Below are 57,671 nucleotides of genomic sequence, written 5' to 3' on the forward strand. Positions count from 1 at the left end.
GCCGGTGGCGCTGACATCAGCCGTACTGAGGCCATTTTGACTTGCATAATCAAGAGCCCACCGCATGGCCGCACTTGCCTCGACCCATTGAGGCGGCGCCTCGCCGCTGACCATCGCAAAGTCGGCCAGGACGTCGTGGATGTCTTTGAAGTTGGTGCCTGGACTAGATACAACGAGCTCGCCAGTCCGGGCATTTTTGAAGACAGCCCCTTGATAGCCATCTGCCGAAAGCGACGTTACATAGAGAACTTCATAACGGTCTCCTGACCCAGCGACCGATTGGCCAACTGCCAGTCTTGTATAGACCATGGACGACAAAAAAGCATAGTCTTGCGTCGAAACGGTCATATCATCTCTCCTTGATGTGATTACCTGACTTCAATAGCTACATAAATACCTGGAATATGGTCCCTAGAAGGCAACAATGGAAAGCAAGAATTAATATCCGAGCGATCAAAAGAACACTTTACTTTCCACCGAAAACCCGACTGAAATTCCCTGCGTGAAATACCCGACCCTGCATGCCGTCCGTTCGGCGCGTGAATGGTTATGTCGACACCCAATAACTGCCACGAACATTTCTCTTTTGGCACGTAGTAATCCCGGTAAATTTCAAACAGCCCGTTACTACCCCTAACCGCAACATCGCCTCTTGGGAAATCGATGTACCCTCCCAAACCGTACCAATAGTCAATGTTGCTGCAGTCTTTCGATAGGTTTCCGTATTGAACGCTGACGGTCACCGGGTAATCAGTCTCATGCCCGTCCACAGTCACCACGAGCTCCAGCTTGTCGCGTGGCGCCGTGTTCACCGGCGGCGGAGATAGGTCCTTCCTCCCATTGCAGCCGGCCAATAGAAGGCCGATGGCCATAACCAATGCGGCCCTCGCGTATCGCCTTGCGGTCCAGATCATCGACATTTCCTGATTCAATATTGGAACATTTGGTCCTGAAAACTCGAATCGAAGTGCATCGTTTATGGACACCGCTGAAAAGCGCATACTGACCCCAGGGGTTTGAGTCCAGCATTTAGCGCTCTCGCATCGACTCCGACACTCCCCTAACCAAGGGATCGAAAACAAACGCGATCACCCGCCGCTTGCCCGTATTGATCTCTGCAGTCAGCGCCATGCCGGGGCTTAGGTTCACGGCGACTCCGTCTACTACCAGCGTCGAGCGCTTCAAGCGGATGTTTGCCTGATAGATCAGGCCCAGCTTCTCATCGTTGATTGCGTCATGCGAGACGCTCTCTACCTCCCCTTCCAGATAGCCGTAGCGGGTGTAGGGGAAGCTCTCGACCTTTACCGTGGCGCGCTGGCCTGCGCGGACAAACCCGATGTCCTTGTTGAGAACGGTAGCCTCGACCTCCAACGGCTCGTTCTCGGGCACGATGGAGAGCAAGGCCTGGGCCGGTGTAACAACACCGCCCACCGTATGCATGGCCAGCTGTTGCACTGTGCCAGCGACCGGGGCTCGCAGGTGCATGAGCGCATCGCGCTGGATTGCCTTGGCCAGTTCCGGCTCGATCTGCTGAATTTGCTCCTGAGCTTGGCGAAGTTCGTCCTGCCACTGCCTGCGCGTATCAGTCGTGCTAACCACCAACTCTCTCTTCGCACCGACGATGGCCGAGCGAAGCTCTTCCCTGCGGCTTAGCTGACCGGCCAAATCGCGCTCAGCGTTGATACGCTCTTGCTTGCGCAACATGTATTCCTGCTTTGGAACGTAGTTCTTCTGCAGGAGTGTCTCGTAATCCTTTACCCGTGCCTGGGAGATTTCTAGGTATTGCTCCAGTGGCAGGATGGCAGACTCGACCGTACGCAATTCAGCCTGCTTTTGCGTCACGATGGACTCCAGGCTCTGCTTTTTTGCCTGGAATGCGGCGAACTGGACAAGCGCAAGGGTTTGGGCGTCGTGGAAGCGCTGACTCGGCAGGTCGCTCTCTTTGGACATGGTAGGCGATTGCCCCGTATCCAACGCTTGGATCAAGGCAGTAGACCTCGCCTCGATGAGCCTTGCACTGGTCAATGCGTCTTGAGTCTTGCGGCTATCCGCAGACGTCGCTGTAGTATCCAGTTCGATCAGTAGGTCCCCTTGCTTCACCACCTGCCCGTCCTGAACCAGGATGCGCCGCACCACAGCTGACTCCGCAGGCTGGATCACCTTGGTTCGCCCAGTGGTGAGCGTTTTTCCTGGTGCCACGGCGACCATGTCCAGTTGGCCCAGGCACGCCCACAGCAGGGCTACGCAGAACAGCGCGATGATTGTCCACATGCTCAAGCGAGGCGCAGGCGACGGCGGCGATTCCACCAACTCCAGATGTGCGGGAAGGAAGGCAAGTTCCTCACGCGTACGCTTCAGGGGCTCCATGCCATGACGTTCGTGCCATGCCACACGGAAGACCTGCACATAGCGCATCCATATCTCGCGGATGACTATCAGTCGTTCGCTCATGGCATTTACCCCTGTTGCAGCCGATAGAGATGGGCGAAGCGACTACCCGGCTGTCTCAGCAATTCTTCCGGTGCTCCCGTTTCAACAATGTTCCCTTTGTCGATAACCACGATGCGATGGGCGTGACGCACAGTGGACAGTCGATGGGCAATGATCAGCACGGTCCGCCCCTGACATATCGACCGCATATTGGTCATGACTGCGCGTTCCGACTCGTAGTCGAGCGCACTGGTGGCTTCATCAAGGATGAGAATGCGCGGATCTGAAACCAAGGCACGCGCAATCGCCACACGTTGGCGTTGGCCGCCCGAAAGGCTCGCTCCGTACTCTCCGACCACCGTGTCATAGCCCTGGGGAAGGTCCACGATGAATTCATGCGCACCAGCGAGCTGGGCGGCGTGAAGCACTCGCTCCATCGGCATGCCTGGGTCGGCCAATGCGATGTTCTCGCGTACGCTGCGGTTGAACAGGAAGTTCTCCTGCAGCACGACGCCCAGCTGTCGCCGCAGCCAAGCAGGGTCGGCCAACGCGAGATCGGCACCATCGACCAGCACGCGGCCACGCTCAGGTACATAGAGGCGCTGGATCAACTTGGTCAGCGTGCTCTTGCCCGAGCCTGAGCGGCCGACAATGCCGACGACTTCGCCCGGCTGGATATCCAGCTGGATTCCCGACAACACCTCTGCGGCATCAGGCCGATAACGAAAACCCACATGGTCAAAAGTGACGCGGCCACGAATGGATGGCAATGCCATGCGGCTGCCATCGGCCTCTGTCTTTGTGTTGAGAATGTCACCCAGGCGTTCCACCGAAATGCCGACCTGCTGGAAGTCCTGCCAGAGTTGGGCGAGACGCACGATGGGCATGGCTACCTGGCCCGCAAGCATGTTGAAGGCAATCAACTGGCCAACAGACAGTGAACCGTCGATCACCCGTTGGGCACCCCAATACAGGATGGCGATGGTCACCATCTTCTGGAGCAGTTGGACGCCCTGCTGTCCGATATTGGCAAGCCGTGTGACCCGAAACCCTGCGCTGACGTATCCCGCCAACTGGTTGTCCCACATCCGGGTCATGCGCGGATCGACGGCCATCGCCTTGACAGTGGCCATGCCCGAAACGGTTTCGACCAGGAATGACTGGTTGTCGGCCCCGCGGGCGAACTTCTCATCGAGCCTGGAGCGCAACCCCGGTGTAATAGCCGCTGACCATATGGCATACAGCGGCAGCGAAATGACCACAATGAGGGTCAGCCAGCCACTGTAGAAAAACATCACTCCCAGGAATACGAAGGTAAACAACAGGTCCAGCAGCGAAGTCAGCGCCTGGCCGGTCAGGAAGTTGCGGATGTTCTCCAACTCCCGGACCCGGGCGATCGTGTCACCCACCCGGCGTGACTCGAAATAGGCCAGTGGCAAGGCCAGAATATGGCGAAACAGCCGCGCACCCAGTTCTACATCGATGCGGCTGGTGGTGTGTGCGAAGACATACGTCCGCAGTCCCGCGAGCAGCACGTTGAACAAGGTAATGGCGATCAGGCCCACCGTGATGACGGCCAGAGTTGTCATCGCATGGTGCACGAGCACCTTGTCCATCACGACCTGGAAGAACAGCGGCGTCACCAGGGCAAACAACTGCAGGAAAAGGGAGCACACCAGAACTTCCACCAGCAGTTTGCGGTACTTGATGACGGCAGGTACAAACCAACTGAAATCAAACTTGGCGAGGCCGGCGACAAGGGACGCGCGTGAAGCGACCGTCAACAACCGACCGCGGTAGCGATCGGCAAATTCGTCGCGCTTCAACAGGGCCGGGCGCCCAAGGGTCAGGTCGTGAATGAGCACCTTTTCGGCATCGACCCTTGCCACTACAAAGGCTCGCCCGTCCCCCTGCAGGGCGAGTGCGGGCAACGCCACCCGGTCTATCCGTTCCGCCGGTTGCGCGACTACCTTGGCCTTGAGGCCTAGCCCGCGGGCAGCGAGGACCAGGGTGACTTCGTCGAGGGCCTGCTCTCCCACGCCAGCCTGGTGCTTCAATTGAGCAGCATTGGCCGGAATACCGTGCAACTGGGCCAGCATCACCAGCCCGAGCAGGCCTTGATCCTGATTGCTCGCTGCAGGCGCCTGCGTGCCGTCAACGCTCTCCGACGGCGATCCCGACGCCTCCGTCGTGGTACTTGGTAATGCATCCATGCCCGCACCGCTCCCCTTTCGAGAACATCCGCCACCTCATGCAAGCGCTCTGGACCCGCCATCCAGGAGGTCAAGAGCCTTCCCAAGCGATCGATACTCAATGGCATCCAGTCGCCATCGAAACCACTTCGCCTGGCTTGCGACCCGAGCTTCCGCCAGCTCTCCATCACCCTTCTGGGCAACCAGGCCGAGCGACTCTCGCGAATCGCAAGATATTGCGACGCTAGCAGGTGAGTGCGCCACCCGCCAGCAGCGTAGGCTGCACCGGGCTTTTCAATGCCCACCACCGCCCCGATGCACGAACTGCCGCTCCTCAAGTACGTGCCTCGTCATGCCGCGGACACTGGGCCGCCTTGCATCCGGCTCTTTCTGGCAGCCCCACACGAAAATTCGGCTTAGCCGTACATTGAGCGACACCACCCGGAGAGGCCTGCCCCGCCATGCGCGCACTGACCGACTGGCTGGAACGGATCGACCCTGGCACGCATCGCCGCATCAAGGGGCTGCGCCTGGTCACGGCCTACGGCATCGCCGCGGCGATCGGCGCGCTGCACGACGTGACCTTGGGGTTGGGCGACAACGTATCCATCGGCACGCTGGCGGCGGGGTTTGCGCTGTGGGCAAGTGTGTCCGAGGCGCGGCACAGCCGGCCCGAATCGAGTCGTGACCTCGCCTTGCTTTGCCTCAGCGCGACGCTGGGCGCGCTGGTGCAGGCGCTGCTGTCGCCGTGGCTGGTGTCACTGGGCAGCCCAGCACCTGAACTCGTGCTGGTCAGCGGTGCGTTTCTCGCCAGTTACCTGAAGCGCTTCGGCGTGCTCGGTGCAGGCCTGGGTTCGCAGGTGTACATCGGCGAGTTGCTGGCCTACACCATGAATCTCAATGCGTCGGCGTGGCCGGCCATCGTGGTGGCAGGATGTATCGCCGCCGTGGCCTCGATCGTGCCGCGCCTGCTGTCGGGTCCTGCGGAACGGCCCGCCGAACTGGCCGCGTTGTCGCCAGTAGGGCTGCCGGGCCGGTGGCATCTGTCGGCCCCCTTCATCATGGGTGTGCAGGCCGCGGCCGCAGCGCTCGTCGTGGTCGGACTCAATGCGCGGTTCCACATGAGTGAATCCGCCTGGGCCATCACGGCCTGCACTTACGTGGTCGCCGGCAGTGCCACGGGTACGGCGCAGCGCGTGCGCCGGCGCATCATCGGTACGCTGGTCGGCGTGCCACTGGGCTTGGCCTGCCTGCCGATTGCCGAGCACGCGCCATTGCTGATCTGGACGCTGGCCGCGGCGGCCATGGTGATCTACGCCATGGCCTTGCCCGAACGCTACGACGTCGCCTGCGCGGCGTTTGCCTTCACCCTGATCGTGACACTCGCCGCTTCCGGCGAGCACTCCGTCGCCACCCTCAGTGCGCGCATCTGGCAAACCCTGCTGGGCGGCTTGCTCGGCCTGCTTGCCGCGCATCTGATCCTGCCGCTGCGCACCGAGGATGCCCCCGCCGCGCCAACCTGACGGTCACCACTGCGCAAACCAGGCGACGGATGCGCTCAGGCCTTCTCGCGGAAATGCGAGCGCATGAAGTCGATATAGCCCTGCTCGTTCAACTCGCGCCGCGCACGAACAAAGCCACGGGCGTCGTCGCCAACCAGGTAGCGGAGCTGTTCGCTGCCGTCGGTCACCGCCTGCCAGATCACTTCCGCGACCTCCGCCGAACTCATCATGCGCCCTGCCCGCATGCTGTCGAAGGCGGCGTTGGTATTCGCCACGAAGGCGTCGTAGTCGGCAAGCCTCGCCTGACCGGAGTGTTCCTGACCCGAGCGTTCGCCGAAACGCGTGCTGCTGACGCCACCGTGCGGGATCACCAGCTTCACCGCGATGCCCTGCGAGGCCAGCTCGTAGGACAGCGCCTCGGAGAACCCTTCGAGGGCGAACTTGCTGGCGCAATACAGCGACAGCATCGGCAGGGTGAACATGCCGGCACCCGAACTCACGTTGACGATGACACCGGCGTGCTGTGCGCGGAAGTGCGGAAGCATGGCCCGCGTCACCGCCATCACGCCGAATACGTTCACCTCGAACTGGTCGCGGATCTTGTCTTCCGGCGTCGCCTCGAACAGGCCGTACTGGCCAAAGCCCGCGTTGTTGACCAGTGCATCGATGCGACCGAAGCGCGCGATGCCGGCCTCGATGGCGGCGTGAATGCTGTCCGGGTCCTGCACGTCCAGGCGCGTCACCAGCAGCTGCTCGCTGTCGGCCAGCTCGCTGGCCTCGGGGCGACGCAGGGTGGCGACTACGTTCCATCCGGCCGCAACAAAGTGCCTGGCGGCGGCCAGGCCAATGCCGGAGGAGGTGCCGGTGATCAATACGGTCTTTTGCATGGTGGGCTCTCGACTGGGAATGACGGGAAGGTAGTGCCACCCCATAAGTGCAACAATCGACGCAATCGAACATGGCCTGATGCACAATCCAGAACAATGAAGCGTACCGGTCTGGATGAACTCAATGCGGTGGTGGCGGTTGCCGCGCATCGCAGCTTTCGCGCCGCGGCGGCGGCGCTGGGGCTATCGCCCTCGGCGCTGAGCCACGCCATCAGCGCGCTGGAGCAACGCATGGGCGTGCGGCTGTTCCACCGCACCACGCGCAGCGTGGCGCTGTCGGCGGCAGGCGAACAATTCCTGTCGCGAGTGCAGCCGGCACTGCGCGACATCGCCGCGGCCATGGAATCGGTCAACCAGTTTCGCGACACCCCCACCGGCACGCTGCGCATCAATCTCTCGCTGGGCGCCGCGCGCATGTTGCTGGTGCCCGTGGTGCTGCGTTTCCTCGCGCGTTACCCCGAGATGCAGGTGGACCTGGTGTCCAACGACCGCATGGTGGACATCGTGGCCGAGGGCTTCGATGCCGGCATCCGGCAGCTCGATGCCGTACCGCAGGACATGATCGCCGTGCCCTGCACGCCCGACCTGCGCTTTGCCGTGGTGGCCTCGCCGCAGTACTGGCAGGGCCGGGCCAAGCCCAGGACACCGGGCGACCTGCTGTCCCACACCTGCATACGCGCACGCTTGCCCAGCGGTGCGCCGTACCGTTGGGAGTTCGAGAAACATGGCGAAGCGGTATCGATCGACGTGCCCGGCCCGCTTACGCTCAGCCAGTGGGAACTGATGGTCGAGGCCGCGCTGCACGGTGTCGGCGTGGCCTACGCCAGCGAGTGGTCGGTGGCGGCGCATCTTGCCGCCGGGCGACTGGAGCGCGTACTGGAAGACTGGACGCCGCCATTCCCGGGGCTCGCCCTGTATTACCCAGGACACCGGCATGTGCCGGCAGGCTTGCGCGCCTTCGTCGAGGTGGTACGGGAAGTGATGCGCGAAGCGTGAGCGCCGCAGCCGCCTTGGCAAAGCCTCGGCGACTGCGATTCACGCAAAAGTGCCATCCGTGGCTGGAGGGGTGCCAGTCCGTGGCTGTTCGCAAGTATTTGCGATTTCGCCAATAACGTCAACCTGACCCGGCCTCGTCGATGTTGACGAAACCGGGCAAGGAGGCGTGGCTCAGCGCAGGCCGGTTTCCGCGCGCGCGATCACGATGCGTTGGATCTCGCTGGTGCCTTCGTAGATCTCAGTGATCTTGGCGTCGCGGAAGTAGCGCTCCAGCGGCAGTTCCTTGGAGTAGCCCATGCCGCCATGGATCTGCACCGCCTGGTGGGCGATCCACATCGCAGCCTCGGAGGCGGTGAGCTTGGCCATCGAGGCTTCGGTACCGAAACGGCCGCCGTTCTTCTCCGCCTCGCCCTTGGTCCAGGCCGCACGCAACGTCAACAGCATTGCGGCGTCCAGCTTGCACTTCATGTCGGCGATCTTGGCCTGGGTCATCTGGAACGTGCCGATCGGATGGCCAAACGCCTTGCGGTCGCGCGACCACTGCAGCGTGGCCTCATACGCCGCGCGCGCAATGCCCAACGCCTGCGAGGCAATGCCGATGCGTCCCGCATCGAGCAGGCTCATGCCCATGGCAAAGCCCTTGCCCTCCGCGCCGAGCAGGTTTTCCTTCGGGCAGACGTAATCGGTGAACTCGATTTCGCAGGTCGCCGAGGCGCGAATGCCCAGCTTCGGCTCGCTCTTGCCCGCGTGGAAGCCGGGCAGCTGCGTATCGATGATGAAAGCAGACACGCCCTTGGCGCCGATGCCCGGCGTGGTGATCGCGAACAGGATGATGTAGCGCGCAACCATGCCCGAGGTGATCCAGCTCTTCTTGCCGTTGATCACCCAGTCGCCGTTGGCGTTCTTGCTGGCACGCGTGTGCATGGCCGAGGCATCGGAACCGGACTGCGGCTCGGTCAGCGCGTAGGCGCCGATGGCCTCGCCCTGCGCGATGGCACGCACGTACTTCTGCTTCTGCTCTTCGGTGCCGTGCTTGAGGATGCCGTTGCAGAACAGCGAATTGTTGACCGACATGATGGTCGCGGTGGCGGCATCGGCCGCAGCGATCTCGATCATTGCCAGCACGTAGGCAATCGGGTCCATGCCCGCACCGCCGTACTCGGTCGGCACCTCGATGCCCATCAGGCCCAGCTGACCCATCTCGCGGATGTTGTCGAGCGGAAACTCCCCCTTTTCATCCAGCTCGGCCGCCACCGGCGCGATGCGCTTCTGCGCGAAATCGCGGGCAATGGCCTGGATGGACAGCTGGTCGTCGGTAAAGCGGAAATCCATGGAACGGCTCCAAGGGGAAGGAGGAAGCCGCACATTTTAGCCCGCCTCGCATGACGACCTCTGTGCGGGTGCAGCAAGGCTCCCCCGGGGGCGTCAACGCCCTATCCACCGAATCCTTGCAGGAGCGCGTCCTGTGCGCGATTGCCGCCTCGCCGCTCCGCAGGCTTGTCGCCCACAGGGTGGGCTCCTGCAGGAAAACCGGCGGGCCCCTGTCCCGCAGCCGCGCCCCCAAATCCGGGCCCAACTTGACGCATCCCGGCCCGGGGCCTAGCCTTACGCATCTCTGTATCGCGATAAAAGGATGCTCGATGGATCTGGCCACCGCCTCCAGCGTGCTGCGACTGCTGGCGGACCCCACCCGCGTGCGCCTGCTGGCCCTGCTGGAGCGCGAGGAACTCACCGTGGCCGAGCTGGCCGCGGTGCTGCATCTCGCCCAGCCGCGCGTCTCCACCCACCTGGCCAAGCTGAAGGAAGCCGACCTGGTGCGCGACCGCCGCGCCGGTGTGTCCGCCTATTATCGGGCCAACGGTGAAACCGATGAAAGCCAGCAGGCCCTGCTGAAGTCGCTGCGCGACAGCATCGACGACGCCCTGCTGCGCGAAGATGCCGAGCGCCTGCCCGGCGTGCTGGCGCAGCGTGCCCGCGAGGAAGGCTGGGCCGATACGGTCGCCGGCGACATGGAACGCCACTACTCGCCGGGTCGCACCTGGGAAACCCTGGCCCGTTCGCTGCTGCAGCTGCTGGAAACCGGCGACGTGCTGGACATCGCCTCCGGCGACGGCATCACCGCCGAACTGCTCGCACCCCACGCGCACTCCATCGTCTGCGTGGACAGCAGCGAGCGCGTGGTGGAAGCGGCCTCGCAGCGCCTCAAGCCGTTTGCCAACGTGGAAGTGCGCCAGGGCGACATGCACGCGCTCGACCTGGGCGAACGCCGCTTCGACCTCGTGCTGATGCTGCACGCCCTCACCTACGCCGAACAGCCGGCCAAGGCGGTGGCGGAGGCAGCGCGCCTGCTGCGCAGTGGCGGCCGACTGCTGGCGGTGACGCTGGGCAGGCACGATCACCGCGCCGCGGTGGAACCGTTCGACCACCGCAACCTGGGCTTTTCCTCCGATGAGTTGGGCGGTTTCGCCAAGGCGGCCGGCCTTGCGGTGGTGAGCTGTACCCGGCTGAGCCGCGAGCGCAAGGCGCCGCATTTCGAAGTGATCAGCCTGGTCGCGCGCAAGAGTTGAGGAGAGTCCGTCGATGAGCACGCCGCCCTGGCTGCATCCCGAACGCGTCGCCCTGCTGGAACAGCAGTTGCGTCGCCGCATCCTGATCCTGGATGGCGGCATGGGCACGATGCTGCAGAAGCATGCGCTCGACGAGACAGCCTTTCGTGGCGAGCGCTTCGTCGATGGCCATGACAGCAGCCACGCACATGACCACCCGGGCGAGTGCGACCTCAAGGGCAACAACGACCTGCTCACGCTGACCAACCCGGACATCATCCGCGGCGTGCACGAAGCCTACCTGGAAGCCGGTGCCGACCTGGTCGAGACCAACACCTTCAATTCCACCCGCATCAGCCAGGCCGACTATCACCTGGAGCACCTGGCGTACGAGTTGAACCTGGAGGGCGCGCGCCTCGCCCGCGCCGCCTGCGATGCCTGGGAGGCGAAGACGCCCGAGCAGCCGCGTTTCGTGATCGGCGTGCTTGGCCCCACCAGCCGCACCGCCTCGCTGTCGCCGGACGTGAACGACCCCGGCTTCCGCAACGTCACCTTCGAAGAGCTGGTCACCAACTACACCGAGGCCGCCAACGGCCTCATCGATGGCGGCGCCGACCTGATCATGGTCGAGACCATCTTCGATACCTTGAACGCCAAGGCCGCCCTGTTCGCGCTGAGCGAGCTGTTCCACCAGCGCGGCGAGCGCGTGCCGGTGATGATCTCCGGCACCATCACCGACCGCTCCGGCCGCACGCTCTCGGGCCAGACCGCCGAGGCGTTCTACTACTCGGTGCAGCACGCGCGCCCGATTTCGGTCGGGCTCAATTGCGCGCTGGGTGCGGCCGACCTTCGTCCGCATGTGCAGACGCTGGCCAACGTGGCCCAGTGTTTCGTCAGCACGCATCCCAACGCCGGCCTGCCCAACGCATTCGGCGAATACGACGAGACGCCCGAACAGATGGCCTCGGTGATCGGCGGCTTCGCCCGCGACGGCCTGCTGAACCTGGTGGGGGGGTGCTGCGGCACCACGCCGGCGCACATCAAGGCGATTGCCGAGGCCGTGTACGGCGTCGCGCCGCGCACGCTGCCTGCGCAAGCGCAGGAGGCCGCGTGACGCGCCCTCTCCCCGTCGGGGAGAGGGCTGGGTTGAGCGGGCGCCCCAGCCTCAAGCCCGCATTTTTCAATGGGCTCGCAAGCCCCGTCTCCACACCTCGATCCTCTTTCCCGCGGAAAGAGGAGGAACCTGCCTGATGCCTCGCTACACCCGTCTTTCCGGCCTCGAACCGCTGGTCATCACTCCTGACCTGCTGTTCGTCAACGTGGGCGAGCGCACCAACGTCACCGGCTCCGCGCAGTTCCGCAAGCTGATCAAGGAAGAGCGCTACGAAGAGGCCGTGGATGTCGCGCGCCAGCAGGTGGCCAATGGCGCGCAGATCATCGACGTCAACATGGACGAGGGCCTGATCGACTCGGAAGCGGCGATGACGCGCTTCCTCAACCTGATCGCCGCCGAGCCCGACATCGCCCGCGTGCCGGTGATGGTCGACTCGTCCAAGTGGAGCGTGATCGAGGCCGGCCTGCGCTGCCTGCAGGGCAAGGGCATCGTCAACTCGATCTCGATGAAGGAAGGCGAGGAGCTCTTCCTCGAGCACGCGCGCATGGTGCAGCAGTACGGTGCCGCCGTGGTGGTGATGGCCTTCGACGAGCAGGGCCAGGCCGACACCTGCGCGCGCAAGGTGGATATCTGCTCGCGCGCCTACGCATTGCTCACCACCCGGCTCGACTTTCCGCCCGAAGACATCATCTTCGACCCCAACATCTTCGCCATCGCCACCGGCATCGAGGAGCACAACAACTACGCGGTGGACTTCATCGAGGCCACCCGCGAGCTGAAGCGGCGTTTCCCCGATTCGCACATCTCGGGCGGCGTCTCCAACGTGTCGTTCTCGTTCCGTGGCAACAACACGGTGCGCGAGGCGATCCACTCCGTGTTCCTGTACCACGCCATCAAGGCCGGCATGGACATGGGCATCGTCAACGCCGGCGCGTTGATGATCTATGACGACCTGCCCACCGAGCTGCGCGAGCGCGTCGAGGACGTGGTGCTCAACCGCCGCGCGGACGCCACTGAACGCCTGCTGGAAATCGCCGACAACTACAAGGCCAGGAAAGGCGAAGTCGTCGTCGAGAACCTGGCCTGGCGCGAGAAGCCGGTGCGCGAGCGCCTCAGCCACGCCCTGGTGCACGGCATCGACCAGTACGTGGTGGAAGACACCGAAGCGGCCCGCGTGGGTTCCTCGCGCCCGCTGGACGTGATCGAAGGCCCGTTGATGGACGGCATGAACGTGGTCGGCGACCTGTTCGGCGCCGGCAAGATGTTCCTGCCCCAGGTGGTCAAGTCGGCCCGCGTGATGAAGAAGGCCGTGGCGCACCTCATTCCTTATATCGAGGAAGAGAAGGCGCGCACCGGCGATGCCGGCAAGTCCAACGGCAAGATCATCATGGCCACGGTCAAGGGCGACGTGCACGACATCGGCAAGAACATCGTCGGCGTGGTGCTCCGCTGCAACAACTTCGACGTGGTGGACCTGGGCGTGATGGTGCCCGCGCAGAAGATCCTTGACACCGCGATCGCCGAGAACGCGGACATCATCGGCCTGTCCGGCCTGATCACCCCCTCGCTGGAGGAGATGAGCCAGGTCGCACGCGAGATGCAGCGCCAGAACTTCACCATCCCGCTGATGATCGGCGGTGCCACCACCTCGCGCGCGCACACCGCGCTGAAGATCGAACCGCACTACAAGTCGCCCACGGTGTGGGTGAAGGACGCCTCGCGCGCTGTCGGCGTGGCGCAGTCGCTGGTCAGCAAGGACCTGGTCGATGCCTTCATCGCCAAGGTACGCGCCGAGTACGCCGAGGTGCGCGAACGCCACAAGCAGCGCGGCAGCGGCAAGCCGCTGGTACCGATGGAAAAGGCCCGCGGCCAGCGCTACACCACCGACTGGGCGGCCTACCAACCACCGCAGCCACGCCAGCCCGGCATCACCGTGTTCGACGATTACGACCTGGCCGAGCTGCGCGAGTACATCGACTGGTCGCCGTTCTTCAACGCGTGGGAGCTAGCCGGCCGCTATCCGGCCATCCTCGACGATGAGATCGTCGGCGTGCAGGCACGCGAATTGTTCCGCGACGCACAGGCGATGCTCGACCGCCTGATCGCCGAGAAGTGGCTCACCGCGCGCGGTGTGATCGGCTTCTGGCCTGCCTGTTCGGTGGGCGACGACATCGCGGTTCACTCAGTCCCCTCCGGGGAGAGCGGACAAGACTGGCCCGAATCGTCGGGCAAGCCACTGGCCATGCTGCATCACCTGCGCCAGCAGGTGGACAAGCCGGCCGATCGCCCCGACTTCTGCCTCTCCGACTTCATCGCACCCAAGACCGCTGGCAAGCGCGACTGGGTGGGCGGCTTCGCGGTGACCGCAGGCGTCGGCATCGACGAACACGTGGCGCGTTTCGAGGCCGCGCATGACGATTACTCATCGATCCTGCTCAAGGCACTGGCCGACCGCCTGGCTGAGGCCTTCGCCGAACGCCTGCACGAACGCGTGCGCAAGGAGTTCTGGGGCTACGCCGCAGACGAAACTCTCGACAACGAGTCGCTGATCGACGAGACCTACCGCGGCATCCGCCCTGCCCCCGGCTACCCCGCCTGTCCGGACCATACCGAAAAGGCCACGCTGTTCCGGCTGCTCGACGCCACCGGCAATACGGGTATCGAACTCACCGACAGCTTCGCGATGTTTCCCACCGCAGCGGTGTCCGGCTGGTACTTCTCGCACCCGGACAGCCAGTATTTCGTGGTGGGCCGCCTCACCCGGGAACAGGTGGACGACTACGCCAAGCGCAAGGGCTGGACGCGTGAAGAAGCCGAGCGCTGGCTGGCCCCCAACCTCGACTACGACCCCGACTGACAGCAACCCGTCTGCTGGAGCGCACCCTGTGCGCGACAAACCCACCTGCCGCAGAGGCCGTGGTCGCGCACAAGGTGCGCTCCCACAGCACAGCGAATCAGACCTCGCTTTCCACCAGCGAGCGACGCTTCACCTCGCGCATGTGCACGGCCAGGTTGTAGACCGAGACGAAGGCCGGGAAGAAGTTCGACAGGATGCCCACCGAGTCGTTCTTGCCGAAGATGAAGTAGGACAGCAGCAACGCGCTGCCCACCACCGACAGCCACCAGAACGACAACGGCATCACCACGCGCTTGAGCTTGCGCGTGTAGTACAGCTGCACGAACCAGCGGCTGGTGAACATCACCGAACCCAGGTAACCAACCATCTTCCAGGGCGTGAACTCGAAATTGTGCAGGGCATTGAGGATGTGCGTGAGTTCGTGCTGCAGGAAGTCCATGGTTCGGCCCAGATATCGCAGGGAAATGGCGAATTGTACTCGCCCACCTTTCAGCCAACTGCGGCCGCGCGAAAATTTTCCCGACCCAAGACTTGACCCGCCATGCCCTACCCCGTATATTTGCGCGCTCGGCGGGCGATTAGCTCAGCGGTAGAGCACTGCCTTCACACGGCAGGTGTCGCAAGTTCGATCCTTGCATCGCCCACCACCGAAATTGCAAAGGCCCGGCATCGCCGGGCCTTTTCTTTTGTCTCCGGCTCACGCCCATCGACAGGCGGGCGTCCCGCCATGCAGCCCGACCCACACCGCCGGCCGTAATCCCCCCATTTCCAGCGCCTACACGGCCCCGGCGGCAAGCCGCAAATAATTGCGCGATCACTGGCTCGGCCCCGGCCCCTGCGCCGGTCATACAATCCGCATCGACTGACACATTTTTCCCATACACAAAGCGCCCTTCCGCATGGACAATAGGGGGTCGAAGTCTCCGAGGGGGAGAGGAATCATGAGTCAGGGTGACGGTATGGCGAACCCCGTGGCGCAGCTGCTTGTCGTGACACGAAGCCTGGTGGAACTCACCGACCGCGCCATGTCCGACAGCGAACTGTCGCATGCGGCCGCCGATGTGCTCGTGTTTGCAGCCAGGCAGGCCGCGCGGCTGGTAGAAGACGTGGTAAGCGCCCGATCACATGATCCGGCCCGCGCGCACGCTTTCGCGCAATCGCCCAGCAGCACGGACCTCGACCGCGCGTATGCCGACCTGGAGTGCCTGGCGGAAGCGGCCAGCATGATCCGCGCGCACGGCATCGGCTCGCAGTACCGCGCCCACCTCGCCTACCTGATGCGTTACGCCGCCGAATCGGCCTGCAATGCGCTCGAACGCGCTGAACGCGCCATGGCCGAGAGCACTCCGGCCCGGGACATCGCCGAGCTGGCGGATATCGCGGCCATCCACGCCCTGGACAAGACCTTCCGGTGAAGCACTGCTCACCGGAAGGGTGAGGGTTTTCAGTTGGTCGCCGTCTTGGCGCCTGGACCCACCTGCTGAAGCGGCCCGACCTGCACGTGCCCGACCCAGCCGTCGAATACGTTCACAGCGGCGGCATCGACCACCTTCACCACCATGCCCGCCTGCGGACAGGAAGCCGGATCGGTGACAGGATCGGCCGAGTTCCCGGCCCCCGCCATGCAGTACTTGCCGCCGCTGTTGCTCAGCCGCGTCAACATGGCCATGCCGTCGGCGTAACGCTTTTCCGCGCGCACCGCCGCGGTACTGTCACCGTAGATGGGGCGCATCTTGGCCAGCAGTTCCTGCGCTGCCTTGCGCTCGGAGGCCGACGCCGCGGCATATGCGGTCTGGTAAGCCTTCTGGAAATCGGAGTTGGGGCGCTCGGAGGCAAGCGCCATCCACGCAAGGGCAAGCGGTCGGTTCACCGGCTGGTGATCGCCATTGAGCGCCATGATGCCCAGCACGTACTGCGCGGGCTTGCTGGCCCAACTGGCGGCCGTGGTGAAGAAGCGCTGCGCACTCTCGTAGCGGTGGCTACCGTAGGTTTGCGTGCCCAGGCAGTAGTAGTAGTCGCCCGGCAGGAACTTTTCCTCACCAATGGCGCAGTTCGTGTTGGCCAGATCTTCATCCGTGGGGACGGGCTCACTGTCGGCGGCCGGCGCTGCACTGCTCTGCGCATGCACGAGACATGGCATAAGCGGTGCGGCCAACAAGACGGCCAGGCCCAGTTCCCACAATCGATGGCGGCGCTTTCCATGCATGATGATGTCTCCGATGGTCAATGACGCGTAGCAAAAATAGACGCGCATCGTAACGTGACTGACCGACCACAGGATGACAACGGAGGCCTTTGAATAAACGCAAGTTCTTGTGCGCAAGCTGCATCACGGGCAGGCCTGCGCAACAAGTGAACCGGGCCTCGCGACGGAGCGAGGAATCGGGTGGGCTGTCCATCCTGGACAGGTGCCACCCGTGTGCGCGTCATCCCTGACAGGCTTCGGCAGCAGCCTCCCAGCTGACTGCCTCTCCCCCTCCGCACGGAGGTTTCCTCAGGTACCTCGCCGGATGGACTGGCACAAGGCCCAGGCAAGTGCGGGTGCCCATCGCGACGAGGTCCGACTATTGTCCTTACACAACGCAGACCCCGACATGAGACGACTCTCAAATCGAAACTCAGCGTCGGCGGTTCGTCGATTCTGTGATGCGATTAGCCCATGACAGTACGACCAGGACACCTGCCAGCACGGCATAGGCGCCGGCAAACTGCCAGACCAACGGCTGCGAACGGGAATCGAGTTGCCACGGCACGTAGATGCCGCCGTTCGGGTCCACCGAGTGGATCACGCCAAACACGCTGAGCGCGGCGCCAAGCAGCAGGATCGCCGCCGCACGCCCTGCCCGGCCATCGATCATGGCCACCAGGAAACTCGCCCAGATCATCGCGGTGATGATGAAGCCGTTGCCAAGCACGGTGATGACCGCAAGCTCCGACACACCATGGGTGCGATCGGCAAACAACGCGGCAAAGTGCTCGGGTGATACATAGGTTGGATCCGCCAGCTTGATGGTGAGCATGCGCGCGATCGCCGGGAAGAAGCTGAACACCACCGCGGCCGCGTAGCGCAACGGCGTGGCTTCGAAGGCCTGCACGGTGATGCCGATGGCCACGAACACCAGGATCGGCGCCAGCACCGACAACGGCAGCAGTTCCACCAGGCTGGAGAGGTAGCCGAAGATGCCACCCAGGCCGACGAAGACGCCGGTGAGCAAGGTATAGCCGCTGCCCGCCCCCATGGCCTTGTATGCGGGCTGGCCGATATAGGGCGTGGTTTGCGCCACGCCGCCGCAAAAACCCGCCACCAGCGTAGCCAGCGCTTCGACCAACAGGATGTCGCGCGTACGGTAGTCGTCACCGGCGGCCCTGGCGCTCTCGCTCACGTTGATGCCGCCCACCACCATCAGCAACCCGAACGGCAGGATCAGCGGCAAATAGGGAATGGCCGCAGGCAGGCCATCGATCCATTGAAGCGTGGGCCATGGCAGTGCGAACCGCGCGTGCCAGCCTGGCGGTGGCTGGTAGCCGTTGCCCAGCCAACCCAGCGGCCCCAGCACGAAGTAGAGCAAGGCGCCGACTGCAAACGCCACCAGCACGCCGGGCAAGCGCCAGGGCATGGGCGCGCGCGCCACCAGCGCATACAGCACCACGCCCAGTCCGGCAAAACCCACCACCGGCACCTTGAGGATCTCCACCAGCGGCAGGACCCCCATCAGCACCAACGCAATCCCGGCGATCGAACCGAGCAACCCGGCACGCGGTACATGCCGTTGCACCATGCCACCAAAGAACGACAGCACCAGCTTGAGCACCCCCATGATGACCAGCGAGGCCATGCCGAGCTGCCAGGTGGCCACGCCCGCCGCGTGCGGATCCATTCCCGCCTGCCGGAACTGCAGGAAGGCCGGTCCCAACACCAGCAACGCCATGCCGATGCTGGTGGGCGCGTCCACACCCAGAGGCATGGCGGTGACGTCGGCTCGCCCGCCCTGCCTGGCCAGTCGGCGTGCCATGGCGGTGTAGGCGAGATTGCCCAGCAGCACGCCGAACGTGGTGCCCGGAAACATGCGCAGGAAAACGATGTCCGCTGGCAATCCGAAGCCGCCGATCAAGGCGGTGGCCAGGAAAGCCATCACCGACAGGTTGTCCACCACCAGGCCGAAGAAGCCATTGAAATCGCCGGCACTGAACCAGCGTGGTCGCGTCACGGGATGCATGTCAGAACGACACCTCGGCAGGCTGGGTGACGCGTAGCACTGAGGTGTCACCCGTGCGCCGTTTCCACGCGGCGCGGATGGCCTCCACCTTGGCCTGGTTCGCGGCCGTGTCGGGATAATCCACCACCAGCATCTTCGAGCGCAGCCGCTCGGGCGTCGCCTGGCCCTTGCCCTGCCATTGGCCGTAGGCGTCGATCACGCTGAGGCCATCGGGGAAGCGCGGGGTTACCTCGGCATCGAGAAAGCTCTGCCATCCCTGCTCGCTGACGCCCTGGCCGACAGCGTCGGCGGGCCCCAGCCCGAAATAGAGGCGTGTCTCCACCCATCCCTCGGCCCGGACGGGATGCGCGGCGTCGCCCTGCAGGCTACCCCCGGAAACGGGCGTGGCGGCACATCCGGCCAACAGCGCGGCGACCAGCATGGCAACAACCGGGCGTGCCAGGTTCATATGCGCTCCCCCTTCACGTTTGGACATCCATACGCGGCCTCCCCCCCTGGGCCCGCAGTATGGACAAGCCCTCTGGCGCGGCGCAACAAAACCATGGTCGCGGGATCTGCGACGGCTCCGGGCGATGATGCGCGACATCCCGTGTCCACTCGGCGAAAATGCCTCCATGAGCAAAGCCGCCCCTTGCCCGACGTGAGCCATAGCATGGACCTGCCCCTGGAGGCCCCGATCGAACCGGGCCTGATGGTGATCCATGGCAACCGCATGGAAGACCTCCGCGACCTGCTGACCGCCTGGCTTGCGCGCACGCCGCTGCGCCCACTGGAAGACGAGCTGATGCTGGTACAGAGCAACGGCATCGCCCAATGGCTGAAGTGGGCACTGGCGCGGCCTGCCAGCGAAGGTGGCCTGGGCATCAGCGCGGCGATCGACGTGCAGTTGCCCGGCCGCTTCCTGTGGACCGCCTATCGCGCCGTGCTGGGCCGCGAGGCGGTGCCAACCACTTCGCCATTCGACAAGTCGCGCCTGAGCTGGCGCCTGCTGCGCCTGCTGCCTGCGCACCTGCACGAACCCGACTTTGCACCGCTGCGCGACTTCCTGCGCGACGACCCGGATGAACGAAAGCGCTTCCAACTGGCCGAGCGCGTAGCCGACCTGTTCGACCAGTACCAGGTCTATCGCGCCGACTGGCTGGCCGATTGGGAGCACGGTCACTACCGCCTGCGCGACGAACTGCGTGGCCGCGAAACGGCGTTGCCTCAGGATCAGCGCTGGCAGGCGCGGCTGTGGCAGCTGTTGCTCGATGACGTGGAAGCGGAACGCCACAACCATCGCGCCGCGGTGCACCAGGCCTTCCTCGAACGCATCGGGCAACTTGCCGTGCGCCCGGCGAGTCTTCCCCGGCGCATCGTGGTCTTCGGCATTTCCTCGCTGCCCCAGCAAACGCTGGAGGCGCTGACCGCGCTCGCGCGCTTCAGCCAGGTCATGCTGCTGGTGGCCAATCCCTGCCGGCATTACTGGGCCGACATCATCGAGGATCGCGAACTGCTGAAGGCCAGCCAACGTCGCCATGCCAGCAAGCCAGGCTCGCCGCACGAACCGCGCTACGAGGACCTGCACCTGCATGCCAACCCGCTGCTTGCCGCGTGGGGACGGCAGGGACGCGATTACATCCGCCTGCTCGACAGCTTCGATCGCCCCGAGCACTATCGCCAACGGTTTGCCGCGTGGAACCGCAGCATCGACCTGTTCGCCGATGCCGAAGGCGACGGGCTGCTGCACCAGGTGCAGCAGGCGATCCTGGAGCTGGAACCGCTGCCGTCGGAACCAGCGCAGCGCAAGCCGTGGCGCGAGCAGGATCATTCGCTGCAATTCCACGTCGCGCATGGTCCCCAGCGCGAAGTGGAGATCCTGCACGACCAGTTGCTGGCGATGTTCGAACGCGCAGAGCAACAGGGCACGCCCCTGTCGCCACGCGATGTCATCGTCATGGTGCCCGACATCCAGGCCTACGCGCCGCATGTGCAGGCCGTGTTCGGCCGGTTGCCAGCGGGCGATCCACGTCACCTGCCCTATGCCGTGGCCGACCAGCCGACGCGCGGTGCCGTGCCCCTGATGGTGGCGTTGGAGCACCTGCTGTCGCTGCCCGAATCCCGGTTCGCGGTGAGCGACCTGCTGGACCTCCTCGACGTGCCGGCACTGCGCCAGCGCTTCGGCATCGACGATGGCGGCCTGCCGACCCTGCGCCGCTGGATCGAGGGCGCCGGTATCCGCTGGGGCCTGGATGCGACGCAGAAACAGAGCCTGGAATTGCCGCCGATCGAGCAGAACAGCTGGCGTTTCGGACTGCGCCGCATGCTGCTGGGCTATGCCGTCGGCGACGGCGAAAGCTGGCAGGACATCGCACCGTACGATGAGGTGGGTGGCCTGGACGCCGCCCTGGTCGGCCCGATCACCCTGCTGCTCGACCAGTTGGAACGCTACTGGCAACGGCTGCGCCAGCCGGCGTCGCCCGACGAGTGGCATGCCCGCTTGCAAGGCCTGCTGCAGGCGTTCTTTGTCCCGGACGATGCACAGGACGGTGACCGGCTGGGCCGCCTGGGCGATGCCCTGGACGCCTGGCTCGAGGCCTGCAACGAGGCGGACTTCGCCCAGCCCGTTCCACTGGGCATCGTGCGCGAGCACTGGCTTGGCGTCATGGACGAAAGCCGGCTGTCGCAACGCTTCATGGGTGGCGCGATCAGCTTCTGCACCTTGATGCCGATGCGTGCGGTCCCGTTCCGCGTGGTTTGCCTGCTCGGCATGAACGATGGCGATTATCCACGCCAGCAGGCGCCCGCCGATTTCGACCTGATGAACCAGCCCGGGCACGCGCGCCCCGGCGACCGCTCGCGACGCGAAGACGATCGCTACCTGTTCCTGGAAGCGCTGGTCTCCGCGCGCGACGCGCTGTACATCAGTTGGGTCGGACGCAACGTGCGCGACAACAGCGTGCTGCCACCCTCCGTGCTGGTGGGACAGCTGCGCGACTACCTGGCGGCCGGTTGGCATCATGGCCAGGACGATGACGCGCCGGATGCGCTGCTCAAGGCACTGACCACTGTGCATCCGTTGCAGCCTTTCAGCCGCCGCTACTTCGACGCGGATGCCGACCGCAGGCTGTTCACCTATGCGCGTGAGTGGCGGGACGCCCACCGCACGCACCAAGTCGCCACGGTCGAAGCACTGCCACCGTGGCAACCGGATACCGCCCTGGGCATCACCCAGCTGCGCGCATTCCTGGCGCAACCGGTGCGCCATTTCTACAACCAGCGACTGAAGGTCTACTTCGGCGAGCTTGATGCGGAAGCCGACGACGACGAGCCCTTCGTGCTGGACGCGCTCGAGCAGCACATGGCGACGGCCGCCGTGGTGCAGTCCGCGGTGCGCACGGGCGACGCCGATGGCGCGGTTACCCAGGCCACCCGGCAACTTGCACGCGAAGGCCTGCTGCCACCCGGCGGCTTCGGCGAGCTGGCCCAGGAGGCACTTTCGCGCGATGGCCGCGAACTGGCCCGCGCCTGGCTCGACGCCTGCGGGCATTGGCCCCTGCTCGGCGACAAGATCGAGCTCCAGCATGCCGCCCGGGGCGTGCGGGTGGAGGACTGGCTCACCGATCTGCGCCGCGCCGGCGACGGCGGCCTGTCGCGGCTGGAGCTCGCGGGGGGCCGCCTGCTGCAGAAGAACGGCACACCACGCCACGACAAGCTGATCACCGCCTGGATCATCCATCTGCTGGCCCATGCGCAGGGCATGGTCATGACCACGCGCGTCATCGGCCTGGACGCGCGGCTGGCGTTGCACCCGATCGAAACGGCTGATGCGACGCGCTGGCTGGACGAACTGCTGGCCGCATTGCTGGCAGGCATGCAGGCGCCGTTGCCGCTGGCCCGCCGCACCGCGTTCGCCTGGCTGCAAGCCGATGACGCCGACAAGGCCGGCAAGCAGGCCCAGCTCGCCTATGAAGGCAACACGTTCGCCCGCCTTCACGGCGAGCTGGATGACGATGCCTATCTCGCGCGCGCCTGGCCCAGCTTCGAGGCACTCACCGCCGGTGGCTTCGCCGACTGGCTCCACCTCTACCAACCCCTGCTGGCGATCACCACCGTGGAAGAGCACGCATGAGCGCCAGCAGCCCCTTGCAGCCACTGCAGTTGCCGCTGCAGGACATCCAGCTGATCGAGGCCAGTGCCGGCACCGGCAAGACCTGGACCATCGCCGCGCTGTATCTGCGCCTGGTGCTTGGCCATGGCACGCCGGATGGCACACCGCTGCTGCCTGCACAGATTCTCGTGCTGACCTTCACCAAGGCCGCCACCGCTGAGCTGCGCGAGCGCATCCGCGAGCGCCTTGGCGAGGCGGCCGAGGCCCTTCGAGGCCAGCATGCACCCGACCCGTTCCTGCGCGAGCTGATCGACGCCTATCCCGGCGACGATGCGCGCGCCCGTGCCGCGCGACAGCTGGAACTGGCGGCGCAATGGATGGACGAGGCCGCCATCCACACCATCCACGCCTGGTGCCAGCGCATGCTGGCGCAGCATGCGTTCGACAGTGGCCATCCATTCGTGCAGGACACCAGCACCGACGAAAGCGAGCTGCTTGCCGAAACCGTCAGGGACTACTGGCGCAGCCATTTTTTTCCTCTCGACCGCACGGCCGCTGCGCTGGTGGCCGGCTGGTGGAAAAGTCCGGCCGAACTGCAGAAGGCGCTGCGTCCACTGCTTCGCCAGCCCTTGTCCAGCTTGCGCCTGGATGGCCGGCCGCTGCCCGAGTCCGCGCAGGCCATCGATCGCTTTCGCGACGGCGGCGCCAACGCAGGCGCAGCGGAGGACCGCGCCAGGAACAGCGGGCGCGACGGCGCCGCCGCGATCGAGGCCATGTTCGACAAGGCACTGGACGCCCGCGCACTCAACGGCCGCAAGATGCCGCGTGAGGACGTGGAGGCCCAACTCGCCAGCTTGCGCGAGTGGTCGCAAGGCGGGCCAACCGACCCGGCAATCCTCCGGCGCTACACGCCAGACTCGCTGGCCAAGGCACTCAACAAGCACGGCGAGCCATTGGTGCATCCGGCGTTCGCGGCCGTGCAGGAGTGCATCGATGCGCTGGATCGCCTGGAGCCATTGGAAGCCACGGTGCTGGCGCAGGCAACGCGATGGGTGACGCACAGGCTGGAGCAGACCAAGCTACAGCGCGCGCAGCTGGGCTTCGACGACATGCTGCGCCGGCTCGACCAGGCGCTGCACGGCGTATCCGGCGCCCGGCTCGCCGATACCATCGCCCGGCAATATCCGATCGCCCTGATCGACGAATTCCAGGATACCGACCCGTTGCAGTGGCGTATCTTCCAGACCGTATATGCCGGCCGCACACGTACCGGACTGCTGCTGATCGGCGATCCCAAGCAAGCCATCTATGGCTTCCGTGGCGCGGACATCCATACCTATCTGCAGGCACGCGGACAGGCTCGCCAGCCGACCTGGACACTGGATACCAACTACCGCTCCACCGAGGCGCTGGTCGGCGTCGTCAATCGCGTATTCGAATTTGCCGACGAACATGCCGAAGGGGCCTTCGCGTTCGGTCGCGATGCGTTGCCGTTTCATCGGGTGACGGCGCGCGGCCGCGCGGAGCAGCTGGTGCTCGATGGCGAGCCGCTGCCGCCGATGCAGCTGGCCGTCGAATTGGCCGACGAAGCCATCAGCAGCTCGGCCTACACGAACCTGATGGCCGAACACGCCGCGGCGTGGCTGGTACAGCTGCTGACGGCCGCCCAGGAGGGGCGCTGCGGCTTTCTTTCGACGGACGGCACGCTGTCCCCGCTGCGGGCGGGCGATATCGCGGTACTGGTGCGCAGCGGCACGGAGGCGGCCAGGGTGCGCCAGGAAATGCAGCGTCGGGGCCTCAAGAGCGTCTACCTGTCCGACCGCGACTCGGTCTATGCCTCGCCCGAAGCCGCCGACCTGCTGCGCTGGCTGGAAGCCTGCGCGATGCCCGGCTCCGACCGCGCGATGCGCGCAGCGCTTGCCACGCCGACGCTGGGCCAGAGCGATGCCGAACTCGATCGGCTCAACGTCGACGAGCAGCACTGGGAATCCTGTGGCGAGCGCTTCCGCCAGCTGCACGAGACCTGGCGACGCCATGGCGTGCTGGCCATGCTGCACGACCTGCTGCACGCCTTCGACCTGCCGGCCCGCCTGTTGGCGCGACCGGATGGCGAGCGCGCGCTGACCAACCTGCTGCATCTGGCCGAGCTGTTGCAGCATGCGGCCACCACGCTGGATGGCGAGCATGCGCTCATTCGCTACCTGTCCACGCAGATGGCTTCGGCCGGCGATCCCCTGTCGGAAACCGCCGACGAGCAGATCGTGCGCCTGGAGAGCGAGGCCGCGCTCATCAAGGTGATCACCATCCACAAGTCCAAGGGCCTGGAATACCCGCTGGTGCTGCTGCCCTTCGTGTGCAGCGCACGCGAGGTCAAGGCCGGTGACAGCTTCGTCTGGCACGACAGGCACGGCGAGGCCCATATGGACCTGCGCGCAGACGACGCTGCCCGACTGCTTGCCGACCGTGAACGCCTGCAGGAAGACCTGCGCTTGCTGTACGTGGCGCTCACCCGCGCCCGCCACGCGTGCTGGCTCGGCGTGGCCTGCTACAAGGTGGGTACGAGCAAGACGCCGTCGCTGCACAAATCTGCGTTCGGCTATGTACTTTCCGGTGGCGAGGTGATCCAGCCGGACCAGCTCGTGCCGCGACTCCAAGCCTTGCGCGATGGACACGCCGGCATGCGCATCCAGCCGTTGGCGCCTGCCGAGCGGCAGATCTTCCGCGAGCGTGCGGAAGGCGTGACCGCGCTGTGGGACGCTCGCCGTTACCAGGGTTCGCCGCAGTCCCGCTGGTGGGTGGCCAGCTACAGCTCGCTCAAGCTGGCCGAGGACGCGCTGCCTGCGCCCGCGCCGGAAACCGCCGCACAGGACCTGCTGATCGAGCTGGTCAGCGAACAGGCGAACGAAGGCCAGCTCGCCATCCCGGCGACGGACGGCATGCACGCCTTTCCCGCAGGCGCAGAGGCGGGCACCTTCCTGCACGATCTGCTGGAGTGGTCGGCGACCGAGGGCTTTGCCACCGTCGCCGCCGATCCCGGCGATCTTCAAAACGAGATCGCGCGACGCTGCCAGCGGCGCGGCTGGTCAGCCCAGATTCCGCTGCTGTCGCAGTGGATGCCGGCCCTGCTGCGCATGCCTCTGGACTTCCCCGATGGCGCCACCAGCAGCCTCGCCAATGTGGATGGCTATTACGCCGAACTCGAATTCTGGTTCGAGGCGCATCGCGTCGATACGCTGGTGCTGGATCAACTGGTCACCCGCCATACCCTGGGTGGCCGCCCGCGCCAGCCGCTGCAGGCCGAACGCATCCATGGCCTGCTCAAGGGCTTCGTCGACCTGGTCGTGGAACTTCAGGGGCGTTACTACGTGATCGACTACAAGTCGAACAAGCTCGGCCCTGACGCCAACGCCTATACCAGTGAAGCGATGCGCGACTCGATCCTGCGCGAGCGCTATGAACTGCAGTACGCGCTGTACACGCTGGCCCTGCACCGCCAGCTGCGCGCCCGCCTGCCTCACTACGACTACGAGCGCCACATGGGTGGCGTGGCCTACCTGTACCTGCGCGGGGTGGATGGCCATGGCCATGGCATCCACCGCGAGCGCCTGCCCTTCGCGCTGATCGATGCCATGGACCAGCTGTTTGCCACGGGAGGCCACGCGCATGCCGCCTGAAGCTGTCCTCGCACCAATCGAACTGGGCGCCGAATGCGGCTTGCTGCGACCGCTCGACGTGGCCTTCGCGCGCTTCCTCGCCGCGCAGGCCCCGGATGCGTCCGGCGTAGTGCCATTGCTGGGCGCGCTGGTAAGCCGCCAGCAGGCTGACGGGCACCTGTGCCTCGAACTGCATGACTGGGAACGACTCGCCGATGAAGCCACCTGGCCGCAGCCCTGGCGGGATCTCGTACACAAGGTGGCGACCGAACCCGCACGCATCACCCAGTCGATCCTGGTAGCCCTGCCAGGCGACCCTGCGCGTGCGGGCTCGCCGCTGGTGCTTGACGGCAGCCGGCTGTATCTGCGTCGTTACTGGAATCATGAGCAACGTGTCGCCCATGCCATCAGCCGTCGCCTGGCGCGTGCGACCGACGCGCCCCCACAGTTGGCCGGCCAGCTCGCACGGCTGTTTCCGCAAAACCCGGGGCACGGTCCCGACTGGCAGCGGGTGGCCTGCGCGCTGGCCGCGCGCGGCGCCTTCACGGTCATCACCGGCGGCCCCGGTACCGGCAAGACCACCACGGTCGTGCGCCTGCTCGGCCTGCTGCAGACCCTGCACCATCAGCAGGCGGCCAGGCCGCTGCGCATCCGGCTGGCTGCGCCCACCGGCAAGGCCGCCGCCCGACTGCAGGCCTCGATCAGCACGCAGGTCGCTCGACTTGACGTCGACGACGCGGTACGCAACAGCATTCCCAGCCAGGTGGACACGCTGCATCGCTTGCTTGGCGCGCGCCCCGACACCCGGCGCTTCCGCCACGACAGCGCACACCCACTGCACTTGGACGTGCTGGTGATCGATGAAGCGTCGATGATCGACCTGGAAATGATGTCCGCCGTGCTCGCTGCGCTGCCCGACGATGCCCGCCTGGTGTTGCTCGGCGACAAGGACCAGCTGTCGTCGGTGGAGGCAGGCGCCGTGCTCGGCGATCTGTGCCGCCGGGCCGAAGCCGGCCACTACAGCCCCGACACGGCGCATTGGCTTCGCGAGACCAGCGGCGACATCGTCGATGCCTGGGTTCGCGACGACGCGCAACCGTTGGACCAGCACGTGGCGATGCTTCGCCACAGTCATCGCTTCGGCGCCGACAGCGGCATCGGCCGGCTGGCGCAATCGGTGAACAGCGGCGACGCGGACCAGGTGCGAGCGCTGCTCGCCACGCCACACGCCGACGTGGCGTGGATCGACGCCTGCGCGGACGGGCCTCGCCTCGCCGAGCTCGCGCTCGATGGCGGTCATCGGCGCTTTGCCGGCCACGCACAGGCCGATAGCGCCTTGCAGGGCTACCGCCATTACCTGCAGTGGCTCCATGCGAACCGGCCGACACCGCTGGCCGGCATCGATGATTTCCACGCTTGGGCCCGTGGCGTGCTGCATGCCTTTGGCAGCTTCCAGTTGCTCTGTGCGTTGCGCCAGGGGCCCTTCGGCACCGAGGGCCTGAATCGCCAGATCGCCGGCATCCTGCAACAGGCACACCTGATCGAGGCCGATCGCGAATGGTACGAAGGCCGTCCGGTGCTGGTCACTCGCAACGATTACAACCTGGGCCTGATGAACGGCGACGTGGGGATTGCCTTGCGCGTGCCCGACGAGCACGGCGCCATGAAACTGCGCGTGGCCTTCGAAGTACCCGGATTGGGTGGAGACGACAGCACGCGCATCCGCTTCGTGCTGCCTTCGCGCCTGGGCGAGCGCGAGACTGTCTACGCCATGACGGTACACAAGTCACAGGGCTCCGAGTTCGACCACGCCGCCCTGGTCCTGCCCGACCAACCCAGTGCCGTGCTGACTCGCGAACTGCTGTATACCGGCATCACACGCGCACGGCGCCAGTTCACGCTGCTGTCGCCCTATGCGACCGTCGCCTGGAGCCTGGACAACCTCAGCCGACGGCAGTCCGGCCTGCCCTGGGCCTTTGACCGGCAGGCGCCGCGCGCGCTCCCATAGGAAGCTTCGAACAACTTCGTCTTGTCCGCCTGCCCTGCCAAGGGCGGGTAACCCGCATCGTCGCATTCCATCGTCCAAAAGGCGCGGGCTTCGCGCCTCGGCGCCCATGTGGCATTCAAGCGGCGCCCCATGCCATCGCCTGCGTCGGCATGGGTGCCATCAACCGCAGCTGCTGTCCTCGCCGAAGTTGCTCACGGCGACCCGGCCGCTACTCGCGACGCGCACCTGTTTTCCTGGCACGATCGACGAGCTCTCTCCTGCCGCAGCGGTATCGGAGCCGCTGCGGTAGCAGGCTGCGAGCACGACGTCGCCGTCGTTTCCCACCAGTTCGCCGCGTGAGTTGAAGGTGAGGATGCCGCCGTCGCCTGCCCGCATCGACACCGTCGCGGGTATCGCGGTCAGACGCAGCAATGGATGGTCGGCATCGCTGCTGTCGTAGGCAGCATGGGCGCTGCTGGCCGCATAGACCAGCCAGCCTCCATCGAAGTTGTCGCTGTCGGCGTCGCCGCAGGACTCGTCGGCAGCACCTGCATCGGGCGCGCGCGGGCAAAGCGACACGAAGGCGCGACGGGTAAGCGCCTCGCTGCGCGCGTATTGCAGGTCGGCCAGCAGGTTGTTGGCCTGCGACGTCACCTCGTTCCGGCGGATAAGGCCCATGAAGCTGGGCATGGCCGCTGCCGCCAGCACGGCCAGCACCACGATGGTGATGACCAGTTCCACAAGGGTGAAGCCACGTAGGCGGCAGCCGTGTCCCGCCGCCCGGTTGCTGGGCTCAGTCATTGCAATACATCCTGATCTGGTCTCGCGCTTCGCCGCGCGCCTGCTCGCGCTGCTCGTCGCTCAACCGGGTGGCGGTATTCACATCGGCATGGCTGAGCACCAGTGCAGGACTATCCAGGAGCTTGAGGTTGTCACGTGCCTTGCCGCACATGCGTGCGCGCTGCTCGTGCTCGGCACGCTCCAGCGCCGGTTCGCCCGCCTGCTGGTCGCGTGTCGCCTCGGCCGGCGACGGCTCGGCAGCCTCGCCCGTCGCGTGATCCTGCAGACGCAAGACCTTCGCATCGCCCACCGGCTTCTGTTCGCTGTAGTGCACGGTGCCCTGCGCATCGGTCCACTTGTAGACCTGCTGTGCCCACGCGGCCGGCGCCAGCAACAACAGCAGCAGCATCCAGCGCCGCCGGCGCCTGTTCCTGGCATGGCCCCTCATGCTCAGCCGCCCCAGCATTGCGGATCGTTCTCGGCGGTGCCCGTCGAGCGTCGTGCACCGGCCTTGGTCAGCACCAGCGACTGGCAGGCGGCATCATCATGCTGCTGCAGGCCAGCCGCGGTGGCGGTGAGGGTGAAGTCGGTCGCCGATGCGGACGACACCTCGATGACGTAGCGGCCACCATCGATGGTGGACTCGGTGGACAGCAGGTCGAGTTCGTCGGTGTAGCTGTTGTGCGAGTAGTAGTAGCGCTCCTGCTTGCCGGCCAACTCCAGCAACGCGCGCCGCGCCTCCGTGCGGTGCGCGCGCACCACGTAGCGCTGGTAGGTCGGTATGGCGATGCCCGCGAGGATCGCGATGATCAGCACCACCACCAACAGTTCGATAAGACTGAAACCCTTCTGGCGCTCCATGATGTGCTTCCTCAGTTGTCCAAAGGCTCGCGCCAGGAAATCTCGCCGCTGTTGACCCCGTTCATGGTTGGCACGTCGTAGCAGATGATGGCTCCGGTGGAGGTCTGCACGCAGACGCGAAGCTGCGAACTGCCGTTGCTGACGCTGCGCTTGAGGCTGGGCTGCGATGGCAGGCCCGCGCCGAGCGACACGGAGCGATTGATGATCATGCCCTTGGTCGTGCTGTGCGAACCGAGGAAACCTGCCAGGCCAGGATTGGGCGAGCCGGACTTGTAATCCATGCCATAAAGGAAACCTTCGCCCTGGTCGGTACAGGTGTCGGTGCCAGGCAGGTAAGTGCTGGTCAACAACACGCGATCGGACAAGGCCTGGGTGCTGACCACGCGCTCGGACGGAATCGCCTTGCCACTGGCATCGGTGGTACTGAGGTTGTAGTACCAGCCACCGGCCTTGGCCGCCAATGCCTGCAGTGCGCTGGTATCGGTCACGTCGGTACCCGCGTTCAGCACCTTGCCGTCCACGGTGATGTCGATGTTCGTGACGTCCTGCAGGCCGGAGAAGGCCGCCGTACCGCCGCCGTCGATCACCGCGGCGATCACCTGCTGCTGCTGACTGCTCATGTCGGCCTTGGTGTAGGCACGGCCGGTACCGAAGAACACCATCCGCTGCTGCCTGTCGTTGAGGCCCAGCGTGGGACGAATCGTCACCGGCTTGCCCAGGCCGGACAGCACCTGGCGCGGCAGCCACGCGGAGGGGTCGGTCGAGCCGCCGAAATCGATCGCCCACAGGCCGCCGCTGAAGGTGGTGGACGAGCCCTTGACGCTGCCGAAGTACAACGACTCGGCGATGCCGTCGAGGTTGAAGTCGGAGGCGATCAGGTCGCCCGCGAAGCTCTGCCCGCCATTGCCGGTGCCTCCGGTGTTGGTCAGGCTCTCCACCGTGGTGCCGTTGCCCCAGGTCACCGGCGTGGCATCGCGCGAAGCGAGGTTTGCCATGTCGAAGCCGCGAATGGCGAGGCCTGCGCTGGAGCTGGCGGTCCCGCCCTCCACCGTACCGACGCCACCGTTGTCGGTGGTGCCCGATCCGGTGAACAGGTAGAACTTGCTGGGATCGGGATTGCTGGTGGCTCGTGGCCGGAACATCGCCACGGCCGGCAACGACGACGTGTAGGTACTGATCACCCGCGTCAGGTCGCTGCACGAGACCAGCTTGCCACTGCAGCCGGCGCCAACCTCGGTGAGATTGGTCAACTCCGCCAGCACGCTGGGCGGCGCCTCCGGGTTGGTGACGTCGAGCACTACGTAGGCCGGGAACGAGTTCTGTACCGTAACGCCGTTGGAACTCAGCTTGGTGTCGAGACCGATGGGCCCGCCGCCGAAGCGGAACGGCACGATCAGCACGGTACCCCAGCCATCAGGATGGCACTGGGTCCTGCCACCGGCGGCACAGTCCTTGTCGGCCTTGAAGATGCGCACGTCCTGCGAAATCGCCGAACCATCCACGTAGAACATGTGCGCATAGGTGGGGTCGGCCAGCCAGCGCAGGTGCGGCAACAAATTGCCGGGCACGTAGGCCCAGACCTCGGCACCCAGCGGATGGGCGGTGAAGCCGGTATCGGCCTTGCAACCGCCATCCTTGCTGCAGGTCTTGGGCTGGGTGTTCAACTGATGCGCGGAGGCGTCATAGAAGCCGCCGTTGAAGGCGTGCAACATGCCGTCATTCGCACCGACGTAAACCATCTGGCGGCGGTTCTGATAGACCCGACGGAAACCGCTGTAGCTGCCATCGGCATACAGCAGATCGAACGCCTCGGCGGGCGTGCCTACGGCCAGCGGCGTGGAGTTGATGATGTCGCCCAGGCGATACACGCTGCCGTCCAGCGTGCGCGAGCGCCAATTGGCATCCGCCTTGCCGCTGGCGTCCACCAGCTCGGTACCGCGCACCCAGCTGACGAGGCTGGCGGCGCCATCGGCGCTGCAGGTATTGAGGAAACGGAAGTTGCCGGTAAACGCACTGCCCGTGCAGGTCCCGGTGCCGCTCAAGGCGCCGCTCGCCCAGGCAAAATCCTTCTGCTCGCCATCATCGACCTGGCCGTTATGGTTCTCGTCCACCCAGGTGAAGATGTAACGGCCGCTGCTGGCCGTGGCCGCGGCGTTGTAACTGCGCTGGGTCTGCGTCTGGTAGCCACCGGCCGACAGCAGGGATTGCGCAGACCATACCGGCTGCAATTGATCAAGCGTACTGCCCGTGCACTGCGCCGCTGGAATCGAGCCCGGCACCGTGCTGGCGTCCGTATAGGTCATGAAGCGCGACTCACCCTGGGCGTTGGTGCAGAACAGGACGATCGGGCTCTGCTTCTCGGTGCCGAGGGTGGGCACGCCGTTGACGTTGTAGCCACCCGCGCGCATGTGGCCCGCGGGATCGGTCCACATCGCGTTGAGCGAGCCGGTCCAGCTCACCTTCTGGCTGCCGCTCTTGTTCTGTTGCTGCGCCTGGTAGAGGGCCTGGTAGGTCAGGCCATCGCCACCCGCGCTGGTGGAAACCACGGCTGCCGAGGTACCCGAACCCGAACGTGCCAGGATCTTGTTGAACACATCGGCCAGGCGCTCACCCAGCAGCGCGGGGTTGCGCACCGGGAAGAAGTTGTCCGGCAGGCCGTCACCACCACCCACGGCGCGCGGCTGTCCCGTGTTGTTGTCCACGCGGTCCCAATTGGACACGGCGCATTTCGGCGGATCGCAGGGCGCGGTCGCGATCGTACCGTCGCTCTGGGCCACGTCTGAGAAACCGCCGTACTTGGCGGCATAGTACAAGGGGTTTTCCAACTGCCTGGCGCCACCGCTGCCCAGGCTGTACTTGGCCACCTTGGGCAGGTTCCAGTTCGCATCGGGGTCGACGCTCTTGGTCAACACGCTGCCGTTCTTGTCACCCGGGCGCAGCACCACGCGCTTGACGCCGTCATCGTTAGAGCCGGTGACGGTGTATCCGCTGAGCATCGCATTGCCCGCGTAGGCGGAGAGAACCTCGATGCGCACAAGCACTTCATTGGTGCCGACCGAGGGCTTGCCGTCCGAACCGCAAATGGTGGAATCGGATCGCCAGCAGATGTCATAGCCAGTGTAGGCGCTGCCGTTGGTCTTCTTGCGGCCGGTCTGCTGGTTGTCGCTGCACCTGGAACCCACGCAATACGTGAGCATCGCCACCACGTCGTTGTCGTGGTCGTTGCCCCACAGCGAATCCTCCCAGACCAGCGAGAAGCTGCCGGCGGAGGCATTGCTCTCCATGGCACGACCGTAGATGTAGTTGTTGGGCGAGATCGCCGAGGTCTTCTGCCCGATGCCCACCGCGCCAAGGTAACAGCTGCGCCAACCACTGCTGCTTGCCGTTGCCGAGCCGGAGTTGTTGGCCTGACACAGTGGGGCCAGCGTGATCGAACCGGTGCCTACCGGAATCTGGAACTTGGGCAGGTTCTCCGCCAGCGCCACCGCGTAGGTCTGCACCTTGTTCTTGTAGCTGACGCAATTGGCACCGTTGGCATCGCACACCTTGGGACGGTCCAGGCCGCCCGGTGTCTTGAGGTTCGGCCGCAGGTCGTTGGTCCACGCGCGATAGGCCAGGCCGGCAATCAGGTAGCTGCCCTCCATTGACGGGATGTCCGGGCAGATGCCGCGCACCAGGCTCAGGTCGGTGACGGCGTTGGCGGTACACAAATCCTCATAGGTGTTGATCGCCGTATTCTTCGGCGTCAGGCCCACGCGACCGACCAGGTAATTGCCGCTGATGCCTTCGGCGACACCGACTTCCTTGGTGGCCTTGGATGCCGCATCCGTACCCAATGCCGAAATGGCCGGAATCTCGTCACTGTCGAACGAGTTGAGGCCGGTGGAAAGCACGATGATGCTGCAACCGGCGCAATACGGGTTGCGCACGCTGCCCGTGGCGCTGTCGACGCCATAGGGATCCTTCCAGTCCACACTGGGCAGGCCGCTCAGGTCACCGCTGATGTTGAAGTCGCTGGTTTTGGCGCCGTCATTGGCGACGTAGCGCAGCGCCTCGGCATACATTTCCGAAAGCGGATTGCCCCAGGCACTGCAGTTCTGCGAACCGGAACCCGACGAACCCGGATTCTTCAGGCGTTTCTGGCCACTTCCCGCACTGCTGCTGGTCTCGCGGTTGAGAATGCCGTAGTCGTCGCAATCGCTCCATTTGCTGGTGTAGTTCCACTGGGTCAGCGCGATGCGGTTGAGCGTGTTGATGATGCCCTCGGTGCCGCTGGCCTGACCGCAGAACTGTCCGGTGCTCAGGTCGACCTCGTCACCGGTCGCGCAACCGGCAAAGTTGCCATTGGCATCAGCCGTGCCGTTGCCTGCGAGCTTGCCGATATTGCGACGCAGGACGCCGCCGCTACGCGGCGCGGAGAAACTGCCCGTCAGCAGGCCAAAGCGCATCTGCCCGTTCTCGCCATAGCGCTGCAGCAGGCCGACCGGCTTGTAGCTGGTGCCGTAACGCTGGCAGAACGCCTCGCGGACCGAGCTACCCGCGTCGCACACCTGCACGCGTACGGTGTATTCCTTGTCGCCCAGGCCGTCATTGGACTTCGACGCATCGTCGCGGTAGCTATTGTCCTCGTTGGCCGAACCGATGGTTTCCTTCCAGTCGCACTGGCGCGCCGCCGTGGAGGCCCATTCGCTCCAGTTGCCGCGGGCGACGCGCATCTGCGGCACGCCACCGGACGACACCGTGGCGTTGCAGAACGAAATGCCGTTGTTGCTGCTGCTCTGTGAGAACGGCGTATATTTGTCGACGTCGCTGCCGGTGTAGACCTTGGCCCAGGCATGCAAGTCGTTCGGGATGCCAGCGCGCTCCAGCACCGTGCTGCTGTCGTCGGTGCTGCGATAGCCGCCGTACAACACGTAACGCACCACATCCAGGCGGCTCATGGCCACCCAATTGAGGAAGTTGCCGCTCCACTTGCCAGCCTGTGCGCTGACGCACTGGTGCTTGCTGGCCGCACCGCTGGCCTTGAAAGTGCTGCTGCCGTAGGCGTAGCACAGATCCGGGTCGAAATAGCCTGAATAGCTGAAGTTGTTGTTGTAGGTGCTATCGATCAGGCCGTCGCCATCGAGGTCGGTGTAATCGGTATAGGCCTTGATGAAGAGCTGCTCATCACGCGACATCACCAGCATCACCAGCGGCGCCACCGCGCTGGCGTTGAGCGTGGGATAGGCGGTGTAGTTGCCGGCCGATGCCGTCTGGTTGTTGCGGTTGGTCGCGATGACGGAACCAGGGGCTGCTGCAGTCGCAGTGCTCTGTGCCCAAGCGATCGGGCCCGCCGCCAGCGTGGCCGCCATGCCCAGGCCGAAGGAAGCCAGCATCCCACGCCAGCGCGTGCGTCGTGCTGCATCCATGGCGGGCTGTCCGGAGAGGTCGTTTCTGTCCATGTTCGTCACGGCCTTAATTGCTGATGCGCTGGCGGTACTGGGAAAGCGTCACGGCACGGGAGGCGTTGGCCGTGCCTTCGCTCAGGATCTGGAAGTACATGGCGCCTCCGCCGCTGGCCGCGGCGTTGCCCTCACCCCGGTAACCCGCCGCCTGTGCGGCCCCGCTGCCGTCGCTGAGCGCGGTACCGTCCGGGCGGATCCAGATCCTTGCGCTGCCGCCGCTGGTACATGCGCCGCTGTTGCAGACAGTGATGGTCACGTCGGGTGCATTGCCCATCCAGGTCGACGGGTCATAGGGCTTTTCTTCTGCGCGGAAGGCGATGTCGTAGAAATTCACCAGGCCCGTGTCGTCGCTGGAGCGGATGGCCGTCGCCGTGAGCACATTGCAGCTCACGCCGTTGCTGCCAACCGGCTTGCTGCCGCATCGGGGGAACGTGCCGAAATTGGTGTCTGGCACGGTGCCCCCCATGGCCGCAAGGGGCCAGCCGCGGTTGAAGGTGTGTTCGTCGAACAGGGCCACCGGTACCGCGCGCAAGGACTCGGAGACCTCGAAGGCTCGTTCGTGGGCGGCCACGTTGTTGACCATGTGCATTTCCATCAGCGTGCCGCGCATGGCCACCAGGGCCACCACCGAAAGCACGGTCAGGAAGACCAGGCCGACGAACAGCGCGACGCCGCGCTGGACACGAGAGGTTGCGGAGGGAATGCTGCGACGCATGGGCTTAGCCACCTCGAACGCGGTTGCGCACCTGGACGACCTGCTGCTGCAGGCTGCGGACGAACTGGTCCGGCCGCGACAAGCCGGCCATGCTGAATCCGTCGCAATCGGTGCTGGTGCTGGTGAGCGCGAACGTGCCGCCCGCGCCCAGCGTGTAGGAGCAATGGGAGGTCAACGCGAACGTGCCGGCGTGGGACAGGGTGGGATCCCGCTCGCGGCCGCGCGCCACCAGGTTGATGCGCACCGCCAGCACGCGTGGCCAGTCAGTGGCCTGCATGGCAGAGGCACTGCGGTAATCGACAACCTGGTTGGCTTCCTGCGCGCTGGCCGGGTTCGCCGGGGAAAGGCCGTATTCCAGCTGCATCTGCTCGATGCCATCAACCAGCGGCTCGCGCACCATGCCCTCGTTCTCGGTAAGGCGCATGCGCATCAGCGTCGGCTGCGGCTGGCCATCGTCGCTGCTGGCCTTGCAACCATTGCCACGGTCGGCGCAGGGTTGCAGGTAATACATCTCTACCCGGTAGGGATAGACATAACGGCGCGTGCTGCCGCCGAGTGCGGGGATGCTCTTACCCTGGAACAGCTGCGCCTGCTGACCCACGGTGGTGACGAGGTAGTGGCTGGAAGGCGAGCAGGTATTGGTGAGCACCGTCGTGGCGCCATCGGCCACGTCGCAGGCATCGGTGTCGGCATAGCGCACGACCAGCACGTCGCTGCCGGCCACGTAGTCCGCATTGGCCACGCAGCCTGCTATGGGAAACGATGCCCTGCCGTCGTAACCGAACACGGCGCCACTTCCCGCGGCCGGTTTGCCGGCAAGTACCCAGGCCGTGTTGCAGCCCGAGGCACCTGAGCCCGAGCCCAGCACGCCCTGCACCTCCTGCGCCTCCATGCCGCCCCAGAAGTCGGCCATGCGCAGCGACCAGCCCAGGCGGTCGCTGGCGAAGCGCAGGTTCTGCTGCAGGAAATTGTTGCCCTGCTGGATCTGGTAGGCCCGCCGGTTGGCAATCAGCACCTGCACCAGACCGCCCACGACGATCAGGCCGAGCACCATGGACACCATCAGCTCGATCAACGACATGCCGGCCTGGCGCCGGGACAGGAGGTATATGCGGCGCGGTTTCATGGCAGGTAATTGAGCGTGTAGGAAAGATCGTCGTTGCCGGTGGGCGCGTCGTCGCCCATGGCCCCGCCGGCCCAGCGCGAGGTCACCCGGTACATGCCCAGGCCGTTGTCCCATCTCACCGTGGCCAGCGTGCCCTCGGTCGGCCCCGGCACGCTCGCCTTGAGCCGCGCATACCAGCGCGCCAGATCGTTCTGGGCCACCTGTCGCGCCGTGCATGCGCTGGTGCAACTGGATGCCGCCGGTTCGGCATCCCCGCTCAGACAGTAAGGACACTCGTTGGCGGTCGGCGCCGTCGGATCAGCCGCGCTCCGTGGACCGGCTGCTGCGACGGGATTTGCCCGCATCGCATCGATCAGGTTGCGCGTCTCCACGATCACCTGGCTGCGCGCGCCCGCCTGCTTGGTGAACTGCGCGCCCTTGATCTGCATGAGCGCCAGGCCAAGCACGCCGACGCTGAAGACGACGATGGCCACGAGCACTTCGATCAGCGAGACGCCCCGCTGGCGCGATCGCATAGGCATGGATGCTTCCCCCTGGTTCCAGCGGGAAGCATCCGCTCAGCGGGACGGATTCGCAAGTCCTTGCGTTGACCGACGGTCACATTTTCCCGCCAAGCGGCAATTTATTGCGACAAACCTGAGCAATGGTTCACATATCAGTGAATTACGTGCGGCCGAGGTCCTGGCGGCGCCCGTGGAAATTCGCAATAACTAACGCAATCCAACCAGGCTTTGGCCCACCCGCACAACGATCACTGCCGGCCCGAGGTGGCGCGGTCATCTCACCAGCAACCCGTGGTCGACGGAGAGCGGGCCCCTGCCTGATTCAGGCTGAGCGTGCCGCACAGCACGTCACGCGTGGCCTGCATGCCCTTGGGCTTGGCGTTGAGCTGGTAGGTACTCGCCGAAAGGCTGCTGAGCGAGTAGTCGTACTCCAGACCCGGCTGCGATGTCGTCATGCAGTCCAGTTGGGGCAGCGTGTTGGCGGTGGCGGAAGCGCTGGAACCGGTCTGGTCGTAGCGCATGTACGTCGTGTAATAGCGCTCCATGTAACTTGCCGCCTGCGAAAGGCAGCCCTCGGCAGCAACGCGGTGTGTCCTCGCCACCTGCCTGGTGTAGGACGAAAAGGCGATCGCCGCCAGGATCCCCATGATGACCACGACCATCATGACCTCGATCAAGGTAAAACCCGCGCTTCGCCACCTTCCTGCCTGCGCCCCCCGGCGTCGAGCCGCAGCCACCGTGAAATGGCCTGTCGTGATCGCCTGCATGTTCATCGGGGCCCCTTTCATTGTGCGATCAGTTCGCGCCAGGAAACGCGAGTCATGGTGTTGCCGCCGCCAGCAGTCTGGATGCTGCCGGTGGTGCCGTTGTCGAAGCTCATCAACATCGAACCGCCCGTGAAGATCGGGTTGTTCGGCAGCGACGTGAAGGCAATGCCCGCCGACGGCGTCCCATTGATGCTGTCCGACGCGTTCACCTTGCCATCGTGGTTGAGGTCGAAGAAGTTCGACTGCGGATTGGTGCCAGTGAACGGATCCACCGCCATCACCCAGCCAGAGCCGGACGGATTGCACGGGTCGCTGGAATTGGGAATGCGGGTGGTGCCCAGCAGATAGCTTCCCTGGAACTGGTTGGGCGTCACCATACGCTCGCCCTGGTTGTTGTAGGTCGTCTTCGCGTTGCCGTTGGCATCGGTGGAGGCCACCGGCTGCTGCAGATCCATGTACCAACCGGATAGTCCGGTCATCGACGCTGCCTGCGCCGCCGTGGTAACGGTACGGCCGGCCGAGGTGGTGGCGGTGCTTCCCGTCTCCGCGGTGATGTAGCGCTGCACCAGCTTGTTGCGCGTCTGGTCGGTCTGCGCCGTGATGGCCGTGCTGCCCGCCGAAGCCGCCGTCGCGATCAGGCCGTACCAGGTCTGCACGCTGGCGTCGGAAAGATCGGCCGTGGTCAGGTATTTGCCGGTACCGAAGAACAACCACACATCGTTGGTCTGAGGGTTCTTGCCGACCAGGATGCCGGCCGTGATCGGCTGCGGATTCTTGCTGGCGTCGGTGGCCGTGAACAGCAGCGTGCCCGAACTGCCGGAGCTGCTCAGGTCGAACGACCACACGTGGCCATCGAGATCGCCGGCATAGGCGACGGTGCTCACGCCCGTCGTCGGCGAGCCGATCCATACGCCAGGCGCAGCCAGCCCGGTGGAGTCCGTGGTGGCATAGGCGCTCAGCGTGCCGTCGGCCAATGCGAACTGCAGCAAGGCCGCCTTGCCCGCGGCGCTGTTGTAGCCATTGCCGATCAGTACGGACCAGGTGCCGCTGCCGGTCTGCGCGATCACCGGCTTGCCGGTCATCTGGCCGATGTACTGGCTGTTGCCGTCCTTGGCGCCATCCGTGGCGGAGCGCTCCCAGAGAAACTGGATGTTGGCGGGGTCCGTGACATCGAGCGCGTATACGGCCTTGGCCAATCCGCGCCCCGTCGTACCCACCAATACGGTCTTCCAGGCGTTGTTCATGTAGACATCGGCAACGGCCACTTCGCCGTCATTGAAATATTGGTGCGGCAGGCTGTCGGCACCGTAGCTGGGCTTGCTCAAGTCCGAAATGCCGCCGGCACTGCCATTGGCAATGACTGCACCGGGGAGATAGGCATAGGTCTCGGCGCCACTGGAGGCATTGAAGGCGTGCAGAAAGCCATCGTTGGCCGCGACGTAGATGGTGCCTGTGCGGCTGCTCTTGGCGTTGGCGTAAGCCGCGTACGCGCTCACGCCAGTGAGGCTGCTTTCGCCAAGGAACTGGTTGGCCACCGGAGCCCCCACATAAACCGGCTGGGAGTTGACGATGTCGCCTATCAGTGACTCGCGTGTGCGATAGATGCCCGACGTCTGACTCTGCTCGTTGGTCTGGTCGCCGCGCAGATAGTTGATCATGCTGGTTTGCGCTGCTGTCGTGCCGCCAAGTGCGGTCAGCTGCGCCGTCGACAATGCCGGCAGCGCGCTTCCGCTCATCGAGAACGCCAGGTAGGTGCCTGCACTCGTGTTGTAGGTGTAGATGTTGCGGCTGGCCGCCGCCGGTAGCTTCGCCGACGCCTTCCAGTCCGGCGCCGTCGCGATGGCACCCGTGGTGGAGTCGATCTGGTAGGCCATCAGGTCACCCGTCCATTTGGACGTGTAATAGCTGGCCTGGTAGGCGTAGGTGCCACTCTGCAGCTGCGTGGAGTTGGCCGCAAGGCTGGAGCCGGAACCATTGCGCGCCGTCGCTCGTTGCAGCGCATCGGCCAGTCCATTGGAAAAGCTCGTTGGACTGGTCGCCGAATAGAAGCCACCGTGGCCGTTGACGGCCGCATGCGCCAGGTCGGCGATATTGTTGATGCTGTCGCTCGAAGGGACGGGCCAGCTGAAGCTTCCCGCCCAGGATGGGGGATTCTTGGGATTGTTGGCCCAACTGAAGATCTGATCGACCGTCGTACCCGATGGCTTGATGTTGGTCGGCGTGAAGCCCAGGCCCATGGTGAAGGTCACCATGTGCTGCCAGAAAGCGGCATCCTCCCCATTGATCGGCACCTCGTTGGCCGTATTGCCACGAAGGTCGGTAGCCCAATACTTCATGGCGACGTCGGCCAGCGTATCGGACTGGCTATCGCTATAAGGCGCCACCGCCGTATAGGTGTAGCTTTGCTGGTTTGGTCCCGTTATCGCGGTGGTCGCACTGGTTCCGTCGAAATTGCCCGCGCCGGGGGAATTGGTTTCATTCCAGAAACCGTCAGTGGTGAGAATCGTGTAGGCCTGCCGGCAGGCAAGCTCCGTGGTGTTGGTGGGATTCGGATCGGTCGACATGGTCGACCAGGGTTGGTCCTGCATGTAGTAGGTGCCAACGGCATTCAAGGCCTGGCGCAGCGGGGTACCGCCCGATGCCTTGACGTTGGAGACCCAGGTCCAGAAGGCCGTTTTCTGGTCGGTGGACTTGGTGCCGTCACCGAAGGGCTGAACCAGTGCAATCCAGTTCGTTCCCTTGTTATAGGTGTCGGTATAGGGATACAACTTCGAGTCGGCACCGCTCGCCGCGCTGGGAGGGGATCCTCCACCGGGAAGGTTCACATAGTTGCTGTTGCCATTGCCGTTGCCGCCGTCGATGGAGCCGAAGCCGACGCGGTAGTTCGCGTTGAGCGACGAGAACGCCGTCATCAAGCCGCTCTTGGCCATCAGGATGCGCGTACGGTAGTAGGTGAACCAGTTCGCGATGTTGGTGCCCGCCGCCACTCCGCTGGGCGCAGCCTTGCCGGAGATATCCGTCTCGGTGACGCAGGTAGCGGTCGAAGGGACACTGACACACCCCTGCGCAGTGGAAGCCACATAGTAGATCGCGGGTGAGGTGCTGGTCGCAGCTCCTACGCTGAACTGGAAGTAGTAGTACTTCTTCGAACCGCTGCTGATGACGTGCGAGAAGGCGATATTGCTGGCCTTCGTGCCATTGTTGCCGCCACTGGACCAGGATTCGTAATTCGCGGTGCAGGTATAGGGTGAACTCGAGCTACAACTCGAATCCAACGCGTACTGGGTCAGGTCAACCGTCGTCCCGATATTGGTGAAACCATCGACGACCGCGCTGGTCAAGGTGGTCGATACGTTATAGAAGGTGCCATCGGCCTTGGGTGGGGCGCTGTATGTAACAGCGGGGTTGTAATAGACGCCGTTGTTCGCTGCATTGATCAGGGCGCTGTTCGTGGGCGCCTTGCTGAGGCTGGTCGGGTTGCCGTTCTTGTCCGTTCCGCAGGTCACGCCGTTGAGGTAGCAGATGTCCGGCATGAAGTTCCACGCCATCGAGCCGGAGTCGTCAAGCATCAGCACGATGTTCGGCGGCACCGACGGCTGCTGGATCAGGGGCGAGGTATCCACCGTCACCTTGGTGCCTGCCGCGTGCGACGGTTCGCTGAGCACGCCGAGGATGCACACCAGCAGGCCGATGGAGAGCAGGCGCCCCAGGAATCGTGCCATCGTCGAGTGCTGTGGATTGGACATGTGCATGCGAATGAGCCCGTTTAGGCGGTGCTGGAATCGGGGGAATGACTGATGCGGCGCACGCTCAGCTCTGCTTGATCATGGCCTGCAGCGTCACCACTGCTCGGCCACCGGCCGTCTTCGGATCACCGCTGCGTGCGGTAATGCGGTAATAGGTGACCGTGGTGGACAGGCCCTGTGCGCCGTAGTTGTGCGCGTTGGCGCTCTGGTTGTAGCCCGTGCTCGAATTCGGGTCCTGCCAGCTCCCCATGTTCTCGATCACGTACTGGGGTTGGCCGGTCGACAAGTCGTCCGCGGTAAACAGGCCACTGCCGGCACCGCTAGGCACCTGGATGATCGCGGTCGCCGGCAGCGTCGTGGCGGTGAACGGATTGGCTGGGCACACTACGCCGCCGGCCTGGCAGTTGCGGGCGATATCCGAGGTGTAGCTGCCGATGCGTTGCTGCGCCACGCGCATGGCCGCCTCGGCGTTCTGGAAGGCGATCTGCCGGTCGGAGAGGTTGGCCGCCATCCTCTGTTGCATCAGCGTGCCGTGCACGGCGGCGAAACCGACCAGGGTGATGACAATCAGCAGAATCAGGGCCACCACCAGCGCAATGCCGCGCTGCCCTTGCCGCCCCGCCCTGCCCCACGGGCGAAGTGCGCGCGATGCCATCGTCATTCCGGATGAACGATTCATGTCACAACACCCGATTGCGTAGCGTAGTGGTGGAAGTAAAGGTGCGGGAGATCGGCGCCCCGTTGACGGCGGCACTGCGATCCACGCTGATCATGGTCAGGGTGATCTGGACCGCGTCGACCTGCGACCAGTCGGTCACCGCGTCCGCGGTGACGAACGAAGTGCCGCCGCTCTGGTGGTACTTCAGCGCCATGCCTGTCACGTCGCTGACCATTTCCACGGCCGACACCCCGCCCCCCGGCTGCAGCGCCTTGCGGAACAACGATGTCCCGTTGGGGTTGGCCGCGCTGGTGGCCACGTACCAGTCGGACGCCGTGAGCCGGGCAACCAGCGCATTGGACGAATACACGTAACTGCTGGTGCTGGCGCATACCGTGGGGTAGCTCAGGTCGAGCGTGCAATTGCCGGGCGTGCCGGTCGTGGCGTGATTGAGCGTGGTGTTGGCAACGCTGGACAACTGCATGATGGCAGCGTGGTCGGGGTCACAGATCACGACCAGGTCGCCGGTGAGCAGGTTGGTGCTCGATTCATTGATGACGATGGATGCGGCCGGCTCCGAGTCGCTCTTGACGCTCACGCCGGAGCCTTCGGCGCCGCGAAGGATCAACGACTCGGTATTGGCCAGGCGGCCAGAGCCGGCGGCGGGATCCGTCTGGCTTGCCGTATAGCCGATCAGTGGCGTGGTCCAGTCGGCAAACCAGTTGGCACTGGCCGTGTTGTTGTTGACCACGTTGGAGATACGCGACGAGTTGCCGCAACCGGTGAGACCTACCGTGCGGATGTCGCGGGCCATCATTTCAAAGGCGACTCGCGCGTTGTCCTGCACGTCGCCCAGTGCCTTGTTGGAACGGTAGATCTGCTGGTTGGTGGCGAACATGCTCACCACGCCACCGATCACCACCAGGCCGAGCAGCATGGCCACCATCAACTCGATCAGGGTGAAACCGCGCATGCGACGCGTGCTCACAGCATGGCCCTCGTCGTCACGCTCTGCGCGGTGTCGCCATTGGCGCCCTTGCGCACCTCCGTAAACGTGATGGTCACCGTGCAGTCACCGTTGGACAGGCAGGCCACCGTTCCCGTGGTGGTGTCGGCCACGCCCAGCGTGTTGCCCAGCAAGGTGCACCACTGCCCCAACTGGCTGTTCGCCAGCGTGCTGGTATCGGTGCTGCATGCGGTGGCCTTGACGGTTTGGTTGTAAGCGGACGTGGTCGCGCTCGCCTGATCCACCCGCATGGCATCGAGGATCGAGTAACTGGCGATCGTCGCCATGCTGCGGGCCATGGCACTGTTGTTGGCCGCGAGCGCCGTGGCCTGCAATGCGGCCACGCCGAGGAACGCAATGGCGAGGATCAGCACCGCCACCAGCACCTCGATCATGCCGACGCCGCGCTGGCGTTCGCGCCGCGCCCGTCGTGGCCGTTGCGCGACGGCGTTCCGCTTGCGACGCGCCATCGCATCGCTGCCAACAGAAGCGGCACTCGCCTTGGTACGCGGGTCGGTATGGACCTTGCCGAAACTCATGAGGAGCAGGTTCCTGACTGTTTAAGCACTTGAACAACCGAACCAGTAGCGATGTAAATCATGCGGTGGTTGTCTGCGGCCAGACTGTCGGTGCAGATGTCCGCCACCAGGCCGCTGTACGGCGAAGAGGTTCCGGCTTGTGCGGCAAGCCCCAGGCCGTTGAAGCGCAAGGCGGTGAAATTGCCCGACAGCCGCAACGGGCTGGCCAGGCCGACAGGCCCGACCTGGATGGTCTCGGCCTGTGCGTTGCCACTGGCATCCACGCCCAACGCCACCACCTGCCCGGTATTGCCACCGCATTGGGTGCCCAGCGTGTCGCTGCTGTTGGCCGAGTCCAGGTTGCTGCAGAGCTGGGCGAAGTTGTTGCGCTTGATGGCCTCGACCTTGGCCGTGTTGATCGCGTCCACGACCTGGTTCGCGGTCGTGGTGAGCCGGCTGGAAAGAATGATGTTCCGGAAGCTGGGTATCGCGATGCCAATAAGGATGGCGGCCACGACCAGCGTGACCATCAACTCGACGATGGTGAAACCACCCTGCTTCCCGGCCGCGTACGTATCTCGCCAACGGCCGCCCTTCGGCACGACGTGCATCGCCCTGTTCCCCATGGCCCCTTGAGCCTGGGAATCTAGTCAGCCTGCCGTAATCAGAAAAGTCTTACGACGATGAGCGGTATAAAACCACTGACGAACGGCAATTACTTGCCGATCCACGAAGAAAAAGGGCAACAAATATCGATTTGATTCAAAATCAACGAGTTGTGGTTTGCGCAAACCTGACAATATGCAGAAAACGCAAGGACTTATCGATGCTTGGCCGCAGGTTCGAACGCCACGCCGCCACGGCGCATTTTCAAACGCCACGCCCCTGGCCTTTCAGGCAACAAAAAAGCCCGCTTGCGCAGGCTTTTTCGTGAAGCATGGTGCCGGAAACAGGAGTCGAACCTGCGACCTACGCATTACGAATGCGTTAACACATTCAATATAATCAATAACATGTGTATTTAACCGGATTTGATGCCACACTTTTGCCACACCTTTGGCAAGGGCATTAAGCATGGCAACTTATCGGCGGCGAGGTCGGTATTCGTGGGAGGCGCAGGTGCGCAGGCGCGGATGGCCGTCCCAGACCAAGACCTTCGATACCAAGGCGGAAGCTGAAGCCTGGGCTGCCATGATCGAGTCCGAAATGAACCGCGGTGTGTGGCTCGATCGCAGCGAAGCTGAGGCCACTACGCTTGGGGCACTTCTGGACCGCTACGAAACGGAAGTGATGCCGGCCTTGAAGGGCGCCATCAGGGAGAGATCCGTACTCCATCTTTGGCGGCAGACGCCCTTGGCGAAGCGGACGGTGGCCACCATCCGAAGTGGCGACGTCGCGCAGCAACGCGACGCCTGGCTGGCTGATGGACTTGCTCCGGCTACTGTCCTGCGACGCTTGGCGCGCCTCTCGCATCTGTTCAATACGGCACGGAAGGAGTGGGGCATGGAGAGCCTCTCGAATCCCGTGGAGCTAGTGCGCAAGCCCACGCCGAACAATGCACGCACGCGGCGCGTTGCGACGCCCCCTAGCACTGGCCGCCAACGTGGCCGCACCCAAGACGAGCTATCACGCATCATCGGGGCCAGCGAGTCGCGTGTGCTCCCCACAATCATCACGCTGGCAGTAGAAACGGCGATGCGGCGTAGCGAGATCGCCACGTTGCGCTGGGAGAACGTCGACTTGGAGCGACGAGTGGCGCATCTGCCCGACACGAAGAATGGCAACAGCCGCGACGTACCGCTGTCCCAGGCCGCCGTGGATGCGTTTGCCGCATTGCTGCCGAATCGCGAGGGCGAAACACGTCGGCGCAAGACACTGGCTGTGCCCTCCTCTCTTAATGGCCCGGTCTTTGCCGTCCATCCAGATGGCATTACTCAGGCTTTCGAGCGCGCCGTACAGCGAGCTCGAAAAGCATACGAAGTGGAATGCGTGGAGCACGGACGCGAACTAAAACCCAGTTTCCTGAGAGACTTGCGATTTCACGACCTTAGGCATGAAGCTACTTCCCGCCTGGCCTCGCGTTTTCAACTCCACGAGCTGGCAAAGATTACTGGTCACCGTGACACACGGATGCTTCTGCGGTACTACCATCCGGACGCAGCAGATCTAGCGAAACGGATGGGGTAGCCCTTCTAACGGTGTCATGAGGTCAGCATGAGTCAGTCGAACAACGTTGATTTTCTCTCCTCCCACACTCCGGCGATTGTGGCAGCTGGTGAGCGCGCGGCGGCTGAAGCGGTGCGTCGGGCAAAGGCCAACGGCCTGAACATCCATTACATCGAAGATGGCTACCTCATCGAAGAAGCGCCAGACGGCAGCCGCAAGATTCTCAAGCCAATAGATCCCGTCGGTTAGTCGGCACACCGCCTGCATCACCCCATACATGCTGAGGTCATGGACTACCTGCGCGATGAGGTGAAGCACTTCCTGCACCTCATGAGCTATGCGATCAGCCTTTTCTAGCCCGTGATTTGCCGGGCAGATTGTTGAGCCCGATGGCCGTGCTGCGCAGTTTCTTCATCCAAAGCGCTTCCAGGCGACGGATGTCCTGTTCGGTAGCGCTGGATGCTGCCACCTCCAGGATGGACACCTGGTAGTCACCGTCCGCGGTGAGTTTCATCAGTTCATTGCCCCCGTGGCCATCGGCGGCATAGTCCGTCCACCGCTGCCAAAAGCCTCCCGCGCCATTGGCACTACCGACGTAGTGCTGCCCCGTCTTCAGCGAGACTAGGAGATATACCCCGCACGCATTCTGAAGGTTCGACTTCCACGTGCTCGGCACCTCCTCCAGTGCCGCAATGGTACTGACGAAGTGGATGTGGCCCGGGTAGGCCACTTCTGCAGCCATCTTGCGGATCTCAAGAATGGGCTTGTCCTGCTGGTGGGCGTATTGCACCCACCGCTGATAAGCCCCACCCCATTCGATGATGAGACGCTCCCGGTACGCGTCCAGCACATCCAGGCGCTCCATCATGTACCAGTGGTGGTCGATGAGCGAATGGCCATTGACGGGGCACATCACCGTCGCATCCTCCGCCATCCCTTTGCGCACGATGCGATAGAGGCTCAGGAACAGCGTACCCACCCCGGGCATGGGCACGAAGGACGCCACATACGTGGCGTCGCCAAACACATCATCCGACTGATACGACTGGTACACCTCGAACGCCCCATCCCCAGCATTCCAGAGATCAGCCGGCGACTTGCCTGTGGGGCCACGCTTGCTCTGATGGCGGGCAAGCCGGGTTTGGGCCGCGGGAATGCCGGCTTTGTCTAGCAACTGGTTGAAGGTAAGGAGGGGCAAGGTCATAGCAGTACGTCCTGGTAATGGGCCCGCAGAACGTACGAACCCTACCAAAATGTCGGGCGCCTATCCCCTGGGCCCACCGGGGGCCCAAACCCCTGAGTCAGGTCCCCTGGCCCTGCAGTTAAGCTGCACTGGCGCCCACTCCTGCTACGCAGGAAAAAGGCGGCTAAAAAGCCGCCTTTCGAAGGGTCACAATGTATTCGTCACTCGTCGTGATGAAGCGATAGACCTGGCGCATCGATGGAGCCACCGTCATGCGGTAACTGCGGTGGCTTGACGCGTCTGATTGCGTCTTGGATTTGCCCGACACCGGCGTCGGCGTGCTGATTACTGCTTAGCGGCAATGGCTTGATGTCAGCCACAGATGCCGGCGTTACCGTAAATATCGCCGACGGGTCCGAGCCCGGCTGCGGTCCCAACGACGCCCCTTCTAGAGCGCTGTTATTTCCCGCCGTAGGTGCCGCGGTCGGATTGGGGTGACCACCCGATGCGCCGCCGACGGGATCACCAACACCGTTGAAGCCCGGAGCAGTGCGGGCGGTTGGTGGAGCGGCTCCGGCGCCGGCCTCTCGCACTCCCTGAGCCTGTGCATCCAAGCGATTCGCTGCGCGCGTACCGAGATTGCCGACATCTTTGCCAAAGCGGTCTACCGCATTATCCGACCGCTTATCCAAACCGACCTTGGCGCGCATGCCTTGACCGGCTTCCGCGCCGGCCGCCCGCATGGCATGACCGAGGCCTGCACCCAAGCCCCTCCAGCCCGACATGCCTTGGGCTGCTGCGAGCCCTTGGCCAGCAGCGACAGCCTGTGTAGCGCCCTTCAAGGCGCTTCCTGCGGCAGCACCGGCCGCGCCACCCAATGTGGCACCCGCAGCCGCTGCTGCGCCGCCCGCCGCCGCTACACCAAGCAAATCACCCGCACCGAGGTTGAGGCTTCCGCTCACGATGGAGCTTGCCAGCGCCGGCACCTTCCAACAGAGCAAAGCAAATACTGCGGCACCGCCCAGAATGAAGAAGGAGTTTGGGAAGAAGTTCTGGCCAACTTTCGTATACGTCAGCAGATCCGACCACTGCTCAGCGAAGTGCATGCCGATGGCAATGACCAGGTGCAGCACGAGGAGCTTAACGCCAACCGTAATGCCGAACATCAGCGATTTCGTTGCAAAGTCGCGTGTATACGACAGCGCTCCGAACGCTAGCATCGCCGGAGAGATCGCCATGATGATCGCGGCCTCGATGATCGTGATCATCTGAATCGCCGCAGCAGCCACAAAGCAAAGAACCAAAGCTAGTGCTACTAGCAACGAAACCAAGCCGACCGTTGGCACCTGCGACCAACTCAGTTTTCCAACAGACTCAAGGATATGGAACATACAATCCATGCCGACCGCCGCGACCGTCGAAGCGGTTGGCGGTTTGGTCTGTGTAGCTGCCTGGCCCACCTCTTGAAAGTAACTCGTGATCATGTCGAACACGTGCGGCGCGTTCTTCACGGTCCAAAAGAAGAACGAGATCACCATGAGCTGCCGAACAACGATCGCTGGCAATGACGCAAAGTTATCGGCATTTTTGAGGTAGTTCATAAGCAAGGCGAGCGCAAATCCGATGATCGACAGCCAGCCGAGCAGTCGACTGGCAACCCCAGTAATGCCGTCGATCCACTTTGTTGATTCACCCACGTATTGCGTTGTAATTCCATCAAAGAAGTTATTGACATCGGGCACGCCGTCCGCTGTGGGCAAGCCCGACAGCGCAACTGTGCCGGCGTCTTGTGCCCACGCGGCGCCCATGCCAATTCCGAAAACGAGCATCGCTGCTAACAGGGCATGCAGCACCTTGGGAAACAATTTGGTGATCATCGGGCCACCTCCGAAGCGGAAGTTGCCGGGGCTGGATGTGTAGCTTGGCGCAACACGTCGAAGCTCGATTCGTTGGACTTATATTTTGACGATTGCTTCGGCGGAGCGTGGAAATCCGATAGCGGATTCTCTTGTTCTGGAGCTTGTTGAGACGGCGATGAGCATCCGAACAAGACAGTTAGCGTAAAGCCAATGATGAGAGCTAAAGCTCTGGATTTCATGAGAGTGGCCTTCTATGGAGAGCGAGTCGCTGCTCTTGTTTGAGCAGAGAGAACTGGCTCGTTCCACCGATCTATGCCTTCCCCATAAACGGGTCTGCAGGCCACCGCTTGACGCCGCCTAGCGCCAGGCTATTGAAAAACTAAACTTCGGCAGGGAACGTGAGGTACTTCAAATTACTTGTTGCGATTACAACCGAGCTTGTGTCTGCGATTTTCTCCAGCAGCGAAACTGGGTGTGCTCGTCGATGAAGCCAAGAAGCATGGATTCCGCCACTTGGTCAGTGGAGCCTTTGACCCCATCAACCTGCCCCAAATAACGAATGTAGTCGTTAATCAACAAGACCGTATCCGGGTCATTAATTTCAATATCCACAAGACACCTCCTTTGCAAGGTATTTCCCACATCACGCCAAGGTAATACGACACGGCAACTAATACTGCGACAGTAAGATATTTTCTGCAATGATATTAATTGGTTTTTGGGGCGGCTTCGCCAGTGAACAACCAAATTCCCCGATATCGAGACGCGGGCAGGTAAGGCTCGATCCACGAACTTTGCCGTTAACGGCAAAGTCGGTTGCACTGATCTCTTTCCAGTCACCATCCCTCAGCTCGTACGCCGCCGCTCTCCGATCTTTCCGTTGTCGGAAAGGTTGGCGTCGACGATCCAGTCGATACACCGCCCCGAGTTTGCCGTTAACGGCAAAGTCGGCTGCGCTGATCTCTTTCCAGTCACCGCTGCCCGTATGCCAGTCCTCTCCAACCCTTCCGTTGTCGGAAAGGTCGGTGTTGGTGCTCCAGTCGATACATCGCCCCCGACTTTGCCGTTAACGGCAAAGTCGAAAAGTCGGCGCACCAGAAATTTTTTGGCAGCACGAATCGGGACCCGTAATTAGGAGCTGGAGTGGAGAGCCTGCTGAAACTCCGTCAAGGCGCCACCTCCCCCTTGCATCATTTCCGGAATCTGGCGAATGAGTCGGTCGTACCGGGCCGCCGCAGAGGCCGCTGATGCGTCCACAGCCTCGCGCGGAACGGGCGGCGTATGCATGAAGTAGCTCCGGAGATAACAGTCGAACATGGCTGTAAGGAGCTGGACTTCATTGCGCCCCTGCATCACATCCTTAAGTACGCGAGTCAGGGTGGCGGCTATACGGGCTTCCATCTCCTCACGAGAGTCCCGCTCGGCATTGCCTTTGAAGTACTGGGCGAGCGCCTCACAAACGATGTCTGTTCTAGCCCCAATTACTCCTCTCTCATCAACCGCCGCTTCCAGTTGATGACTCAGATAATCAGGGATACGGACGCTTAACTTGTATGGCATTAAATCCCCCGTCGGACGCTGTCGGACAACCACCATTGATATGTCCGACAGGTAATATCCATGAAAACAACAGCTAATGTTGTAATAGCGTATAAATGTCCGACATCCTTTATGTTCCACTATTTTCAGGTGTTGGACTGCAATAAGGCGGGTCGTTAAAAGCAGGCGATGAGGCTCGTAGCGAGACGAGAGGTCTGCTTTGGGAACGACGATGTTTGTGACCGCGGTGCCGCAGGCGGCGGGAAAAAGAGCCAACCGTGTGTGGAGGCGCCGCCTGCCGGTCCACACAGTGGATCGCGGAGCTGGCGCTCACCAACTTTGCCGTTAACGGCAAAGTTGACTGGACGAGGGTAACTGCCTGGGTGCTCCAGGAGGGGGTAATGAGCCAAGTGCGATACGACCAAGGGCGCGACTGCCAGTCCTTGTGGCGTGATCTCGGCGCGGTGCTCACCAACTTTGCCGTTAACGGCAAAGTCGTCCCCGACTGGCCCTTCGAGAATCCACGCTCCCCGCGCCTAACGGAAGCGAAGCGCCTAGTAGTTGAGCGGCTCCCGATCGTTGGTGAGGAACTCCTCTTTGCAAGTGGGGCATTCCAACGAAATGACTCCCCACTCGTTCTTCTTTCGGAGCACGCTCTTGGCACCCTTGTCGAAGCAAGGCTGGCAGAGGTAATGCAGCGGCTCTGGACTGCTTGGCGCGCCGGTCCCGCGGTTCTGTGGAGAGCCATCCACTCGATAGACGAAAACGCGGTCGGAAATCTCGAAAAGCGAGTAGCGACCACGCTGCGCCAGGGCTTCCTTCAGTTTTCGCAGTTCCTCTGTGGCTTCGAAGTACTTCTGCTGAAGCTCCATGAGCTGACTGTTGTGCGCGAACAGTCCGTCTTGGGCTTTGAGCAACTGCTCGTTGATTTGAGCGATAGCACCAGCGGTTTCGTTAAAATTCTTGAACGCCAAAGCCGCTTGACCGATCTCCTTCGCGGTTTTCAGCGCTCCGACAGCGATCGAAATTTGGGAAAAGTCCATGAAACCCCTCGGTGAGTTTGTTGGTTGCCTGGCAGCACCAGCATACCGCCGGGTGGGCTTGCTGAACGTACGAAGGTCAGTGCTCGCCGACTTTGCCGTTAACGGCAAGGTTGGCGCGAAGCTAACTGAGAGGTTTTCCTCCGTATTCAGACGGGGCAAATCCTAGCCTTTGCCCGATCTCAGCAAGGGATCTCAGCCCAACCTCACGAGAAGCTGGGTCTGCGTGTCTTGCAGTTCGCACGTTCCGATCTCTGAGCCGGTCAGCCTGGGCGGCCGAGATGCGCATTTGTTCGCTTCGTTCTCTTTCGACTTTCAAGGCTCCGTCTGGCACGAACGTTCCGGCACGGGCTCGCTGAAATAAAGTACGCGCGTAAGACACTGGCTTGCGAATAACCGTGGGTGGCCTCAGTGAAGACTCGAGTTCGTCTAACACCCGTTGAGCCATGCTCAAGGCTAGACCCGCTTGGATCGATTTCTCTGCCAGAACTACTACTTGCTCCAAGGCGTTGGTAGGTAGCGAGGGTGGAGGCACGAGTCTCGTTGCGGTTGTTGTTTCAGTAGTTGGAGTAGTTTCAGTTTTTAATGTTGTTTCAGTACTTGCTAAGCGAGGTGGATCTGCCGGCGACGGTCCAGCCGTCGACGGGTTTTCAGTCGGCGGTAAATCCTTCCGCGGATTGCTGCCGCGACCATCAATACCACCGCGCCGCAAGAACCACTGGCAGCCTGTGAACTCTCCATTGGAACCTCGATGCTGGCGTCGCTCTAATCTACCGGACGCTTCGAGTTCCCTTAGTGCCCTGCGGAGTGCATCTCTCCCGAGATGGAGCTCTCGACACAGCCATTCCTCGCGAAATCGCCACTTGCGTGGCAGAGAGACCATGGCCACCCAGACTCCTAGCGCGGTTGGTCGAAGCAGAAGGTCCTGGCACTTCTCCTGCCAGATATCCCGGTTATCCAGCATTGTGAATCCGGCTGGATAGCCATCGTCATAATCCAGTTCAATGTCGTCACTCCGACTCATTGGCGCTCTCCGTGCGAACGGAGCCGCTTCATTTGCTCGGCCTTGGTAGGGCGGCCTCGCCGCCGCTTAATGCTCGTGTTATCCCCGACGTCAGAACGGCCGGGGGCATCGACGTGCTCAGCCAACCAACTCTCGACATCTTCCATGCGCCAAAGCAATCGTTTTGTGCCTGGCAAGCGGCAGATGGGTGGAAGGGAATAAGGTTTGCGCGTCGCGTCGCAGCGAATGCTGGCTACGGACTTTTGGATATATTTGGAAAGCTGCTCAACGGTCAGAAGGGCTTGCATGGGACGTGGCCTCTTTGTCCGTGCCAAATCGCTCTGGCACAGGGCAATGAGTACGCGGCAGTCACAACGCACTGGCTTACAAGCGCGAAGCCCTCGCGGTTAGCCAACCTCGGGGCAGTGCATTGGTGACGGGCTTATGGCCCACGTTTCCCTGCTCTCCTGGCGATCTTCTCCATTTTCCCGGCCTCATTTTGACCGGCGGATAGATCGACTTACTCTTCAGGCGATTGCCTCTCGGCATCCTTTCTTACCAACCGTCTACTTCCGCTTTTCGACGGTTGGCTACTGAACAGGCTATTGCTTCGAATCCATCTCCGAGGGGCGAGCTCGGCTCGACTTCAGCAGCTCACAAAGCAATGTGACCTTCAGCGCATTGAGCTTAAAGTATCAGCAGTGTCGAGCTATGTCATGCAGCTGATGCAGGAATTCTTAGCTTGCCTTCTATTTCATTGCCGGCTTTCCCTAACTCGCCGCCCCGACAAGCCAGGTTGTCTACGAATCACCACGTGGCTAAAGCCTTTGTCAGAACACCCTTCAAGGCATCTGCCGTCAACTCAAATAGTTCGATGTATCCGAAGACGACCTCGACGGCGTAGCCAGTGCTGCCACCAAGAGAGTGGACGGTCTCGTTACGCCTGTCATAGAACTCGTTCCACTTGGCCCACAACTTTGAAGCACAGTCTTCCTTCTTTGTTACGCCGAAATGGCTCTTCAACTTGGTGCTCTCGCCGAGCTGCTCTCTTATTTTTTTGATATCGAGCCTCTTGAAGATGTCCGCCACAACGTCAGGCCGGCAATTGTTCGCGTGATATCCAAACGTCGCGCTCGCAAGCTTGGTTGGATCATCGTTAACAACAAAGCCTTGCAGCGCATCTAGCGCCGATCTAACCCGTCCGATCAGCGTAGGGTCAGGAGCACTCTTCACCAAGACGGACTTCATGAATTTGAGCTGCTCTCGCGAAACAAACCAATATGTGTCTCTGATGGCGTGCCGACTCGCGTCTGGCATTCCCAAATACTTGTCCATCAGGTAATTGGCACATTGGATAGCTTCCTCGCGAACGAACTCTTCGAAGCCAGATGCCAGAAAAATCAGGGCCATTGAGTTGGCTGTGTTTCCGGTACTGACGTTGACCTGGCTCAGATCGACGTCGGTCCTATGCGATTTGAGCGCATCAGGACTCCGGCTCGCCGCCTCGACTACGCTAATGATTTCCCGAATCTGCTTGGTACGGCCCCTGAAATCAGTCAAGGGGCCTTCAAGATCGGCCGCGGGCATTAGGCAAACTGTCCAAACAGTTTGCGGAAGGTGCCGATTCTATTTTTTATGTCTGTGGCCGTATTTGCCGACCCCGTTAGCGACCCACTGGCGCGCTCTTCTTCGACCAACTTGTTGTAAGCGGACTGAATATCCACTTTGCGGGCGATTAGTGCGTCCTTCTTGTCCCAAAGCTCGTCGAGGGCCACCATTACGCCGTCGTAGATCCCCGCGACCGGTCGGTAGGCTGTGCCGGCCCCTGGCGTCGCTAGGGAGAACGGGTGCCCGTCAAAGAGGTGGTCTGCCAAGTTGAGCCGCGAGAGAAAGCGAGCCTTCATCTCCACAGCCTCCGCGGGCGTACATTCGATATTGCGCTCCATGCATCGATCCAGCATTGCCTTCATTGAGCCTTGAATGTGCGCGTCGTTGTCGAGGGCAAAGAAGCGGAGGACGAGCTGGCAGTCGCCCATAGTTCGATAAAGTGGATTCTTCTGACGGTCCTCCTCCTCATAGTACTCACTCGGGTCTGCTCCGATGTAGGGCGGGATGCCCCAGATGCGAGTAAAGGTCTGATCGCGGGAAAGGTCGACGATCAGTTCATTGAAGTGTCCGCCGTAGATCGCGTTACGGATCTCCTGCGCGCTAAGCCTCCTGCCGCCTGTGTTCAGGCGCTCAAACACGAAGCGGCGCAGTTCGTATAACTTCGCGGAGCCGGGCTTCTTGAGTTTGCTCTTTGACTCTTGCAGCAAGACGATGGCAGAGATTGAGGCCCGATCAAGGCTCCTCTTGACCTTGGGTGGAAGCCGCTCATACGTGCGACCGTTGAGAGTTGGGATGATCTGCAAGCCTCGGAGCTTGAAAGAGTTGTTCAGAAACTCCTTGATCGCGTTGAGCCGCTGCTGGCCATCCATTACCTCGTATCGGGCGAGGTCGTTCTCATAGAAGAAGACTGGCGGCACCGGCACATTCAGCAGGAGCGACTCAATCAGAAGCGACTTTTGAATGTTTGTCCAACGCAGGCGGCGTTGATACTCCGGACGGAGGTTTACGTCGTCGCCATCGACAATCAGGGCGCGAATCTGCGGCAATAGGAAGTTGTTGGTCTGGTAAACAACACGGAAAGGCTGGCTGCCGATCTGTGAGTCGACTTCTTCATCTGAAGATTGGGCCAATTCTGAACCCTGAGCGTCGGATAACTCCTCCGACTCCTCAATCTCTTCTGCCACATCGCGCTGATCGTCAGTCATGTTCGATTCCGAGTCTTGTTTGGATATGCATGGTACGCCGCTCCCCTATCACGACATCCTGCGGGCTTGTGCCAAGCCGTTAGTAGCTATGGAGCCCAGGATCAGTTTGCCAGTCCGCGTGTAGTGGTGAAGCGTTAGAGCCGGGCCGGTGGTCGGAGCCTGCACAAGTACGGCACGACGCAGGGACTTTGCAGGACATTGCGGAGTTTGCAGCGCCAGGACCAAGTCGGCCGGCCGGTGCCACAAATTTGCCACACCAGGTCAGCGAAGTTGTGCCGCCCAAAGCAAAACAGCGCATCACACTGCAACGTGTAATGCGCTGTTTTAATTGGAAAAACTGGTGCCGGAAACAGGAGTCGAACCTGCGACCTACGCATTACGAATGCGCCGCTCTACCAACTGAGCTATTCCGGCGAGGAACCAGCAATTCTACGGAGCGAACGAAAGACGCGCAAGACGTCCCGGGCTCAAAGCGAGGCCGAGGTGACGCCGGCGATGCGCAGTTCCTTGGGCAACGCGAAGGTGATGGTCTCGGGCTCGCCATCGAGCTCGCGCACCTCGCCGGCGCCCCAAGACTGCAGGCGGGCAATCACGTCGCGCACCAGCTTCTCCGGCGCCGATGCGCCGGCGGTGAGGCCGATGCGCTTGACGCCGTCCAGCCAGCTGCGCTCGATGTGTTCGGCGCCGTCGATGAGGAAGGAGCGCACGCCCTGCTTCTCCGCCAGCTCGCGCAAGCGGTTGGAGTTGGAGCTGTTGACCGAGCCGACCACCAGCATCAGGTCCACCGCGTCGGCCAGGCGGCGCACCGCGTCCTGGCGGTTCTGCGTGGCGTAGCAGATGTCGTCCTTGCGCGGGCCTTCGATGTCGGTGAACTTGGCGCGCAAGGCCTCGATGATGGCCTTGGTGTCGTCCACCGAGAGCGTGGTCTGGGTGACGTAGGACAGCTCGTGCGGGAATGCAGGCTCCAGCGCATTCACGTCTTCCACCGACTCCACCAGCAGAATCTCGCCGCGGTTGGCCCGGTTCCACTGGCCCATGGTGCCTTCCACTTCCGGATGGCCCTCGTGCCCGATCAGCACCACGCTGCGGCCGGTGCGGCCCAGGCGGGCTACCTCCATGTGCACCTTGGTCACCAGTGGACAGGTCGCGTCGAACACCTTGAGGCCGCGCTGCTCGGCCTCCTCGCGTACGGCCTTGGACACGCCGTGGGCGCTGAAGATCACCGTGGCGCCGTCCGGCACCTCGTGCAGCTCCTCGACGAACACCGCGCCATCGGCGCGCAGCTTGTCCACCACGTAGCGGTTGTGCACGACTTCGTGACGCACGTAGATCGGCGCGCCATACGATTCGAGCGCACGCTCGACAATGGCGATGGCGCGATCCACACCGGCGCAGAAACCACGGGGGTTGGCGAGCAGGATGTCCACGGAAGCTCCGGACCCGGACGGGTCATCTGACAGGCTGCGCATTATC

The 57,671-nt window shown here is 63.3% G+C and carries 41 protein-coding genes, 2 tRNA genes and 1 pseudogene; 12 read left to right on the forward strand and 32 right to left on the reverse strand.

Annotated features, from left to right (window positions below):
- From DVU99_RS19945 to DVU99_RS10215, 4 genes and pseudogenes are all read right to left on the reverse strand, one after another.
- Positions 1–348 (reverse strand): annotated as a pseudogene (locus tag DVU99_RS19945) (hypothetical protein); the annotation flags it as partial.
- A 20-nt stretch (positions 349–368) separates the two neighbouring features.
- A complete protein-coding gene (locus DVU99_RS20125) occupies positions 369–914 on the reverse strand; it encodes a hypothetical protein (RefSeq protein WP_232823543.1) in 546 nt (181 codons plus the stop codon).
- A 115-nt stretch (positions 915–1,029) separates the two neighbouring features.
- Complete coding sequence (locus DVU99_RS10210; RefSeq protein ID WP_114240105.1) at positions 1,030–2,451, reverse strand: HlyD family type I secretion periplasmic adaptor subunit; 1,422 nt, start codon at positions 2,449–2,451, stop codon at positions 1,030–1,032.
- 5 nt (positions 2,452–2,456) lie between these two features.
- Positions 2,457–4,643: a type I secretion system permease/ATPase gene (locus tag DVU99_RS10215; RefSeq protein WP_114240106.1), complete on the reverse strand. Its 2,187-nt coding sequence runs from the start codon at positions 4,641–4,643 to the stop codon at positions 2,457–2,459.
- Positions 4,644–5,083: 440 nt separating this feature from the next.
- Here DVU99_RS10215 and DVU99_RS10220 point away from each other — a divergent pair, with 440 nt between their 5' ends.
- A complete protein-coding gene (locus tag DVU99_RS10220) occupies positions 5,084–6,145 on the forward strand; it encodes an FUSC family protein (protein ID WP_114240107.1) in 1,062 nt (353 codons plus the stop codon).
- Positions 6,146–6,180: 35 nt separating this feature from the next.
- Here the strand turns inward: DVU99_RS10220 and DVU99_RS10225 are convergent, their stop codons facing one another.
- The gene (locus DVU99_RS10225; RefSeq protein ID WP_114240108.1) at positions 6,181–7,011 is read right to left on the reverse strand and encodes an SDR family oxidoreductase; all 831 of its coding nucleotides are present in this window, start codon (positions 7,009–7,011) and stop codon (positions 6,181–6,183) included.
- A gap of 96 nt (positions 7,012–7,107) precedes the next feature.
- On the opposite strand from DVU99_RS10225, the gene DVU99_RS10230 reads away from it, so the two are divergent.
- Positions 7,108–8,007, forward strand: a complete 900-nt coding sequence (locus DVU99_RS10230; protein WP_114240109.1) for a LysR family transcriptional regulator — start codon at positions 7,108–7,110, stop codon at positions 8,005–8,007.
- 171 nt (positions 8,008–8,178) lie between these two features.
- Here the strand turns inward: DVU99_RS10230 and DVU99_RS10235 are convergent, their stop codons facing one another.
- Positions 8,179–9,339, reverse strand: a complete 1,161-nt coding sequence (locus tag DVU99_RS10235; protein ID WP_114240110.1) for an acyl-CoA dehydrogenase family protein — start codon at positions 9,337–9,339, stop codon at positions 8,179–8,181.
- A 308-nt stretch (positions 9,340–9,647) separates the two neighbouring features.
- Between DVU99_RS10235 and DVU99_RS10240 the strand changes: the two genes are divergently transcribed.
- The 3 genes from DVU99_RS10240 (at position 9,648) to metH (ending at position 14,524) form a co-directional block, all read left to right on the forward strand.
- Positions 9,648–10,574 (forward strand): metalloregulator ArsR/SmtB family transcription factor, encoded by a 927-nt coding sequence (locus DVU99_RS10240; RefSeq protein ID WP_114240111.1) that lies wholly within the window; start codon positions 9,648–9,650, stop codon positions 10,572–10,574.
- 13 nt (positions 10,575–10,587) lie between these two features.
- A complete protein-coding gene (locus DVU99_RS10245; protein ID WP_114240112.1) occupies positions 10,588–11,667 on the forward strand; it encodes a homocysteine S-methyltransferase family protein in 1,080 nt (359 codons plus the stop codon).
- Positions 11,668–11,803: 136 nt separating this feature from the next.
- Positions 11,804–14,524, forward strand: a complete 2,721-nt coding sequence (gene metH / locus DVU99_RS10250; RefSeq protein WP_114240113.1) for a methionine synthase — start codon at positions 11,804–11,806, stop codon at positions 14,522–14,524.
- A gap of 97 nt (positions 14,525–14,621) precedes the next feature.
- Here metH and DVU99_RS10255 read toward each other — a convergent pair whose 3' ends face one another.
- Positions 14,622–14,963 (reverse strand): lipid-A-disaccharide synthase N-terminal domain-containing protein, encoded by a 342-nt coding sequence (locus DVU99_RS10255; protein WP_114240114.1) that lies wholly within the window; start codon positions 14,961–14,963, stop codon positions 14,622–14,624.
- A 133-nt stretch (positions 14,964–15,096) separates the two neighbouring features.
- On the opposite strand from DVU99_RS10255, the gene DVU99_RS10260 reads away from it, so the two are divergent.
- Together DVU99_RS10260 and DVU99_RS10265 are read left to right on the forward strand one after the other, a co-directional pair.
- Positions 15,097–15,171 (forward strand) — tRNA-Val (locus DVU99_RS10260).
- 324 nt (positions 15,172–15,495) lie between these two features.
- On the forward strand, positions 15,496–15,939 hold the full coding sequence (locus DVU99_RS10265) for a hypothetical protein (protein ID WP_157971398.1): 444 nt from the start codon (positions 15,496–15,498) through the stop codon (positions 15,937–15,939).
- Between the two features lie 29 nt (positions 15,940–15,968).
- Here DVU99_RS10265 and DVU99_RS10270 read toward each other — a convergent pair whose 3' ends face one another.
- From DVU99_RS10270 to DVU99_RS10280, 3 genes are all read right to left on the reverse strand, one after another.
- Positions 15,969–16,730, reverse strand: coding sequence for a hypothetical protein (locus DVU99_RS10270; RefSeq protein WP_232823544.1), 762 nt, complete (start codon positions 16,728–16,730; stop codon positions 15,969–15,971).
- A gap of 412 nt (positions 16,731–17,142) precedes the next feature.
- Entirely contained in the window at positions 17,143–18,741 is a 1,599-nt protein-coding gene (locus DVU99_RS10275; RefSeq protein ID WP_114240117.1) for a hypothetical protein, read from the reverse strand.
- A gap of 1 nt (position 18,742) precedes the next feature.
- Positions 18,743–19,189 (reverse strand): DUF3574 domain-containing protein, encoded by a 447-nt coding sequence (locus DVU99_RS10280; RefSeq protein WP_114240118.1) that lies wholly within the window; start codon positions 19,187–19,189, stop codon positions 18,743–18,745.
- Between the two features lie 204 nt (positions 19,190–19,393).
- On the opposite strand from DVU99_RS10280, the gene recC reads away from it, so the two are divergent.
- Genes recC through recD form a run of 3 tightly spaced genes read left to right on the forward strand, consistent with a single transcriptional unit; the run spans position 19,394 to position 28,492 of the window.
- The gene (recC, locus tag DVU99_RS10285; protein WP_232823545.1) at positions 19,394–22,852 is read left to right on the forward strand and encodes an exodeoxyribonuclease V subunit gamma; all 3,459 of its coding nucleotides are present in this window, start codon (positions 19,394–19,396) and stop codon (positions 22,850–22,852) included.
- A complete protein-coding gene (gene recB / locus DVU99_RS10290; RefSeq protein WP_114240119.1) occupies positions 22,849–26,505 on the forward strand; it encodes an exodeoxyribonuclease V subunit beta in 3,657 nt (1,218 codons plus the stop codon). Before recC ends, recB begins: the two co-directional genes overlap by 4 nt.
- Positions 26,495–28,492, forward strand: coding sequence for an exodeoxyribonuclease V subunit alpha (recD, locus tag DVU99_RS10295; RefSeq protein WP_114240120.1), 1,998 nt, complete (start codon positions 26,495–26,497; stop codon positions 28,490–28,492). The genes recB and recD overlap by 11 nt, the downstream gene beginning before the upstream one ends.
- Before the next feature lie 159 nt (positions 28,493–28,651).
- On the opposite strand, the gene DVU99_RS10300 is transcribed toward recD, so the two are convergent.
- The 13 genes from DVU99_RS10300 to DVU99_RS10360 form a co-directional block, all read right to left on the reverse strand.
- Positions 28,652–29,272: a GspH/FimT family pseudopilin gene (locus DVU99_RS10300; protein WP_114240121.1), complete on the reverse strand. Its 621-nt coding sequence runs from the start codon at positions 29,270–29,272 to the stop codon at positions 28,652–28,654.
- Positions 29,265–29,660 (reverse strand): DUF4124 domain-containing protein, encoded by a 396-nt coding sequence (locus DVU99_RS10305; protein ID WP_114240122.1) that lies wholly within the window; start codon positions 29,658–29,660, stop codon positions 29,265–29,267. The genes DVU99_RS10300 and DVU99_RS10305 overlap by 8 nt, the downstream gene beginning before the upstream one ends.
- 41 nt (positions 29,661–29,701) lie before the next feature.
- Entirely contained in the window at positions 29,702–30,112 is a 411-nt protein-coding gene (locus DVU99_RS10310) for a type IV pilin protein (RefSeq protein ID WP_114240123.1), read from the reverse strand.
- 11 nt (positions 30,113–30,123) lie between these two features.
- Entirely contained in the window at positions 30,124–35,520 is a 5,397-nt protein-coding gene (locus tag DVU99_RS10315; RefSeq protein WP_157971400.1) for a pilus assembly protein, read from the reverse strand.
- A 46-nt stretch (positions 35,521–35,566) separates the two neighbouring features.
- The gene (locus tag DVU99_RS10320) at positions 35,567–36,271 is read right to left on the reverse strand and encodes a PilX N-terminal domain-containing pilus assembly protein (protein ID WP_114240125.1); all 705 of its coding nucleotides are present in this window, start codon (positions 36,269–36,271) and stop codon (positions 35,567–35,569) included.
- A 4-nt stretch (positions 36,272–36,275) separates the two neighbouring features.
- Entirely contained in the window at positions 36,276–37,397 is a 1,122-nt protein-coding gene (locus DVU99_RS10325; RefSeq protein ID WP_198670264.1) for a PilW family protein, read from the reverse strand.
- Positions 37,394–37,918 carry a type IV pilus modification protein PilV gene (gene pilV / locus DVU99_RS10330; protein ID WP_114240127.1) on the reverse strand — a complete coding sequence of 175 codons (525 nt, stop codon included), beginning with the start codon at positions 37,916–37,918 and terminating at the stop codon, positions 37,394–37,396. Before pilV (DVU99_RS10330) ends, DVU99_RS10325 begins: the two co-directional genes overlap by 4 nt.
- Before the next feature lie 260 nt (positions 37,919–38,178).
- A complete protein-coding gene (locus DVU99_RS10335; RefSeq protein WP_255412913.1) occupies positions 38,179–38,637 on the reverse strand; it encodes a type IV pilin protein in 459 nt (152 codons plus the stop codon).
- A 47-nt stretch (positions 38,638–38,684) separates the two neighbouring features.
- On the reverse strand, positions 38,685–42,389 hold the full coding sequence (locus tag DVU99_RS10340) for a pilus assembly protein (protein WP_232823547.1): 3,705 nt from the start codon (positions 42,387–42,389) through the stop codon (positions 38,685–38,687).
- 88 nt (positions 42,390–42,477) lie between these two features.
- A complete protein-coding gene (locus tag DVU99_RS10345; protein WP_198670261.1) occupies positions 42,478–43,068 on the reverse strand; it encodes a PilX N-terminal domain-containing pilus assembly protein in 591 nt (196 codons plus the stop codon).
- Between the two features lie 25 nt (positions 43,069–43,093).
- Positions 43,094–44,059 carry a prepilin-type N-terminal cleavage/methylation domain-containing protein gene (locus tag DVU99_RS10350; protein WP_232823548.1) on the reverse strand — a complete coding sequence of 322 codons (966 nt, stop codon included), beginning with the start codon at positions 44,057–44,059 and terminating at the stop codon, positions 43,094–43,096.
- Positions 44,056–44,616 (reverse strand): type IV pilus modification protein PilV, encoded by a 561-nt coding sequence (gene pilV, locus DVU99_RS10355; RefSeq protein ID WP_232823549.1) that lies wholly within the window; start codon positions 44,614–44,616, stop codon positions 44,056–44,058. Before pilV (DVU99_RS10355) ends, DVU99_RS10350 begins: the two co-directional genes overlap by 4 nt.
- Complete coding sequence (locus DVU99_RS10360) at positions 44,613–45,197, reverse strand: GspH/FimT family pseudopilin (protein ID WP_232823550.1); 585 nt, start codon at positions 45,195–45,197, stop codon at positions 44,613–44,615. Before DVU99_RS10360 ends, pilV (DVU99_RS10355) begins: the two co-directional genes overlap by 4 nt.
- Positions 45,198–45,786: 589 nt before the next feature.
- On the opposite strand from DVU99_RS10360, the gene DVU99_RS10365 reads away from it, so the two are divergent.
- Together DVU99_RS10365 and DVU99_RS10370 are read left to right on the forward strand one after the other, a co-directional pair.
- Entirely contained in the window at positions 45,787–46,782 is a 996-nt protein-coding gene (locus DVU99_RS10365; RefSeq protein ID WP_232823551.1) for a site-specific integrase, read from the forward strand.
- Between the two features lie 27 nt (positions 46,783–46,809).
- Positions 46,810–47,010, forward strand: a complete 201-nt coding sequence (locus DVU99_RS10370) for a hypothetical protein (protein WP_114240131.1) — start codon at positions 46,810–46,812, stop codon at positions 47,008–47,010.
- A gap of 94 nt (positions 47,011–47,104) precedes the next feature.
- On the opposite strand, the gene DVU99_RS10375 is transcribed toward DVU99_RS10370, so the two are convergent.
- From DVU99_RS10375 to ispH, 9 genes are all read right to left on the reverse strand, one after another.
- Entirely contained in the window at positions 47,105–47,965 is an 861-nt protein-coding gene (locus tag DVU99_RS10375) for a GIY-YIG nuclease family protein (protein WP_114240132.1), read from the reverse strand.
- 200 nt (positions 47,966–48,165) lie between these two features.
- Positions 48,166–49,821, reverse strand: coding sequence for a P-type conjugative transfer protein TrbL (gene trbL / locus DVU99_RS10380; RefSeq protein WP_114240133.1), 1,656 nt, complete (start codon positions 49,819–49,821; stop codon positions 48,166–48,168).
- Between the two features lie 408 nt (positions 49,822–50,229).
- On the reverse strand, positions 50,230–50,415 hold the full coding sequence (locus DVU99_RS10385; protein WP_114240134.1) for a hypothetical protein: 186 nt from the start codon (positions 50,413–50,415) through the stop codon (positions 50,230–50,232).
- Between the two features lie 519 nt (positions 50,416–50,934).
- Complete coding sequence (locus tag DVU99_RS10390) at positions 50,935–51,618, reverse strand: hypothetical protein (RefSeq protein WP_157971401.1); 684 nt, start codon at positions 51,616–51,618, stop codon at positions 50,935–50,937.
- Positions 51,619–51,896: 278 nt separating this feature from the next.
- Positions 51,897–52,385 (reverse strand): hypothetical protein, encoded by a 489-nt coding sequence (locus tag DVU99_RS10395; RefSeq protein WP_114240136.1) that lies wholly within the window; start codon positions 52,383–52,385, stop codon positions 51,897–51,899.
- A 1,807-nt stretch (positions 52,386–54,192) separates the two neighbouring features.
- Positions 54,193–54,972: a hypothetical protein gene (locus tag DVU99_RS10410; protein ID WP_157971402.1), complete on the reverse strand. Its 780-nt coding sequence runs from the start codon at positions 54,970–54,972 to the stop codon at positions 54,193–54,195.
- Entirely contained in the window at positions 54,972–56,198 is a 1,227-nt protein-coding gene (locus tag DVU99_RS10415) for a DUF262 domain-containing protein (RefSeq protein WP_114240140.1), read from the reverse strand. The genes DVU99_RS10410 and DVU99_RS10415 overlap by 1 nt, the downstream gene beginning before the upstream one ends.
- Positions 56,199–56,536: 338 nt before the next feature.
- Positions 56,537–56,612, reverse strand: a tRNA-Thr gene (locus DVU99_RS10420).
- 53 nt (positions 56,613–56,665) lie between these two features.
- The gene (gene ispH / locus DVU99_RS10425; RefSeq protein ID WP_114240141.1) at positions 56,666–57,625 is read right to left on the reverse strand and encodes a 4-hydroxy-3-methylbut-2-enyl diphosphate reductase; all 960 of its coding nucleotides are present in this window, start codon (positions 57,623–57,625) and stop codon (positions 56,666–56,668) included.
- Positions 57,626–57,671: the final 46 nt, after the last annotated feature.

It is taken from the genome of Dyella sp. C9, assembly GCF_003332825.1.
GTDB lineage: Bacteria > Pseudomonadota > Gammaproteobacteria > Xanthomonadales > Rhodanobacteraceae > Dyella.

Bases quoted from the DNA above. Each gene is read 5' to 3' on its own strand.
- DVU99_RS20125 (WP_232823543.1), bottom strand. From the start codon at position 914: ATGATCTGGACCGCAAGGCGATACGCGAGGGCCGCATTGGTTATGGCC.
- DVU99_RS10210 (WP_114240105.1), bottom strand. From the start codon at position 2,451: ATGAGCGAACGACTGATAGTCATCCGCGAGATATGGATGCGCTATGTG.
- DVU99_RS10215 (WP_114240106.1), bottom strand. From the start codon at position 4,643: ATGGATGCATTACCAAGTACCACGACGGAGGCGTCGGGATCGCCGTCG.
- DVU99_RS10220 (WP_114240107.1), top strand. From the start codon at position 5,084: ATGCGCGCACTGACCGACTGGCTGGAACGGATCGACCCTGGCACGCAT.
- DVU99_RS10225 (WP_114240108.1), bottom strand. From the start codon at position 7,011: ATGCAAAAGACCGTATTGATCACCGGCACCTCCTCCGGCATTGGCCTG.
- DVU99_RS10230 (WP_114240109.1), top strand. From the start codon at position 7,108: ATGAAGCGTACCGGTCTGGATGAACTCAATGCGGTGGTGGCGGTTGCC.
- DVU99_RS10235 (WP_114240110.1), bottom strand. From the start codon at position 9,339: ATGGATTTCCGCTTTACCGACGACCAGCTGTCCATCCAGGCCATTGCC.
- DVU99_RS10240 (WP_114240111.1), top strand. From the start codon at position 9,648: ATGGATCTGGCCACCGCCTCCAGCGTGCTGCGACTGCTGGCGGACCCC.
- DVU99_RS10245 (WP_114240112.1), top strand. From the start codon at position 10,588: ATGAGCACGCCGCCCTGGCTGCATCCCGAACGCGTCGCCCTGCTGGAA.
- metH (WP_114240113.1), top strand. From the start codon at position 11,804: ATGCCTCGCTACACCCGTCTTTCCGGCCTCGAACCGCTGGTCATCACT.
- DVU99_RS10255 (WP_114240114.1), bottom strand. From the start codon at position 14,963: ATGGACTTCCTGCAGCACGAACTCACGCACATCCTCAATGCCCTGCAC.
- DVU99_RS10270 (WP_232823544.1), bottom strand. From the start codon at position 16,730: ATGCATGGAAAGCGCCGCCATCGATTGTGGGAACTGGGCCTGGCCGTC.
- DVU99_RS10275 (WP_114240117.1), bottom strand. From the start codon at position 18,741: ATGCATCCCGTGACGCGACCACGCTGGTTCAGTGCCGGCGATTTCAAT.
- DVU99_RS10280 (WP_114240118.1), bottom strand. From the start codon at position 19,189: ATGAACCTGGCACGCCCGGTTGTTGCCATGCTGGTCGCCGCGCTGTTG.
- recC (WP_232823545.1), top strand. From the start codon at position 19,394: ATGGACCTGCCCCTGGAGGCCCCGATCGAACCGGGCCTGATGGTGATC.
- recB (WP_114240119.1), top strand. From the start codon at position 22,849: ATGAGCGCCAGCAGCCCCTTGCAGCCACTGCAGTTGCCGCTGCAGGAC.
- recD (WP_114240120.1), top strand. From the start codon at position 26,495: ATGCCGCCTGAAGCTGTCCTCGCACCAATCGAACTGGGCGCCGAATGC.
- DVU99_RS10300 (WP_114240121.1), bottom strand. From the start codon at position 29,272: ATGACTGAGCCCAGCAACCGGGCGGCGGGACACGGCTGCCGCCTACGT.
- DVU99_RS10305 (WP_114240122.1), bottom strand. From the start codon at position 29,660: ATGCTGCTGCTGTTGTTGCTGGCGCCGGCCGCGTGGGCACAGCAGGTC.
- DVU99_RS10310 (WP_114240123.1), bottom strand. From the start codon at position 30,112: ATGGAGCGCCAGAAGGGTTTCAGTCTTATCGAACTGTTGGTGGTGGTG.
- DVU99_RS10315 (WP_157971400.1), bottom strand. From the start codon at position 35,520: ATGGATGCAGCACGACGCACGCGCTGGCGTGGGATGCTGGCTTCCTTC.
- DVU99_RS10320 (WP_114240125.1), bottom strand. From the start codon at position 36,271: ATGCGTCGCAGCATTCCCTCCGCAACCTCTCGTGTCCAGCGCGGCGTC.
- DVU99_RS10325 (WP_198670264.1), bottom strand. From the start codon at position 37,397: ATGAAACCGCGCCGCATATACCTCCTGTCCCGGCGCCAGGCCGGCATG.
- pilV (WP_114240127.1), bottom strand. From the start codon at position 37,918: ATGCCTATGCGATCGCGCCAGCGGGGCGTCTCGCTGATCGAAGTGCTC.
- DVU99_RS10340 (WP_232823547.1), bottom strand. From the start codon at position 42,389: ATGGCACGATTCCTGGGGCGCCTGCTCTCCATCGGCCTGCTGGTGTGC.
- DVU99_RS10345 (WP_198670261.1), bottom strand. From the start codon at position 43,068: ATGGCATCGCGCGCACTTCGCCCGTGGGGCAGGGCGGGGCGGCAAGGG.
- pilV (WP_232823549.1), bottom strand. From the start codon at position 44,616: ATGAGTTTCGGCAAGGTCCATACCGACCCGCGTACCAAGGCGAGTGCC.
- DVU99_RS10365 (WP_232823551.1), top strand. From the start codon at position 45,787: ATGATCGAGTCCGAAATGAACCGCGGTGTGTGGCTCGATCGCAGCGAA.
- DVU99_RS10370 (WP_114240131.1), top strand. From the start codon at position 46,810: ATGAGTCAGTCGAACAACGTTGATTTTCTCTCCTCCCACACTCCGGCG.
- DVU99_RS10375 (WP_114240132.1), bottom strand. From the start codon at position 47,965: ATGACCTTGCCCCTCCTTACCTTCAACCAGTTGCTAGACAAAGCCGGC.
- trbL (WP_114240133.1), bottom strand. From the start codon at position 49,821: ATGATCACCAAATTGTTTCCCAAGGTGCTGCATGCCCTGTTAGCAGCG.
- DVU99_RS10395 (WP_114240136.1), bottom strand. From the start codon at position 52,385: ATGGACTTTTCCCAAATTTCGATCGCTGTCGGAGCGCTGAAAACCGCG.
- DVU99_RS10410 (WP_157971402.1), bottom strand. From the start codon at position 54,972: ATGCCCGCGGCCGATCTTGAAGGCCCCTTGACTGATTTCAGGGGCCGT.
- DVU99_RS10415 (WP_114240140.1), bottom strand. From the start codon at position 56,198: ATGACTGACGATCAGCGCGATGTGGCAGAAGAGATTGAGGAGTCGGAG.